Source organism: Pirellulaceae bacterium, from assembly GCA_029243025.1.
In the GTDB taxonomy this organism is placed as follows: domain Bacteria; phylum Planctomycetota; class Planctomycetia; order Pirellulales; family Pirellulaceae.
This window is the reverse complement of record JAQWSU010000027.1, coordinates 57,672-115,342: the sequence shown is the minus strand read 5'-3', so window position 1 is coordinate 115,342 and position 57,671 is coordinate 57,672. Positions and strand designations below refer to the sequence as shown.

Below are 57,671 nucleotides of genomic sequence, written 5' to 3'. Positions count from 1 at the left end.
GCAGAACGAGCTGCCGAAGAGTTTAATGCAGAGGCAGTTGACGGATATCGTGTGCTCACGGCTCGTGAAGATATCGATGCCATCCTGATGCTGTCACCGCAATGGTTCGGCCCGTTACCCATCCTGGCTGCGTGCGATTCAGGGAAAGCTGTCTACTGCGCAGCAGCTCTGGATTTAGAGTTGAAACAGGCTATCGAAGTTCGGGATCGTGTTGAATCTGCCGGAATCGCTTTCATGGCAGAACTCCCACGTCGACACGCAGCCGCCACGTTACGACTCAAAGAACTGATCGCCACTCGCTTGGGTAAACCCAAACTGCTCTTCTGCCACCGCCGCAAGTCGAACCCGGACACGAACGGCCAAGGGCAGGGGCGTTGCTTCTCAGCGTTGGTGACCCGTGACCTGATCGAATTGGTGGACTGGTGCCGCTACGTCATTGGTGCCGAACCCACATCTGTCTTAGGAGTTCAACACGATCCGGGAATCGCGGCAGATGATGATCACGGAATTTACCGGATGATGAATTTGGATTTTTCACAAAACAGAAACTCGGGCGAAGGACCAATGGCACAGATTAGCTGCGGTCATTACATGCCCGCAGCGTGGACCGAAGCGATTTCCTTTCGCCCACCGGCAGGTCTGCAAGTGGTTTGTGAAAACGGCGTTGCCTTCATCGATTTACCTTCAACGCTCATCTGGTTCGACGAAGCCGGTCGACATATGGAATCGCTTGAAACCGAACGGCCCGTTGGAGAGCAACTCTTGGCGTTATTCCACCGAGCCGTCACCAGCCTTGTCCGAAAAACCAATGATCTGGACGATGCTTATCACGCGTTATCGATCGTAATCAGTGCCGAGGAAAGCGTGGAACAGGGCAGGCGAATCAACCTGACGCAGTAAGACCGCCCCACCGATTGCTCGGATTCACCGGAACGCCCTATTGATCGGGAAGCCGAGACGTTCCAGTCGTACGCGAGATCACATCGCGACACTCGTTTTTGATTGCCCACTGGCCTTGATCGCCTCGATAATTCTCATGTTCGCCACGGCGTCGGCAATCGGCGTCGGCACCGGCTGATCGTTGAGGATCGCGAGCGACATCAGATCGCCCTGAACCGTGTACTGATCGGTTGTTTCCAGCGAAATCTCAGCAACCTGACCTCCTTGCTGCAACCACATCCGGCAGGGCCGATCGGCCGGCGCGTTGAAGGGAATTTCAATCTCTACTCGACCATCACTGCCATAACAGTTGACCCGTTGGTAAGGACTTAATTGCGTCGAACAGGTAAAGGTCGAGGTACCTTGCTCAAATTCGAGAATCCCTGACGCCAACCGATCCGTCTCAAATTGCGGATCATAGTCAATAACACCGTAGACCCGATTAGGCTCGGATTGAAATAAGAATCGCGACAGCGAGATGTTATAGCAGCCAATATCCATGAGGCCACCGCCGCCAATGTCACCTTGATTGCGGATATTTTGAGGATCGTCATTGAAGTACGAAAAAAAAGATTGAATCGTTTTTAAGACACCGATTTCTCCTGCGGTGATTAAGTCGTAGGCACGTTGCCACTGAGGATGGTGACGATACATGAAAGCTTCCATCACCTTCACCGTCGGATTCCTTTCCGCCACCTCGACCAGCTTTTGGCCTTCGTCAGCGGTCAGTCCAATGGGCTTTTCGCACAAGACATGCTTGCCAGCTTCAATCGCCTTGATTGACCATTCCACATGCAAATGGTTCGGCAGTGGATTGTAGATCGCGTCAATATCAGGATCGGTCAACAACGCTTCGTAGCTGCCGTACGACTTCGGAATGGCCAACTGATCCGCGACGGCTTGGGCCCGCTCTTGATTTCGCGAAGCAATCGCAGTAATTTCAGCGTGCTCGCCGGCCTGCATTGCTGGAATCACTTTTTCCGTGCCGATTTTTGCACTGCTCAACACCCCCCAACGCACTCTATTCATAACTATTTTCCTCGTCGGTATTTAGGCTGAGATTCACCAAGGATGGTTATAGACGCGAACGAGGGTTCACTGCAACGCGGCACCCAAAGAGTTCTCCGTTGGGCGAGTATCATTGGGAGCGAACAGGTATACTGAGGGGATCTTCTGACCTCCCGAATTCAAACCTATTTCTGCACCACCGCATGCCCAAACAGAAATCATTTATCACCCTTGCAATCCTCGTCTTGCAGGTCTGCCGCCTTGCTGAAGGAAGTGACTGGCCTCAATGGCGTTTCAACGCGCAACGAGGAGCCGTCACGAATCAGACGCTTTCCGCCGATTTGTCACTGCACTGGCAGCGTGAATTACCGGCGGAATCACCCGCTTGGCCGGCAACGCAAGCCAAGTTGCAATTTGATACGACCGCCCATCCCGTCGTCAATGGTCAAAAACTGCTCGTCAATTCGACCGTCAACGACTCCATCACTGCCTTGGACACGCGGACTGGCGAGGAACTATGGCGATTCTACGCAGGTGGTCCCGTGCGTTTCGCGCCCATTGCCGCCGACAAATATGCCTATTTCGTTTCCGACGATGGTCATTTGTATTGCCTCGAATTGGCAACAGGCAAGCAACGTTGGCGATATAACGGCGGTCCATCCAACAGCCGGATTTTGGGAAACGAACGGCTCATTTCATCCTGGCCCGCACGCGGCGGACCTGTCCTACAAGACGGGAAAGTGTTCTTTGCTGCCAGTATCTGGCCATTTATGGGTATCTTTATCCACGCGGTTGATGCTGAAACGGGCGAACCCGTCTGGGTGAACAGCGGCGATGGAACCAATCTTACGATTCAGCCACACGGAGCACCGTCCTTCGCAACCGTCGTTCCTCAAGGGCATCTCGTCGCATCCGAAAACAATCTGATCGTCCCCGGGGGACGTTCGGTTCCAGCCGTCTACGACCTGAATTCAGGTCGGCTTCAGCACTTCAACTACCACGGCAAACATGGCGGACACCATGTCTTCACAGACGGCCAGTATTACTTTGTTGGAGGAAAAACATTCGGCATTTCCCAGGGCAAACTCCTGGAAGACGAAGCGCCCGCAATCGCTGGCCCCGACGCGGTTATCTTTGCATCCAAGAAATCATTTACCGGCAAGTCCGTGGGAACATCGCCACGTAAAACAAAAAACCGACGCGGCAAATCAGAAAAAAAACCATCCCGCCAAACCCAGTACACCCGGAAGACGCAAAGTTCGCTTGGAACGATACACCTCCAAACCGATTCGCTGCTGTGGACTGCAAAGGGAAAAGTAATTTCCGCTTATGAACTGAAGGGAAAATCGATCGCAAAACCATTTTGGACGGCGACGGTTACCGATGACGTCGCAGAGATGATCGCTGCTGACGATCGATTATTTGCGATTACGCGTCAGAATCAGTTAATTTGCTTTGGTCCAGGCAAATCAAAAGTCAAGCGACATTCACACGATCAAAAGAGCTTGAAATCCGGTGGTCCACCTGAGAACACCTCCAAAACAATCCTTTCCCTTGACGGCACGGAGGCAGGATACGCAGTGATCGTCGGCGCAAATAACAACCGTCTCATCGATCAGTTATTGAACGAGTCCAACTTACACCTGATCGTGTTGGATCGAGATGGCGAACGCATTCGGAAATTCAGGGACCGCATGCAAGCGGCGGGTCTCTACGGAAATCGCATTTCGGCCCATGCAAACCTATCCCCCGAGAGCTTGCCTGCCTATCTCGCCCAACTAATTGTCTTCAACTCGCCTGCGATTTCCGCTGAAATCCTCAACGACCAAGGTCTCTCAGATTGGTACCGTGTGTTGCGTCCTTATGGGGGTAAACTTTGCCTGATGCTGACGCCGTCTGAGCACGCTCGGCTGGAACAACAAGGGCGAGCACAATCGCTACCTGGACTCAAGCTGGCTCGCCTTGCTGGCTTGACTGTCGCAGCCAGCATGGGGCCCTTGCCGGACACGGACGATTGGAGCCATCAATATGGTAACGCCGGACAAACGGGCGTTTCTCTCGATCAGCGGGTAAAAGCACCCCTGGGGGTTCTTTGGTTCGGTGGTCCGTCCCACGAAGGAATTCTGCCTCGGCATGGCCATGGACCAACACCCCAAGTCGCCGGTGGTCGAATCATTATCGAGGGAGCGGATTTTTTACGCTGCCTTGACGCCTACACTGGCAGGCAACTTTGGCAACGCGAATTAAAGTCCTTGGGAGCTTATTACAACAACACGAAACATTTCCCAGGCGCCGGCGAAATCGGCAGCAATTACGTCTCAACACCCGATCACATCTACGTCGTCTACGGTCAGTCAATCCTCAAGCTCAATGCATCGACCGGAGAAACACGACAAAAGATTCAATTGCCTGAGAACCGCAACGGATCCCACTGGGGACACATTTCAGTCTGGGAAGATTTTCTGGTGGCAACCTCCACACCCGTCAGCATCAGCACATCCGATTTATCAAAAATACGCAGCCCAGAGCCTGCTCTCAAAAACAATGAACGAGCTGTGATTCACGCCCACGCGAAATGGCGCTATTTGGCAGGAAAAGATCCGGCTGGATCTTGGGGCAAGCCGTCCTTTGACGATTCGGATTGGAAGCTGGGACAAGCCGGATTTGGCTATGGCGATGGCGATGACAACACCAAGCTCAAAGACATGGAAAAACAGTACACGCGAGTCTTTCTGCGCCACACGTTCGACCGCGAACAACTGAAAGACCTGTATTCGCTCAGTTTATTGATCCGATACGATGACGCCTTTATCGCCTATCTCAACGATCGGGAAATTGCCCGCAGTTCACTCAAGTCGGGCCGTGGAGCCAACGCTGACGTTGAGTCGCATGAGGCCGATGAGTTTGAAGTTTTTCGAATCAAGAATTGGCGACAATTCCTCCAACCCGGCGAAAATACAATCGCGATTGAAGGCCACAATGTGGGGCTTAAGAGCAGTGACTTCACTCTCGATCCGTACCTCGTAGGACAAACGCGACTGCCCCAAAATCGAAAAACAGAAGTCGCGCGAATTGACAAATTTATCGCTCCGACTCGTTACGCCTCAGGCAGCCGACGACTTGTTGTGCTCAATCGGCACACGGGCCGCGAACTGTGGCACCGAGATGCCGACTTTGGCTTCCGCCACAACAACATTACCGTGGGAGCAAACAAGGTTTTTTGTATCGATCGTTTTTCAGATGCCAAACAACGCTCCTTCCAAAGACGAGGCATCCAATGGAAGCAACCGGCCCGCCTTTACGCGTTGAATTTAATGGACGGCAGCGTTGCCTGGGAAACGAACGATCAAGTCTTTGGGACCTTCCTAAACTATTCTCAGGAACATGACGCACTCGTTCAGGGCGGAAGCCTCTATCGGGATCGCGCCTCAGACGAGTCCGACAAAGGAATCGTTGTCTATCGAGGTCGCGACGGTAAAGTTCTGTGGGAAGATTCGAAGCTTGCCTACGGCGGGCCCCTGTTGCTCTGGAAAGATCAGATTTTGACCAACGGAAATGGTGGATACGCGATCGGGATGAAAACAGGCAAGAAGTCGGGCTGGAGCTACGATCGTGAGTATGGCTGTAATACGGCCCACGGCTGTCAAAATCTTTTGACTTTCCGTTCGGGAGCCGCCGGATTTTACGACATGCTCCATGACGCAGGGACGGGCAATTTGGGGGGATTTCGATCCAGCTGTACAAACAACCTCATTCCCGCCAACGGCATTTTGGCAGCGCCCGATTACACCCGAACCTGCAATTGTGCCTATCAAAATCAGACCTCGTTGGCCTTGATTCATCAGCCGTCTGCCGAATATTGGACCTTTGGAGCGAAAAAAACGGCCGGGCCGATTGGGTTAAATTTCGGTGCACCTGGCGATCGGCGCGACAAGGATCGCACGCTTTGGGTCGACTATCCCAGCGTCGGCGGCAAATCGATAAAAATAACCGCGAAAATCGAGCCCCAAGAGGCAACCACGTTTCGCCGCCACGCGTCGACGGTCCTCGGCGAGCGGCCCTGGATCACCGGTTCCGGGCTAGAAGGGATTCGAGAGATTCGGCTGGGATTCGAGACCAACTCGATTCATACGTTGAACCTATTTTTCCTAGAACCGACAGAGTCGACGGAACGCAACTTCGACGTCATAATTCAGGGAAAAATCGTGTTACCGAGCTTCTCACCGGCAAAGGCAGCAGGCGGAGTCGGCCGAGGTGTGATACGATCATTTGAAGTGAAACCGACCAAAAAGTCTGCGGTGATCGAGCTTCGCTCGCAATCGCCGCTCCCACCAGTGATCTCGGGATTGGAAATACTCCAACAAGAATCATGAAACGAACTTTCTTCTGGCTCTTGGTTTGCTGCTACTTCGTGGGAATGGGTGGCTCCGCTTGGGGATGCAACATTCCTGTCTTCCGCTACGCCTTGGAGAATTGGCAGCCGGACCCTTACAGCGTGTTCATTCTGCACCAAGGTGATTTAACGAGCGAACAAGCGGCGCTGGCATCCGCCTTGCGGTCGAAATCGGTCGAGAACCAGGCGATTTGCAACGCGAACGTTTTCGTCGTCGACACGCGAGAATTGGCACCCGACGCGAAATCGGCGATGGAGCTACCGATTGGCACCGTCGACTACCTACGTCGCTGGCTCGAACACAGTTCGAATGCCTCACCTACGATCGTCACTCTGTTTCCCAATCACCCCCCCCAATCGCTCCCAGCCTGGCACGGTGATTTCAATGAAGCCAACCTTCGCGCCCTGTTGGACTCCCCTTTACGTCGGGAAATTGCCCAACGAATCCTCGACGGCCAGTCGGCCGTTTGGGTGCTGGTCGAAAGTGGCAACACAGCAGCAGATGAAGCAGCTTTCCGTCAACTCGAGAAGCTCCTAATCGACGCACCAAAACTTGTCAGTTTGCCCGATCAAGAACTGATTGAGACGGATGAGGAATACAATCCCGACAATGAAATCGAATTAAAGGTTGAGTTCTCTGCATTGCGAGTCAGTCGCGATGCGAGCGACGAAGCGGCAATCGTCTCCATGCTACTTGGTAGCGAAGAAGACCTTCGCGAGTTCAACGAGCCCATCGCGATTCCCGTTTACGGCCGAGGTCGAACCTATTACGCGTTGGTCGGAAAGGGAATCAACGCGGACACCGTGAACGACAATTGCCAATTCATGTGTGGGGCCTGTTCCTGCCAAATCAAACAAGACAATCCTGGCATTGACCTTTTGATGGCAATGGACTGGAAAAATTTAATCACGGAATCAGCGATGGAAGACATTGCTTTGCCGGAGCTCACTGGCATCGGAGGATTCGAAGTCGAAGCGTCCGACGAACCGGGCCCAAATCCCGAGGAGGATCCAGCCCTACAAGTGGCCTCCGTGATGCCAAACAGTCCTCTCGAGGCGACCGATGGCACGCTCGATTCACCGCCTCAAACAGCCGAAACGATCGCCACATCCGATACCCTGGATGAGGCGGCGGGCCAATTTGAACAACGCCTTCTGACTTGGTTAGTCGGATTTTTTGCCGTGGGATTAGTTTTTGTGATCGGTTCCACCTTGATATTAAAACGCCGGACAACGACGCGATAACAATGAATGTGTTTCGATTGGTGTGGAAAGAGATTTGGCACCGCAAGCTGAATTTCTTCGTCAGTTTTCTGGCAATTCTAATACTGGTTGCCTACTCGGTCAGTTCCTTGACCCTCATCCATGCACAGCGGGAGCGACTTCAACAACGGGTCACTGCCCTGGATAATGAAATTCGAAAGATCACGAAATCGCTCGGTTTCAATATCAACATTTTGCCCGCCGACCAAAATCTTGCCGACTTCCATGCCAATGACTTCGGTGAAAAGACGATGCCGTTCGAGTATGTTCAGCGGTTAGCGGATAGTAAACAGATCGTCACCATCAACCATCTTCGTCCGGCGCTGATCCGCAAAATCGAATGGGAGGAGCAGGGACGCCAAATCGTATTAATGGGCGTCGCCGGTGTCGTTCCTTGGACGCATCGAACAAATCCCAAAAAACCAATGACCGAAGCGGTTCCGGCCGGAACCATCAATTTGGGACACGTGCTGGCGAATCAAATTGGCGTCACACCGGGAGACACCACCGAGCTGAATGGCACCCGGGTATCGGTCAACAAAGTCTACCCGCCACGGGGAACCAAAGATGACATTACCGTTTGGATTGACTTGAACGCCGCTCAAAAGATGCTGGCTTTACCTGATCGCATCAACTTGATCCAAGCCTTGGAATGCAATTGCGCCTCGATTGACCGCTTGGCAGAAATTGAAGCAGAGATCAGCAAAGTCCTGGGGAGTGACGTCCAGGTCATCGAATTGGCCACCAAAGCGATCGCTCGTGCTCGAGCTCGTGAAGACGTGAAGGCCGAAGGGCAAGAACTGGTCCAACGAATGCAGAGCCGAGCTACTTTACAATTAGTCCTGCTTTTGGTCGTCAGTTCACTGCTGATTGGCTTAGTCGCATTGGCCAATGTTCGCGAACGGAGGCAGGAAATTGGCATCCTTCGAGCACTCGGAAGCTCAACGAGCTCCATCATGACGATGTTTTTGGGAAAAGCCTTGTTGATCGGCTTCTTCGGCGCCGTTGGTGGCTATCTGATCGGACTCGCCATCGCCTTCCAATTAGAAGCCGGCACCGCCGATGAATTACGTTTTTCCTTCTCGGCTCTCTTTGATAGCGAACTGTTTTTGGCTGCCATCGTCATTGCACCAACCGTGGCAACGCTGGCCAGCTGGGTACCGGCAGTACTTGCGGCCAATAGCGACCCGGCGACCATTCTATCCCAGGAGTAAGCAACGGGATGATTGCACAACTCGATCGAGTCTCCAAAACCTATACAGATCATTCCGTCGCCGCGTTACAGGACGTGTCGTTGCAGCTCGATGCCGGCCAATTCGTTGCAATCTGTGGGCCGAGTGGGTGTGGTAAGTCAACTTTACTGTTGACTCTTGGTGGCTTATTGAGGCCCGACCAGGGCGAAGTTCGTATCAACGACACCGAAATCTACGAGATGAGCAGTAATGAGCGTGCCGCTTTCCGAGCAAATCAAATTGGATTTGTGTTCCAACAATTCCACCTCGTACCCTACCTGTCCGTACTTGAAAACGTGCTGGCCGCACAAATCGGTCTGCCAACCAAGAATCCAACGGCACGAAAGCAGGCCGAAGATTTGTTGACTCAGTTTGGCTTGACCGATCGTCTCCTGCATCGCCCAGGGCAACTGTCGACAGGTGAGCGTCAACGCACCGCAATGGCTCGTGCTTTATTGAATCAACCCAACCTGATTCTCGCCGACGAACCGACCGGTAATCTGGACGAAGTCAATGCCGAACTCGTCCTTGATGAATTAGCTCAATTCGCTGCTCAAGGCGGTGCGGTTCTCCTGGTGACCCATGATGCGAATGCAGCAGCGCGGGCAACCTCACAAATTCACCTCAGTGCCGGTCAAGTTTGCGAAACGACCCCCCAGTCCTGAACAAGTGGGAAATTTTCCCAGCGTCGATGACGGTATCCGCAACGAGCAATAAAGGGAAGTTTACGAATGAGATTTCGATTCGGTTGGATCGTCGCTGCCTCCGCGCTCCTAATCGTAGGCTTAATTGCTGCGATCAAATTAGGCAGTGACTCGCGCACCGAGATCGGAGCCGAACCCCTGCGTTTCTATTGCGCTGCTGGAATCCGAAAACCGGTTCAGGAAATCATCGCCGAATATGAAGCCGAATACGGCATTCCGGTGGAATCATCCTACGATGGGTCAGGAAGACTTTTGAGCGAAATCCGTGCCGCTGACGGTGGAGATCTCTACTTGGCAGCTGACGTCGCTTACACCGAAGAAGCTCGCTCGTTTGGAATCATCGATGAAGTAGCCAACATTGCGGAACAACGGCCGTGTCTCGCTATTCGTAAAGACAGCGGGCTCCAGGGAATTACGCTTCAGGATTTGGCAGCCGGAACCCATCGACTGAGTGTCGCCGATCCCAAATCTGCGGCGATCGGCCGAGCCGCTCGAAAGATGCTGGCAGAAACCCAGGTGAACGGAGTCTCGATTTGGGATCCGATTTTCGAAAAAGCGACCGTTGTCCGCCATACGGTCAACGAGATCGCAAACGACATCAAATCAGGGGCCGCTGATGTCGGCATCATTTGGGATGCGACTGCCGCCCAATACGAGGAACTCACCGTTGTACCCGTGTCGCAATTTGAAGGAAGCCCTCAACAGATCGTTATCTCGGTGCTGACTGCCAGCAAGCAGCCGACACGCGCCTTACATTTCCTCCGCTATTTAACGTCGCAAGATCGGGGTCTAACAAACTTCAAGAAGTACGGCTACGATACGGTCGCAGGAGACGTCTGGTCAGAATCACCAGAAGTACGGCTTTTCACGGGCGGACTCATGCATCCGGCAATTCAAGAGACGATCACCACGTTTGAACAACGAGAAGGCGTTCGCGTCCTGCAAACACCAAACGGTTGCGGAATACTCGTAAGCCAAATCCGAGCTGGCGAACACCCTGATCTCTATTTTGCCTGCGACACTAGTTTCATGATGAAAGTCGAAGATGTTTTCCCTCAATGGGAAGATTTGTCCAGGACTGAAATGGTCATGGTAGTAAATCCAGAAACAGCAAAAGAGCTCAACATCTCGTCACTGAACGACTTGGCGACCAAGCCATTGAAGATTGGCCTTTGCGACCCCGAACACAGTGCCTTAGGCGATCTCACCAGACAGCTGCTTCGACAACGCAATCTGTGGGCCACCGTGCAACCCAAGGTACTCGACTGGCCAAGTACTGCAGATCGACTCGTCGAAAGCGTGGTCATTGACGGCCTGGATGCGGCAATCGTTTATCGCGCTAATACGATCCGACAAAAAGACGCTTTGGTGGTCATCGATATCGACAGCCCTCGCGCTACCGCGATTCAACCGATCGCGGTCGCGAAAGATAGTTCCTTTCCCAATCTGATGGGTCGCTTGATTCGCAAACTCAAGTCCGCAGATTCAAGACAACAATTCGAATCACGAGGCTTTCGCTGGATCGGGGGCAGTACCCTGTGAACGCTGAAACAGACAACAACTCAGACCATGAGCAGGATCATTCCCTTTCTCCTTGGAAAGCAGAAAACAGTCTTTGGACGGACGGACCATTCTTAGCGGGACTGGTCATCCTCTCTTCGTTTTACATTCTGCTGATTGGTGCCATGCTGTCGGCGGATATTTTGTTCGCCAGTTCACGCCCGCATGCAGTCATTGATACTCTCAAAACTCCCGAAATTCGATATGCGGTCTGGCTGAGTCTATTGTCTTGCTCCATCACCGCTATTCTGTCATTGTGGGTCGCCATTCCCATTGGCTACCTGATGTCACGATTTCAGTTTCCGGGAAAATCGCTGCTCGACTCGATACTCGACATTCCTATTTTCCTACCTCCCTTGGTGATTGGTTTAAGTTTGCTGATTCTTTTCCGGCAGACACCTTTGCGAATACTTGATGACTATTTTGGCATCGCTTTCCACGTTCCGGCTGTCATTCTTGCCCAGTTTTCGGTCGCAAGTGCATTTGCCGTCCGGACGCTTCGATCAACGTTCGACACCGTTTCTCCTCGCGTCGAACAGGTTGCACTCACACTCGGCTGCAGTCGCTCTCAAGCATTTTTCGCAGTCGTCATTCCGCAATGCTGGCGTGGCATCATGACGGCCGGCATTTTGGCCTGGGCTCGAGCGCTCGGTGAATTCGGTCCGATCTTGGTTTTCGCTGGCTCCACACGCCGCCGTACCGAAGTCTTGCCGGTAAGCGTCCACATGGAACTAAGCATTGGAAATATTGAGGGAGCGGTCGGCGTTTCCCTGTTGATGGTCGTTATTGCCCTTTCCGTCCTCATCGTCGTAAGACTACTGAGCGGACAGGAAAAAATTTGGTAAGGGAAGTTCGGAACGCATATGAGCGATACCTTCGTCGCATTCGTTACAGGGGCAAGCAAAGGCGTAGGCCGAGGGATAGCCATTGGTCTCGCAAAAGCCGGCTGGGACGTGGCCATCAACTATTGCAATGATCAAGCCGGTGCTGAACAAACAGCTGCTGTCGTGTCCAAGGCGGGTCGTAACGCTTGGCTCGTCAAAGGCGATGTCGGGTATTCCGAGCAGGTAACGGCTATGTTTGCACAGTTGGCACCGCAGGCCGGTCGCCTGCGGCTAGTTGTCAACAACGCCGGTGTGCAGACGTGGGCATCTCTCCTTGAACTTCAGGAAGAAGATTGGGACCGGGTTATCCGCACCAACTTAAAGGGTACATTTCTCTGCACTCAGGCAGCTGCTCGGATCATGATCCAACATGATGGTGGTTCGATCATCAACATTGGTTCAGGCGCCAACAAGCGACCGTTTCCGAATTTGGTCGATTACGGCGCATCGAAAGGCGGTATCGAACGTCTAACCCAGGTAGCGGCTGTGGAATTGGGTCCCAAAGGGATTCGAGTTAACTGTGTGGCACCTGGCGCAATCGAGATTGAGCGTACCCAAGACGAATCCGAGGATTATGCTGGCACTTGGGCGCCGATCACACCCGCACGACGCATTGGCGTTCCTGCTGACGTTGCCGAGGCAGTTGTCTTTCTGGCAAGCGAACACGCAAGTTTCATTACAGGCCAAACCGTCTATGTGGACGGTGGATTGTTCACACAAGCTCCATGGCCCTATCCGCCGAAAGACTCCTAATTTTTCTGCGGCGGTCGCCTTCTCGCATACCGATCGATAACGGTACATCCAACGACCGTTCGACTTTTATTCGTAATCGGTCGCCGAGCAAGAGGCGTCGTCGACGGAACGACATTCGCAATCATCGCGTCGTCGCAACTCCACCTGGCGGAACTGCATTGTACGCAAATCTGCCATCAGCATTCGACCTTCCATCGTTCGCCCGAAGCCGGCGATCAACTTGATGGCTTCCACGGCTCCCAAGCAAGCCACCGCCCCAGACACGGCGCCGAATACAGGAAATTCACGACGCCATGCGGCGGGTTGCTCCGGAAAGAGACATCGCACACAAGCCGTCTTACCCGGCAGATAGGTAAAGAGATGGAATTCCATGTCGTACATTGCACATTCCACCAGCGGCTTTCCATACTTGATCGCAGCACGATTCATCGCGAAGCGTTCCGCAAACAGGGGAGCACAGTCAACCACCACATCGGCTTGTTCAACCAACGCATCCACATTTTCGGCATTCACGTTTTCAGGCACTGCCAGAATTTCAAGCCGCGGATTGAGCTCGAGTAATCTTCGCTTCGCAGATTCGATGCGTGGGCGTCCTAACCAGTCATGCGTCATCAACAGCTGTCGGTTTAAATCGCTCGGCTTCACATTCCCTGCATGAGCCAGGATTAAGCGTCCAACGCCTGCTGCCGCCAATTCGTACGCCACCACGCCTCCTAGACCGCCCAGCCGCGACACCATCACGGTGGCATCTTTCAGCTTTTGCTGTCCCTCTTCACCAAAATCTGGCACCCACATTTGCCATTCATAAACCGCTTTTTCATGCTCTGAAAGAGTCCGCTCATGAGTCATGCAATCTTCTCCGACCTCATCCGCCACTGATGGCCGACAGCAAGGTTATTGTGGCCCCATCATGCAGGACGACGTCATTTGAAAACTCGACCTGACAATCGTCCACACAAACAATGATCGCGGGTCTTAACCTCCCCTGCGCATCGAGCACATGTTCCGTAAACGGTTGTCCGTGGGTCGATGCCAAACAAGAAAACAATTCTGGCAAGGTACAACCGTCCGCCGCCGACACTTCTTCCTCAGCGAGGCCGAGTGCCACCTTCAATTGCGTCGTGTACTGAAGCTTAATCTTCACTGCTTGGCTCCTGAGATGAGCTTTGCTCAATTCGTTCCGCAGCGGAAAGAAGACTTGTGGTCACTTTTCCTTGCTCGATGCGAAGCAACCGGTCGGCCAAGACTCGTGATTCTTCTCGGCTGTGCGTTACGTGCAGCGCCGTCACTTGCAATTCATCGCGAACCCGTTTCAAAACAGAGAACATATGCTCTTTCGTTTCTTCATCCAAAGCACTAAGAGGCTCGTCCATGAGTAGCACGGACGGTCGGAATGCGAGAGCTCGTCCTAGCGCCACGCGTTGACGCTCACCGCCACTGAGATGCTTCGGATAACGTTTCAACAATCCATCCAGTTCAAGCAATCCCGCGATCTCCGTCACGCGTTGACGAATGGACTCGGAGGCAACACGTCTGACCTCCAGAGCAAATGCCAAATGCTGCTGAACGGTCATCGTATCGAACAATGCTCCGTCCTGAGGTACGTAACCAATTCCCCGGGCAGCCGGCTTCATTTGCGTCACGTCTCGATCAGCAAGTCGAATTTGTCCACTCACAATCGGCCGCAAGCCGCAGATTGCCTCCAGGATTGACGTCTTCCCGCTACCCGTTTTGCCCATCAACACGGCATATTCACCAGTGGGCACGTCAAAGGAGATGCCAGTGAGCGAGAAATCTCCAAAGCGTAATTTCAGATTGGAAATGGATATCACTAGCGCAAGTTCGTTTCGATAAAGCGACGATCGGTCGACAGCTACAATTCAAAGGGTGCTGCTGCAGGAAACTGCAACCCAAATCTACTCGGCCCCAGTTTACTACAGCCGAGGGGCGCGAGGAACCGGCTATTCGAACAACTCGACCCAGCGGTAAAACCCAAGCGACAGGGTAGACAGCAAATTAACGCCTATCGCGGCATAAAACCGACGACTCGCCTTGGGTGAGATTTTCGCAACCCCGAAACCAACACGAACTAACAGAGCCATCGAATAAATGTTCACCAACGGCGGACAAAGGAACAATCCCATAATCGCAGCCCGCCAGGCTCGCATCACCATTTCATCTGCGGCTTGAGCCGAATTCTCGACCACAATTCGGGTTGGATCGTGAGCGGCAACCGAAGCGGCAACGGCCTGACCGGAGGCATTGCTTGCCACTTCCATCGACTCAGCGGGCGAACGAGTAATGGCAAGCGGTGGACAATCTTGCGACTCATCCTCAAGATCAACTCCCGCAATGCCGACCGTTGCGAGCGTAGGCTGAAATCCCTGATCCTCGACCTCGCCACGAGATTTCGAACACGACCAGCAAACGTCAAATCCGGGATCTACAATCTCCTCACAAGATTCACATCGCCAAAACTGAGAAAGGTCTGACCCAACTTCAGGAGTGAGATGGGCTAACAAAATCGCTCGCGCTTTGCTCGCATCAGCCGAGTGGACTTGAAGTTTCGCACCGCCTCCGGCAACGTTTAAACGCCACAACGCACTGGCCACACTCGATTCGTGCACCACTGCGGTAATGCCTCGCCTTTCCAACTGATTGCGAAACACGTAGGCATCCGCCACTTGGTCAAACGTTGCGATATTGATTAGCCGAATTGCCATAGGACCAAATTAGCATATTAAATGTCCCTGCGGGTCTCATTCGTCAGTCGTTTGCCCGCTCGTCTTGGTCGCCCGCCAGGGAAGATCGACCTTTCCGCATGCGTTTTTCGTTTTCCTCGATCACCGGCGGCTGTTGAAATGACTCAGCTGGATAGTAATTCTGCTGATAACGAGAATAAGCTTCCATTCTCAACTGAGACAGCATGTGATGCCCTCGACGCCGCTTGCGTTCATGCCGCAAGGCGGCAAGATCGATCGGCCCCACCACGATCTGTTCCCCCGGACCTGGATTTGCCTGCGAGAGAATCCGGCCATCGTAGTCGACAATCATACTGCCACCGGGCCAACTAAACGGAGGATAATTCGCCGCGCTCGATCCCTGATTGCAAGCGACGACGTAGGCCAGATTTTCAATGGCACGCACTCGATTGATCGATGTCCACCAATCCATCGGCTGCTGGGTACCCCACGGATCCATGTAAGCCGATACGCGCACGATGACTTCAGCGTTGGCAAGCCCGAGTTGCCGTATCGCTTCCGGAAACAGCCAGTCATAGCAAATCGCAGCACCGATCCGTCCGATCGGTGTCTCTGCCACGGGGAATAGGGGCTCATCGTATCCCTCTAAATCATGCGGACTCGTGTGCACCTCCCAGGGTACCCAGGTATGGACTTTTCGATACTTGGCCAAAATCCCATCCGGTCCGATCAAACAAGTCGTGTTAAACACATGTCCGGGCCAACGATCATCTAACTCGAGAAAGGATCCCGTCTGCACATAAATCCCCAAGTCACGACATTTCGCCTGGTAACGGTCGGTATGCTCGTTTGGAATCGGCACGGCCAAGCGAGCATGAAGCTTGTCCACCGTGGGAAAAATTGGGGCGGCGTGCGCGAATTCCGGAAACGTCACCAATCGAATATCAAAAAACGGCTCGTAACCAATGACGGCGTTATCAATCATTGCCAACATCCGGTCGACCCGACCACAAATTTCATTGCGACTCGTGGGATGCGGCATATCAAGCTGACATGCCGCTGCGTAGTAACGTTCGCGATTCATAACAGAGGTTCTCTGAAACAGGGCTCGAAAGCGTTGCTGACGATCTTAGTAACCGGGTCGCACCCTGGCCAGGGGTCCCGCTGACGGCGCTGATTATGCCACCTTTGCGGATCAAGGACAGCGACATAGTACCAAAGTGTCCTTTCACGACCGCAGGGGCATTCAGTGCGGCTCTGACAGGAGGTCGAAGCCGTATGATAGGTTTGACACCGCACCCGGCCTAGAATAGTCTGAAACTGAAGAGGCGGTTTGTCCACGACCCGACCCAACTTAGGCGTTCGCCCATCGTTCGGATCCCGGGAGTTACCGCCCTCGATCCCTTCTTTCGAGGAATCCACTGAAGCCACCGATGGCCACTTCTCGAAGCTCCACCGACAACCGACGACCGCCCTATCAACCGGCGGTGACTCCCGCCTTGCGCCGACTCCTCGGTGTGCTGTTGTTGCTGGTCGCCCTGATTGGTGCGAATTCCCTTTACTTGGTGACCGTCACCTGCATTGAAGAGTTAACTTCTCGAAGCTATCAAAACTTTTTTTATCAATACATGTTCTTGGCGCATTTGGTGTTGGGTTTGGTACTGATAGCTCCGTTTCTCATCTTTTCATTTTATCATATGCGGAACACATGGCGGCGCAAGAACCGTCGTGCAGTCCGAATGGGTTACGCACTATTTTTCGCCAGCCTGATCCTATTAGCGACCGGTCTCTTGTTAACGCGGGCTGGCCCGCTGGAAATTCGCTCTCCGACGACACGCCAGTTTTTTTATTGGCTTCACGTTCTGAGTCCCTTAGTAATCCTTTGGTTCTACTGGCTTCACCGTTTGGCAGGACCACCTATCAAGTGGAAACTCGGAATCGGCTATCTTGCGGCAGCAGGAGCCACTTGTATCGTGATGATCGCCATGCACAGTTCAGATCCCAGAGGCTGGTATCAAGTGGGTTCAAAAACAGGAGAAACCTATTTTGAGCCTTCCTTGGCACGAACGGACACGGGGAAATTCATCCCGCAAGAAGTTTTAATGAACGACCAGTACTGCAAGGAATGTCACGCCGACAGCCATGCCGACTGGGCCCAAAGTGCTCACCGATTCAGCTCATTCAACAATCCGGCCTATCTTGTCAGTGTGCGCGAAACGCGAGATGTCTCTTTGCAAAAGGACGGAGACACGAAACGAGTACGATGGTGCGCAGGCTGCCACGATCCTGTCCCATTTTTTTCCGGTCAATTGGATAATCCTCAATTCAATGACGTTGATAATCCAACCGCTCATGCAGGGATTACATGCACCGTCTGCCATGCGATTACCAACGTCAACAGCCCCCGAGGAAATGCTGATTACACCATCGAAGAACCCCTCCATTATCCGTTCGCTTTCAGCAAGAACCCAGCTTTAAAATGGGTCAACAAACAACTCGTCAAGGCAAAACCGTCCTTTCACAAAAAGACCTTTCTCAAACCCTTCCACCAAGAAGCTGATTTCTGTTCGGTCTGCCACAAAGTCCATCTTCCTGAAACGGTAAACGACTACAAATTCTTGCGTGGCCAAAACCATCATGATTCATTTCTACTCAGTGGAGTATCCGGACACGGGGCGCGAAGTTTTTACTACCCCAAACGGGCGGAACAAAATTGCAACGGCTGCCACATGCCGCTGAAACCGTCTGACGACTTTGGTGCCAAGCCGTTCGACACAACGACTGTCCCGAGTATCCATAACCATTTATTTCTCGGAGCGAACACGGCGTTACCGCATTGGCATGGCCACACTCAGGTTTTAGAAGCCCATCAAGACTTCCTCAAAGATTGCGTGCGTGTTGACATCTTCGGCCTCCGTGAAGGTGGCACAATTGAAGGAAAGTTAGTTGCACCATTGCGTCCCGATCGACCGCAACTGGAGCCGGGCAAACGTTATTTACTGGAAGTGGTAATTCGCACGCTCAGCCTGGGACACCACTTCACCCAGGGCACCGCCGACTCGAACGAAATTTGGCTAGAGATCATTGCTCGTCAAGAAGGAAAAATCGTCGGCCGCAGTGGACAACTCGACCAACAGAGTGAAGTCGATCCTTGGAGTCATTTTGTCAACGTATTCATGCTTGACCGTGAAGGTTATCGAATCAATCGCCGTAACGCTCAGGACATCTTCATTCCACTTTACAACCATCAAATTCCACCGGGGGCCGGTCAGACCGTACACTATGGTCTCGACGTACCGGTGGGCAGCACGGCACCACTGGAAATTGAGGTCAAGCTTCAATATCGAAAATTCAACCAAGAATATATGCGTATCGTTGCCAAGCACTTATCCTTGGAGGATCCATCGATTGGACAGGAGGCCACTCCCGATCGATATCACAACGACCTACCGATCACGACTTTAGCGGAAGATCGCATCTTGCTGCCCGTCGTCGGGGGGACCGCATCGGCTGACCAAATCCAAGCCTTCGAGAGTCCGAATAGGATTCCCGTTTGGCAGCGATGGAACGACTACGGGATTGGATCATTACTAAAAGGAAAAGCTGAGCTTCGCCAAGCGTCCGAAGCCTTTGAACAAGTCGCCAAATTGAATCGGTACGACGGCCCTCTTAACCTGGCTAGAGTTTTGTTTCGTGAAGGGCGATTGGACGAAGCAACGACTGCAATTCGACAAGCCGCCCAGCACACCAACCCGCCTCCACCTGCTTGGACGCTCGCCTGGCTAAGCGGTTTAGTCAATCGACAACAAGGAAGGCTTGACGAGGCCGAAGAAAACTTCCGAAGCATCCTCGAAGAACGCACGCAAGAACAGATTGACCGAGGCTTTGACTTCAGCCAGGATTACGAGATCATTAATCTGCTCGGTCAGACGCTGTTCGAGAAATCGCGGGCAATGCGAGGTGAAAGTCGGCGAGCCGAAAAAGATCAACTCATTGACGAATCCATTACATGGTTTCAAAGAACGCTCGTCATTGACCCTGAAAACGTGACAGCTCATTACAATTTGCAATTACTTTACGCTGCCAAGGGCGATGCGTCCCAGCAAACCCATCACCAACAGATGCACTTGAAATACAAGCCCGACGACAACGCCCGCGACCGGGCCGTCGCTGCCGCACGACAACGTTATCCAGCGGCCAATCATGCCGCCAACGCCGTAGTGGTTTACGACCTTTTACGAAGCATCTCCCCATCCCCACCTACGGCATCAACTGATGCTCTTCGCCTTCCAGAGCGGGAACCTGTCCTTGAAGCCTCCACCCCCTAGTGAACTGACGAACGATCCAACCGACGTCGGCCGTTCAGACGATGCCGTTATTGGACGCGCCTTCCGACGATCCTTCATAATCATTATTGGCTTGGTGGTTGTCGTGGGAGCAATCGTGATCTATTTGAACCGCGATCCAGAGGTCGTCGCGGATACAGATCCGACGATCACGCTGCCGGAGGTACGAGATGTTCAATCTGCGCCAGTTCCTCCAACACCGTTCACCGACATCACCCAAGCCGCCGGCCTGACGTTCCTGCACGAAAACGGTGCTACCGGTGAGAAACTCTTACCGGAGACGATGGGCGGCGGCTGCGCGTTTCTCGATTTTGATCATGATGGCGACCAAGATATCTTGCTGGTCAATTCACAACGTTGGCCCTGGGACTCACGAGGTGAGAACCCAGAAGCGACAACTCGACTCTACGCCAACGACGGTGATGGCAATTTCCAGGACGTCACCGAAACCGCGGGTCTGGCAACACGCATGTTCGGTATGGGTGTCGCCGTGGGCGACTACGACAACGATGGCTTCGTCGACGTTTATTTGACAGGAGTCCACCAAAACCGTTTGTTTCAAAACCAAGCTGGCACCTTTGTGGACGTGACTGAAAGCATGGGCGTTGCTGGCGATGACGACCGCTGGAGCACAAGCAGCGGCTGGATCGATTTCGATAATGATGGCGATCTGGACCTGTTCGTTTGCAACTATGTCCAATGGACACGGGAAATCGACGCAGCACAAGATTTTCAACTCACAGGAATCGGACGAGCGTATGGTCCGCCAACGTCGTTTGCCGGGGCACAACCGTACTTATTCCGGAATGATGGCGATCACTTCACCGATATATCCGCCAGCAGTGGCGTTGAACAGATTAACTCCACAACAGGCGTTCCGTTAGCGAAAAGCCTGGGCATCGCACCAATCGACCTCAACCGCGATGGCTGGATCGATTTAGTGGTCGCCAATGACACAGTCCGCAACCTTATTTTCATTAACCGACGAGACGGAACTTTTGATGAAATTGCGATTGACGCAGGCGTCGCATTTGATGCACAAGGAAAGGCTCGTGGCGCAATGGGAATTGACGCCGCTCAATTTCGAAACGATGACTGCATTGGGATTGCAATCGCGAACTTCGCCAATGAAATGACCGGCCTCTACATCTGCGACAATCAGTCTCTCCTATTCACCGACGATGCGATTCCCACAGGTCTCGGGCCGCCCACCCGATCGGACCTTTCCTTTGGACTTTGCTTCCTAGACGTTGATCTGGATGGCCGTCTGGACCTACTTGCAGCGAGCGGTCATCTTGAAACCGAAATTAACAGCGTGCAGTCCAGTCAACATTATCAACAACCGACACGGTTATTCTGGAATGCAGGCGAGAGCGGATCTTCCGAATTCGTCGCCATGACTTCTCAACAATTGGGGGACCAGTTCGGCACTCCGATCGTCGGCCGCGGCGCTTCCTTCGCAGATATTGATCAAGATGGTGATCTCGACGTCTTGCTGACTCAAATCGGTGGATCCCCTTTGCTTTTGCGAAACGACCAAGATCTAAACCACAACTTTTTGCGGTTAAAGCTGATTGGTCGTCATTGCAACCACGATGCCATTGGAGCCCGCGTGATAGTCAACTTAGACTCAAATCGAAAACTGATCCGATCGGTGATGCCGACTCGCAGCTATCTCTCTCAAGTTGAGCTGCCAATTACTTTTGGATTAGGAAAGTCAGATCAGGTGAAATCCGTCGAAATTGAATGGCCCGACGGTCAACATCAAACCGTCAAGGGGATACAAATTAATCAACTGCACGTGATTGAGCAGCCGAACTAACCGCCCCTGATCGAGCTCCGCTGAGACGACAGCACGCCAGCTCATCAACAACCGCAAGGTCTACTTTCTGTTGAACGGATGCAATTCCCATGAATCCATCCGTCTCAATTTTCTTCAACCATCAGCCAGGTGGCCCTTAAGGATTGGCAACGCACGCTGAAGCTCGTCGTCGTGCGGATAACTTGACCTGGTCAAGATTCAAGTGGTGGAGGAGCGACCCGAACCCCCGACACACGGATTATGATTAGCCCACGGCAAATTTGACAAACGAACTGCACGGCAAAACGTGTGTCGTGTGCTTGTCAATTTGCGGTGAACAAGGCTCAGTTCAGCACCCGAGGTGTCGCGACACCCGGCTATCCACAACCCCTATGAGCGCATGAAAAACCACGGCGTTTAACCGGGGTCGTTGGTTGGTTATACGTCTCAAACTACCGCCGTCGCCTGACAGTCATCCCCAGCCCGGCCAGCATCGTCCAGATCAGAACCGTTGTCGTCGGCTCAGGAACGGCATTGGTAAACAAGGCCACATCGTTCCCGTCGCCACCACCGTAAGTGATGAACAGATCCTGACCGCCGAAGTTGCCGACCAGATCGCCTTCGCTCAGTCCATCGTATTGGCCCGAGAGGATTCCGCCGACGCGAAGGAAGTTGAACACGTTGCCACGGTCAAGGTCAAACCCGTCAATCAATTTGACATCCAACGTACCGGACAGTTCGGCGTCGCCCGTCACCTCCAGCCAGTCGTGTTCGGTAAGGGCTTTGTCCCCATCTCCATCGAACAAGCCGCCCAGTTCAATCTCTTTGCTCCCTTCAACCTTGAAATAATCGCCGTCAATCGTCATCACGCCAGCCGAGTTCCCCGGTTTGGTTTGGCCGTGGTCGGTGTAGCGACCTATGATGGTGCCACTACCGTTTAATGTACCGTTGTTGGTAAACTCTCCAACCCAAAACATGTCGATCGTGCCGTTGTTGGTCAGCGTGCCTTCGAGAGAGTTGTCCAGCGTGCCGTGGTTGAACAGGATGCCCTCGTTGACCAGCGCGCCGTCGTTGGTCAGCGTGCCGTTGTTGGTCAGCGTGCCGCCGGTTCCATTTTCTAGCGTCATCCCGGCCGCGTTGTTGAGATTACCGGTGGCGGTCATGTTGGCGTAATTGGCAAACGTGGTGCCCGACTCGAGATTGACCGTTCCCCCCACAAAGTTAGCGTTACTGGAATCCGCCAGGGCGAAGTAATAATCGTCGATATACGATTCGATCCGACCACTGGCATTGGTCAGCTTGCCACCAGTGTTGTCGAACGTAGATCCAGTCCGAAAGGTTAACGTACCGTTATTGGTCATTATGCCGTCGTTGCTCAGCGTGCCGCCGGTTCCATTTTCTAGCGTCATCCCGGCCGCGTTGTTGAGCGTGCCGGTGATGGTCATGTTGGCGTAATTGGCAAACGTGGTGCCCGACTCCAGATTGACCGTCCCCCTCACAAAGTTAGCGTTCTTGGAATCCACCAGGGCGAAGTAATGATCGTCGATATACGATTCGATCCGACCACCGGAATTAGTCAGCCTGCCACCAGTGTTGTCGAACGTAGAGCCAGTCCGAAAGGTTAACGTACCGCTATTCGTCATTATGCCGCCGTTGGTCAGCGTGCCGCCGGTTGCAGTTTCTAACGTATTCCCGTCCGCGTTTTTGAGATTGCCGTCGTTGGTGAAGGTGGAATGGTTAACAATTGCACCGTAATTTTCAAAAACGCCGACGTTGTTAAAAGCACCAAAATTTTCAATCGTTTTGGAATTCAAAAACCAACCGTTAAAGTCTTCCGCTCCATCGCTCCAGTTGTCAAACGTGGCACCTTGGTGGTTGATGAGCCTGCCGTCCTGATCATTTTGCCACCCCCCCTTGTTAACAACCCCACCATAGTTGTTGAACGTTCCGTTGTTATCGAAAATAGAATGTTGGTTTCCACCCGGTCCATATTCACCGTAGTAGTTGTCCAGCGTACCGTAGTTGTCGAATGTGGCCCCACTATTCACACCAAAAAGCGATCTGTTTTGGATCCAGCCGCGATTTACCAATTTATGGCCACTGACAAATTGCCCCCATTCATTGTTTTCAAGAACTCCGGTATCGGAGATTTCAATTTGGCCGAAGTTAAACACCCTGCTTTTCACTCCCAAATAGCCGTTGTTCACAAATCTACCGGATTCTTGGTTATTAAACCAAGCATGGCGTTCGATCGAGATCACACCGTTGTTTAAAAACTCTTCATTATTAAAAGCGTTATTTGACTGAACATTTATTAAATTACCCTCTGGATTCGGGTTGGGTGAGATCTTTTGCGGCGAGTCACGTTGCGCCGAGGTAACGGACGGGACCATCAACAGACAGACGGCGGCAAGGATGGTCAGATATTTCATTTGGTGTGGTTCCATGGAACTCTTTAATGAACCGGCCAAGTAATCAAAACGAAAACCACACGCTATCAAGAAAATTTCTGAAACCTACAGATCTACAGCCCTGTCTGCACGTAGCCCTGTGGATCTTTGGCGTGATTCAACTTTCCAGAAAAGGTATCTTCACGCCCCAAGAGGAATCTATCGCCAGCTTGGGCTACGGGGCAAATGGTCGGTGAAGCTTAACTGGAGAGCCACCGTAATTCTGGTGATGAATCAGAGTCGATTGGTCTGTAGAGCTGCAGGGGTGGGGGCACCTTCCAAGTGGTATCTCTTCATGGATAGGTACACACCCCAGATTTTTTTGTAGAAGAAAATTCTCTGGGGCAACATGCGGACGATCTCGCACAAGCATTATCTAACGGTGACCGATGCCCATTTTCAGCAGCAGTCGAAACTGGGGATAAACTGGGGACGCAAACGCCCGCACTGAGTCGCAAAAATATCCGGCACGGATCATTACGTGCGGGAAAACGCGTCATTTGCGGAGGTCGTGGCCATCCTGGAAGATGGCCGAGTAGCGGATAGGGCACGTTTCAGCGACGATGTCCACGTCGGAGCTTTCAGAGACAGTGAGATAGAAAGCCGGCAAATGGCCTGACGCTCCGAAATTGTCCGGAAGCTTTGTGTCCGCTCCTGAAACATCCCATCGTTAGACTTTACTCGCTTCTCAGGTGGGAACGTCAAGAACATCGATCTCCGCCTGTTGACTCCTAAAGGCGGGAAATCGCCAACCGGCCTCTCGCTTTTCTCGCTCGCAAAACTGACCGTGCTCAACACTTGGCTGCGTCCGCGGGTACAAACCGTTCCTAATTGCTATTTACGTTCTCGAAAAAGAACATCTCAAAAGACACCTCCGATTGATTGAGAGAAATCCACTGGAAACAGATCAACGTTCCGCGACAAGGAATAAGTCGTCACATTCCCTTAAATGCCATGAACGTCATGAGTTTCGTTAAGTTAACATTCAGCTTTCGAGAAGACCGTCGGCTTGGAGTAGGCGTCAGTGGTGCTCCTGTTTCATTTGTTAACATTTCGTCACATTGAACGATTGGTTCATTGACAAAAGAGGCGACTCATTTTATCGTCCAAACTGGTAGACGCTTTATCTACATGGTTAAAGATTCCTTCTCTAACCGGTGAAAATTCGTCACCGACGGAACCCCAGGGCACGGCCAGCAGATCATACATTCGTCGTGATTGCCGCAAAGCCCTGACAGCCGCACCACTCGATTTGCGGCACGCATCACCCCATCATCATTGACGTACTTCAGAAAAGAGGAACTGCTATGAGAGTGCCGACGTTACTTTTCGCCTGTGTGATCACGGCCGGGGTTTTGACACCCCTTACCGTCACCGCTCAGGCACCTAACTATTCGCAGGATTTTTCCGCGAATTTCCCGATCATCGACCCAGAAACGAATGGGTACGTCACCGTTGTTCTCACCAATGAAGATGGCGATTCAATTGTTCCCTTCGCCGACTTCGCCGTACCACTCATGCCGGCCTACACCGGACGCCATCAATTCGGCGCACGAACGGGCGGTGCAAATGCCAACCAAGAGGTTTCTGGTGTCACCAGTACCTACAGCCTGGGTGGCGTGGATACGGTTATTTCCTACGACGTTGACCCGTTCCCGGAAATCGGTGGGAACAACAACTACGAACCTCAGGAAGGCTTCGATGAGGGCTTGATCCTGCTGTCGGAAGACGGCGTAAACAGCGTTCAATCCGCCGTCGCTTGGGACCAGCAGTACGATGGCGATTACGACACGGTACAACACGACTTTGCTTTTCGTATCAGCGGGTTTGCCGATCCGGCCAACGACCAAGCTGACGGCATTGGCTGGTCGTATCTCGATAGCGAACAGCATGACACCGTTGGCGCAGTCGGCCCGGGTGTCTCTGAAGAACCCAACTACAGCGGTTCTTTGGGAGTCGGTTTCGACATTTGGGACAACGGCAATGAAGGCGGAAATTCGATTTCCGTACACTACAACGGTCGCGTCCTTGACAGCATTGCGATTGACGAAGGAACCACCGACCCGAACACGGGAGATGACTGGACCTTCAATTCTTTTGAAACGGACGAGATGATCACGGCTTCGATTATCGTCACGCCAGGGCAGGGTGGTGGTATCACTCAACCTGAACTGATTGGCGGATCTCCCTATTCCGCCTGGAACAAATCCGGTGCCGCACCGAGTTTGGTTCAGGTTGGCGGCGAAGCCAGCACCGAAGGTTATCTTCGGATCGCCGAAGAATCTGGTAGCGTCGCGAACGTCGTTGCCTTCGACTACGATGGCAGCGAAGCAACGGCAGACACCGTAGCAACTTTCAATTTCCGTGGCTTGACCTCGCCAGGAAGTAATCGAGCGGACGGAATGGCATTCCTACTCGTACCGACCGAACTTTACGATGATACGGGTGCCGATCTAATTGACTTTGGCCCCCACGAAGAACCCAATTTGGCGGGAGCCCTGGGCGTTGGCTTCGACACCTTCAATAACGATGGTGCCGATCAAGATGAACCTGAAGGGAATCCAAACGTCGGGAACCACATTTCTATCCATTACGATGGCGAGAAACTGGTGCAATTCGATCTGGACATCGACGATTTTGATCTTGTCACCGAAGATGCGGATGTTTGGCACACGGCAGAAGTGTTCGTCTCAGGCGATCAATTGACCGTCGTCCTGACCAACGGTGACGATGATTCAACGGTCGTCGTTTTTGATGAAGCCATCGACGGTCTCGACCAAATGGGTGTCGTGCGGCCTGCTTTCGCTGCTCGTACGGGCGGTGCCTTCGATAATTACGAAGTTGACAACTTCACTTACAACGATGGCTCGGTGACAAAACCAGGTGACTACAACGGAAATGGCTTGTTGGATGCCGACGATCTGGACATGCACGCCTCCATAGGCATCGCTAACCAGGATCTCGAATACGACGTCAACGAAGATGGTCAGGTCAACACGGCTGACCGCGTCATTTGGGTTAACGATTTAAAAAACACCTGGATGGGTGACGCCGACCTGAATGGCCAATTCGATAGTGGAGACCTCGTCACCGTATTTGCAGCCGCCAAGTACGAGACTGGCCAACAGGCAACTTGGGGACAAGGCGATTGGAATGGTGACCTCGAGTTCAGTTCCGGTGACTTAGTTACAGCTTTCAGCAATGCTGGCTATGAAGGTGGAGAACGACCCGGTGGTCCAAATCCAGCAACAGCGGTTGTCCCCGAACCTTCCAGCATCGTTTTGTTGCTGATCGGTTCGCTGCTAATGCTCCGAATTCGTCGATCGTAGTTGCAGCTGATTAAAAATTAATAACGGGAGGCCCCAATGGGCCTTCCGTTTTTTTTTGATTTTTTCATCTGTCTACCCAACGAACCGTCGTGCCAGACGAACGGCTCGAACGACTCCACCCTCACGGAAATTACAAATAGCCCCCGATCATTCGTCGCCCGAAAGGGTCCAAAATGGGAAATGATCAATGACTCATCGGCTCCATTTAAGCGGTCTCTACAAATCCCTCTAAGAGGAAACCGGCTAAGTGTCGATTGACCATCGCGTCTAGCAGGACGGAGTCGCGCCCAGCCAAATTCCCTCGACGGCTGATCCAGACTGTCGCTGAAACCGCGAGAACTGGCATTTCGCGGTCGATTTGGAGCTAAAAAGCCGCGGTTCAGCTCCTCTTTTCCCGCGGCGTCCACCCCGCCAAATGACACGAATGAGCTATGATAAGGATGAGGCGGATTTTGCTCCCTTTCTGAACTCAAAATTGCCTCACGCTGCACATTCCACGAATCATTCAAATTCGGCGCCCCGTCGAGCAGAATGAGAACGAGACGCAACCGAAACGTCTGTTCGCGTGTCCCACAATCACCCAACAGGCGAACCCATTTTTCAGATCAGGAGTCGACAGGTTTTGACCAACGCAATGTTTCCGCACCGAGCTCCTTCCTTTCTGGTGGCAGGCTTATCGCTTCTGACAATCGCCTGCTGGGGTTGCAGTCACAAGGCATCGATCGATTCGACATCCAGTGAGCCGACCAAGCCAACCGCTCCCCTTTTTGAAGAAGCAACCGACACGCTCGGGGTCACTTTCGTCCACGACCCAGCAGATCACGAACAAACCTATTTCATGCCCAAATGCGTAGGTTCCGGAGCGGCCTTCCTCGACTATGACGGGGACGGCTTGTTGGATCTCTATCTCCTGCAAAACAATGGCTCTGAGACAGGCAAGACCAACCGACTATATCGTCAAACCCCAACAGGCTTCCTCGATGTGACGGAAGGATCAGGACTTGGGATCGCTGCTTACGGCATGGGCGTCGCCTGCGGTGACGTGAACAACGACGGCAAAACAGATGTACTGTTGAACAATTATGGCCAAGCTCATTTGCTACTTAACCGGACCGAAGGCACCGAACCCCACTTTGTAGATATCACCGACTCCTGTGGTTTGGAGAATCGCATGTGGGGAACTTCGACATGCTTTTTCGACTACAACCGTGATGGCCTTCTCGACATGCTGCTGGTGAATTACGTCAACTATGATCCATCTCGAAAGTGTCGCGACGGGGGAGGCCGACCCGACTACTGCGGGCCAGACGCGTTTAAGGGCCGCGTCACCCGACTGTTTGAACACCAGGGAATCGACAACGACGGAAATGTGAAATTTGTTGATGTCACCATTCCGTCCGGACTGGGCGAACATGCCGGACCAGGGCTCGGCGTATTCTGTGCGGACTTCAACGCCGACCGTTGGCCTGACATCTTCATCGCAAACGATGGCCAAGCCAACCATCTATGGATCAATCAAAAAGACGGCACATTTCGGGAGGAAGCGGTCACGCGCGGAGTTGGTTACAACAGCATGGGAAAAACCGAGGCAGATATGGGCGTCGCAATTGGCGATGTGGACAACGACGGTCTCTTTGACATCTTCGTGACCCACCTCACCTCGGAAACACACACGCTATGGAGCCAAGGACCTCCTGGAGTCTTTGTTGACAAGACGGCCACATCCGGATTGGCCGCTGCCGCCTGGCGAGGAACTGGCTTTGGGACGGCGATGGCAGACTTAGAGAACGACGGCGATTTAGATTTAATAATTGCCAATGGACGGGTCGATCGAATCAGCGGCTCCGAAATGCCAACCACCGAGGAGCTACCTGATTTTTGGCGCGATTACGCGGAGCGTGATCAGGTGATGATCAACGAGGGCAACGGAGAATTCGTCGATCGCTCAGCTGACACCCCCGCCCTGAGCGGTTTAGGCAGCGTCTCTCGCGGCCTTGCCTGTGCAGACTTCGATAACGATGGTGATATGGATTTACTTGTAACACGCATCGCTGATCGCCCAAGCCTGTTACGCAACGTCGCGAAGCAAGCCGGACATTGGCTCGGTATCCGGGCGATTGACCCTCAACTTAACCGTGACGCATACGGCGCTGAAGTTTACGTAAACGCCGGCGATCAGCGTTGGATGCGATGGATTAATCCAGGTTACAGCTACTTATCCAGCAACGATCCCCGAGCTCATTTCGGACTCGGAGAAAAGGTCACCATTGATTCGATCGAAGTGATCTGGCCGGATGGATCCAAGGAGACGTTTCCCGGCCCCGCAGTTGACCAATATGTGACGGTTCGCCGTGGCGACGGACAAAGCGTTGAGTAGCCACCTAATCCGCTTATTGGCTCCCGATGACCGTCGGCCCTTCACTGAAAGAACATGACAAAGCGAAAAAAAACAAAGCGACAGGACGGCCAAGACGAACGGGTACGGCACGCTCGCACTGCCAAGCGCCCCTGGGGCCGATGGATAATGGTTCTCCTGGTATTTACGGCCACCTTGCTACTGATTGGCGGCTTTAGCCAAAGCTGGAAATTCATCCGTCGACATCGTGTCAACCTGGCAGCAGTACCGACCATTGAAAGTGAAGGGGTAGATTCCGCAGTTCTCCAAGCCATCGATCAGGCCCGTCAACAGGTCAAGGTCAGTCCACGCCTCCCAGCCACCTGGGGCGAACTCGGCATGATCCTGCACGCGCATAAATTCCATCAGCCCGCCAGCATTTGCTACGAACAAGCAGCCAAACTCGCCCCGACGGATTTTCGCTGGCCCTATTACCGGGCCAAGACGGTTGCACAACTTGACCCCCAGCAGGCTGACACTCATTTAAAAACGGCGGTGGCTTTGTGTGACGACACGCCCCCGGAACCGCGACTCATGCGGATTGAGATACTGCTGGAACTTTCACAACTAGATGAGGCAGAAAGGGAGCTCAAAACTTTCCTTGATCGTAATGACAACAATCCACGGGCGAGGATGGCGGAAGCCCGACTGCTATTTATGCGAGGCAAATACAAAACGAGTTTAGCGCGTTTGCAAGCACTAGATCAGCATCTCACAAACCGTGGGGAGTTTCGCGGCAAAAGACAGTCACTACACTTGCTGATGGCGGAAGCACTACGACGTCTGGGGCAGATCGAAACAGCGGAACGGATGCGAGAAAAAGCAATGACTCAATCGGATCTTCGCTGGTCGGATCCTTTACTGGAGGACGTGAACAACCGCCAGACAGGGCTCAAAGCCGACCTTGTGGATGCGGATTTGCTATTTGGCAAAGGGGAGCTCCAAGCCTCGATTAATTTATTGCAATCAACGGTCAAGAAATATCCAGATTCGCCCTGGGGGAAAATTCTGCTCGCCAGAGCCTTGATCCGAACCGGCGCTCCAGATAGCCCCCTTGCTCGCAGTGCGAAACAACAAAGACTTCTCGAAGCGGAAGAACAACTGACTCTCGCCCTTGCTCAAGACCCCAACGCCGTCGAGGCAAAATTTCGGCTCGCCATCATCAAAACCTATCAAGGAGACGCTCAGGCGGCAACCGATTTATATCGCCAGGCGATTCAACTCAAACCCGATTTCACCATGGCCCATTACAACCTGGCCAGTTGCTTGAATCGCCAGAATGACCCACGGGGCGCGATCGTCGCCCTTCGCGCTTCGGTTGAATCTCGGCCAGATTTTGCAGATGGCCATTACATGTTGGGGCGTTTGTTGATCAACGACAAAAAACTGCCGGAAGCGGTGAGACATCTTGAGATCGCAGCGCAACTCAACCCAAAAGATCCGAATCTTACCAAGCTCTACCTAGAAACACGTCAATTAAGCGAAATGCTTAACGACTAAACGGCGTCTATTCTTTGGAACCAAGCCAGAATACTTGCGTCGAATTGTGGCTTAAATTAGGATCGCATTAGGGGCTCTCCCCCCGAAATCACGCCGCAGGCGAATTCGCTGCTTATTTCTTTACATGAAAACTTTAGGGCGATTTCTTCGGCGTGGCAGACAATCGGGGCCTCTCGTACCGTAGCCCAACCGGGGCTACAAGCTGTCGCAAATAACAAGGCACATCTAATGAAGCAACCTCATTCGAATCTAACCAAGCGTGATCTTTTGTTCCCAAGCGGCTCAAGGCGCGAGCGAATCCGGGCCCGTCGGAAATCATCGCCCTCACTTGAGTCATTGGAACCTCGAGTCGTATTGGCCGCCAACTTATTAATTTCCGAGATCATGGCTTCCAATGAGACAGTGCTTCAAGACCAAGACAAAGATCCATCAGACTGGCTTGAAATCAGCAACCCCACCGGACAGACCCTTGAACTCGATGGGTGGCATCTGACCGATGAGAAAGACAACCCGAAGAAATGGCAATTCCCCGACATTGAACTCGAAGCGGGTGACACCATTGTCGTTTTTGCTTCGGGCAAAGATCGCGACAGCGCAGACTCGGAATTACACACCAACTTCAAGCTAAGTCGGGGAGGCGAATACTTGGCTTTGGTCGCGGACGACGGATTCACAATTGTCGATGAATTTGATCCATTCCCAGAACAATACGATGACATCTCTTACGGCCCAGAACAAACATCCATGTCGGAGATCTTGCTCGATCCGACTCAGGCATCTCGTTTGCTACTCCCGAACTCCGCAGCTACAGATGTCTCCGCTGCCGAATGGACGGCTACTAGCTTCGACGATTCAGGCTGGCAATCGACATCGGCCGCGATTGGCTATGACCAGTCCCCCGATGACGGTGACTTCACGACGCTGATTTCAGCGGATGGCGATATTGAATCCATGCGTGGGCAAACAGCATCGGCTTACCTTCGTTCGGCATTCACCATCCCAGCAAATGCCCCCAGCTACAACACGCTCCAACTCAACATGAACTATGACGATGGTTTTGTTGCCTATCTAAACGGAACGGAAGTCGCCAGTCGTGCGGCGCCTGATAGTTTGACATGGGATGCAACAGCAACCGCCGAGCACGGCGGTACAACCGCATCCGTCGAGTACGACAACTTTCAGGACGGAGATGATCGCGATGACTTCACGTTGGTGGGTGATGCCAGCTGGGTTGACGGTCGGCTCCAACTCACCGATAGCGAATTAAACCAGACAGGTGCAGCTTGGCTGACGGAACCGTTGGAGCTTGGTTCAAACTATTCTTTTACCGCTTCCATGAAGATCAACGCCCACAGTCCAGCCGGTGGCTTTGATCCAGATGGTCTTGGGGGCGACGGCATGACCTTCGTGCTCCAATCAGGTGGCAACAATCGCCTGGGCGGCAGCGGCGGCCAATTGGGCTTGGATGGATCAGGAATGACGTTCGTGGCAATTGAGTTCGACACCTACAATACCGGATCCTTTGATCCTGATGACAGCCTCCCATCGCACATCGGAATCAACACCAGTCGCGACGGTAACCTAGCGCGTATCCCTGTTACACGTTTCAATGGCGAACCATTCATCGCAGGCAGTCCGGGCCCGGGTGTGGATACTCGGTATGTTTGGGTCGACTATGACGGTCCCAACCAGGTGATGCATGTCTATTTCTCTGATCTCGACCAACGGCCGGACTCGCCAACGCTATCAGCCAACGTCGACCTGTCTGAACTATTTGGTGGTGTGACGAAGCTGTGGACCGGATTCACGGCTGCGACGGGAGCAGCCGGCAACACACACGATGTGCTGGACTTGAAGCTATTCGCCGGCGCTGGGGAGTTGGGTCTAGAAACAACTTCAATCAACATTTCTTCGAGTGCGAATCTATTGACCACCGGCGAAAATGTACTTGCGATCCACGGCCTCAATCTAGCGGCAGATGACGAAGACTTTCTCATCCGCCCTCAATTAACGGCAACCTCCAACACATTTGGTGATCGCAAGTATTTCGGTCGACCTACGCCCGGAGAAATCAATGGCGCTGGTGAGGAAATACCGCCAACCGGAGAGGTCTTTTTCTCAAATGAAACCAAGACCTTTGTTTCGTCTTTCTCACTTTCGTTGACATCCAGCGGGAAGGAGATTCGTTACACCACAAACGGTGCCATCCCCAATGACCGATCAACGCTTTACACCGGCCCAATTCGAATCTCATCTTCGACTCGAATTCGTGCGAGAGCATTCACACCCGACAAGAGCCCCGGTCCGGTTCGGAGTGAAAGTTTTGTAAAAATAGATTCGAGTTTAAACTCCTTCGAAGATGGTCAACCTTTCACGTCGAATTTGCCCATCATGGTGTTTGAATCTTTTGGGGGCAATATCGAGAGCCAAGATCGACTACTGCAACCGGTGGCAGGCATCTTTATCGACCCGGGCGAAGACGGCGCTGCCAGCATCCTGGATGAACCCGACTTCGGTGGTCGCGGTGGCATGAGAATTCGCGGCCAATCGTCACAGGGCTTCTCCAAAAAACAATACGCCCTCGAGTTATGGGACGAACTTAATTCCGACACTCGACCGATCAGCGCGTCTCGAGCCGATGACAAAGCTGCTTCGTTCTTCGGGCTGCCAGCCGAATCTGACTGGGTGCTGAATGGCCCTTATTCGGACAAGACACAACTCAACAACTACATGACATTCTTGTGGAGCAACAACGCAGGGCTCTATGCGCCGCGAGCTCGCTTGGTCGAAGTCTTTGTCAATCAAGGCGGCGGCAGCGTGAGTTACCGAGGTGACTATCGTGGCACCTACGTTTTGCTTGAAAAAATCAAGATCGACGATAACCGGGTAGATATCGCTGAGATCACTCCTCAGGATCGCAGTGCTCCGGAGATCACCGGCGGATATATCTGGAAGAAAGACAAACCGGGGGCGGGTGACCAACCTTTCACCACCAGTCGTAACCAGGAACTGCGTATGGTCGATCCGGATGACAGCCAGATCACCACAACGCAAAAAAACTGGCTCCGAAGCCACATCAACGAATTTGAAGCAGCCTTGTATGGCCCCAACTTTACTAACCCCGACGTCGGCTACGCAAAATATATCGACGTCGACTCATGGGCGGAGACATGGCTACTGGTTGAGATGACGAAGAACATTGACGGCTTCCGCCTCAGTACTTACTACCACAAGGATCGAGGTGGCAAGATCGAGCAGGGGCCGGCGTGGGATTTCAATCTTTCGCTTGGGAATGGTAATTACTTGCAGGGCGCTTATCCCGAAGGCTGGTACCACACCGGCATCAGCAGTTCCCAGTACCCCTACTGGGACCGCCTATTTGAAGATCCCAATTTCGAACAACGCGTGATCGATCGTTGGCAGGAATTGCGCGCCTCGGTCTGGAGCACCGAATCTTTGCTGAACGACATCGACACGGCAGTGAATGCCCTGTCCAATGGCAATCCACGTTTGGATCGTCCGCTTTCCAGCCAACCTTCTAATCCAATCTCCCGCAATTTCGACAAGTGGAACAACGTTGCTTCCTACCAATGGCCAAATTGCTTTTTCGGACAAGGTAGTTGCCCGAGCTCACCACTACCGGGAGGTGGACGCCCTAATGAATATGGCGACTACATCTACATCATGAAGGATTTTGTAGAGCGTCGCACTGAATGGATCGATGAACAGTTCCCAGCTGGCCCCACCATGACGCCCGCGGGTGGCGCCGTAACAGCCCCCGCATCCGTCTCACTCGGAGTCCCCAACGGACAAACGGCTTATTACACCACCGACGGTTCTGATCCTCGGCAACCGGTGGTCGTCGGAGACGAATTGAAACTATTCTCAGGTGGCAGTTCGGCAGACATCCTGGTGCCCAGTAACAACAATCTCATCAACGAATGTGACTCATTGTCACTGGACACCCCAACCGATTGTTTCATGCACCCCAATTACGTACTCGGTACGAACGGCGAGAGCTGGACTCGTGGTCGATTGGGGGTAGGTTACGACGAAAACACGACCTACGACCCGTATATTCGCACCGATGTTGAAAGCGAGATGAACAACGCCAATACGTCCGTGTACGTTCGAATTCCCTTCGATGCCACCGCGGAGCAGGCGGACGCCAATAGCCTGCGGCTGCGCATGCGTTACGATGACGGATTTGTCGCATACCTTTGGCACACCGCACTTGACACGCCGGTTGAAATTGCTCGTGCCAACGCACCTGGTAACGCAAGCCAACTCCCGATCGATGACCTGCCTTACAACGCAAGAGCCACAGGCACACACGGTGACAACACCGCGGTAACCTTCCTTGACTTTGATGTCAGCCGATCCGCAAAATATGTTCAAGAAGGCAAGAACTACCTGATCATTCAAGGTCTCAATGCAAATCCAAGTAGCAGTGACTTTTTGATTGACGCTGAGCTTGTCGCAACCTCCACGGACCTGGAACTGCCCGAGAACGTTTACCAATATGACCGCCCGATCACGATCTCGGAAAACACAGAAATCAATGCTCGATTGTTCGTCGATGGTCAGAACACATGGACCAGTTTGGCCACTGAGATTTTCGTCACCGAAACACCTCAGATCGTCATGACCGAAGTTAATTATCACCCCCACGATCCAACGGCAGCTGAATTAGCCCAACTGCCTGCAGCGACCGACGACGACTTCGAATTCATCGAATTACGAAATCTTAGCGACGCGACAGTCAATTTAGTCGGCAGTTACTTCAATGCCGGAATTGATTTTGTCTTTCCAAACATCGACTTAACAGCTGGCGAACACGCTGTGCTCGTACGCAACGAAACTGCATTCCGCCTGCGGTACGGTGACAGTCCGCGCGTGTTGGGCGAATTTACGGATGGAAATCTGAACAACGGAGGTGAACAGATTGAGTTAAAGGACGCGGCAGACCGCCTGATCGTGGCACTCGATTATCAGGACGGAGCACTCTGGCCTCAGAGTGCCGATGGGCTCGGCGCCAGCTTACAACTGGCCGACGAAAGCTCAACCCCCACCGATCAACTCAACAAGCACTATCGTTGGCGCGGCAGCGTTGAACGGGGCGGATCCCCTGGACAGGCTGGCGCCGCTGAAATCGGGATCGTCGTCAATGAAATCCTTGCTCATACGGATCCTCCGCTGACGGCATCCGATTCCATCGAACTTTACAACGCCAGCGCCGAATCAATTGACATGGGTGGCTGGTACCTGAGTGACTCAGGAAGTGAATTATCCAAATATCAGATCCCCGCAGGAACAATCCTGCCTCCGAACAACTATCTCGTTTTCGATGAGGCGGATTTCAATCCCACTCCACTCACTCCGGCGCCAAATCATTTTTCCTTGAGCGGTGCAAACGGAGACGATGTCTGGCTGACAACGTTAGTCAATGGACAGGTAAGCCAATTCGTCGACGAGGTACATTTCTGGGCGACACCCAACGGCGAGTCCTTGGGACGCACACCTAACGGGTCCGGACGGTTGGGCAGAATGCAGCAAGTCACGATGGGCCAAACCAACTCCACACCCCGCGTGGGCCCTGTACTGATTAGCGAAGTGCAGTATCAACCAGATACCCCGAATCTGGCCGCCATCGTTATCGATCCAACTCTGACTGCTGACGATCTCGAGTTTATTGAAATCAGTAACACGACTGGCACCCCGCTTGAGCTAACCAATTGGCGAATTCGAGGCGGAATTGATTTCGACTTTACGCCCCAGACAACCGTTGCTGCAAATGGCTCGATCGTGTTAGTCGCTTGGGATTCAGCAGCCCCTGATAATGCAACCCGATTAGCCGCATTTCGTGCCCATTATTCACTCGACGAATCCGTGGCGGTCATCGGCGGTTACCGTGGAAAGCTGAGTAATCTGGGAGAACGCATCGCGATCCAACGGCCGGACAGCCCGCCCGCCGACGCCCCCAACACAATTCCGCGTATGCTGGAAGACGAAGTCATTTACGACAATCTGCAACCGTGGCCCAACACGGCCGGCAACGGCCTCACGCTCCAGAGATCCGTGAGCGGCGGGTATGGCAATGATGCTGCCGCTTGGGTTGGTGCCGCCCCTACTCCTGGCCAGTACCAAGGCGACGTTGAAATCCGAGGCGATTTCAATGCGGATGGGGTCGTCAACAATGATGACATCACCTTGTTGTGCAACGAGATCCAGCAAGCCAATCCGGATGTACGGTTCGACCTCACAGGAGACGAGAACGTTGATTTACAGGACCATCGCGAACTGATCCAAGGCGTTCTTCAAACGACTGAAGGGGATGCCAATCTGGACCGACTTTTCAATTCCTCCGATCTCGTGCTTGTCTTCCAAGCTGGCCTATACGAAGACGAAAAAGAAAACAACGCAACCTGGGCAACCGGCGATTGGAACTGTGACGGTGATTTCGATAGCGGAGACTTGGTCGCCGCATTTCAATCGGGAAGCTATAACGCCCCAGCTGCCACAGGCAGTTCATGGATTACTCCCGCCTCAACTGACCTCATTTTGCAAGCCAATAACGAGCCCGTGTCGAAAGTCGAATTGGACCCAAGATCTTTGTTGGAATTCAACGAAACACAACTGGATCTACCGCTGCTCGACCAAGAAAGCCTTTTCCAAGACCACGACAAACTGTTTGAACTTGCCGCCGACGAGTCATGGTCAGAACTCGAAATCTAGCCTTACAAAAAACAGTCCCCCGCGTCTCAGTGGGCCAAGAAACGGGCTAGATCAACGGGCTAGATCAACGGGCTGTCCAACCGCCATCAACCATGAGCATGCTGCCAGTGACATAACTGGACGCATCGCTGGCCAGGAAGATTGCGGCCCCTTGAATCTCTTCCATTTCCCCCCAACGTTCGAGTGCAACAGCACCAACAATAAATTCCTTCGTCTGTTTTTCCTCAGCGATCGGTAGATTCATCGGCGTCAAAAAAGGTCCGGGACAAATCGCGTTACAAAGGATGTTAAAGGGTGCGAGCTCTAACGCTAAAGCGCGCGTCATCTGAACTACCGCCCCCTTACTCGTTGCATAAGGGGTTCGATTCTGTAATCCCACAACCCCCAACGTGCTGCCCAGATTGATGATGCGTCCGGCTCCAGCAGCCTTCATCGCAGGCACCACCGCGCGACTACAGAGCCAAATACCATCCACGTTAATTCGCTGGACTTCGCGAAACTGCTCGTAAGTCAACTGATCGATCGCACCGCGAATATTGACCCCGGCATTGTTAACAAGAACGTCAATCCGCCCCCACTTTTTCGTGGCCGCTTCTACCATCTGTTCGACATCGTCGGCGACACTCACGTCGGCAGCTAGTCCGAGAGCTTGCACCCCGTGCTCCGAGGCGATACTTGCTGCAACCGCTTGGGCCTCTTCCGCATTGCGACTGACCAACAAGAGATTGGCACCCGCCGAGGCAAGCCCGTCGGCCATCGACTGCCCCAGCCCTTTGGATCCTCCCGTGACAATAGCAACCTTACCCGTCAGATCGAACTGCTTAATGCCAGGCAACGACATCTCGTTTCCTTTCTTTCTGCATGGAACTCAAGTCGGGGGTCGTTAGTTGCTTCGACTCACCTGTTCTCGCAACCGTTTCATCGCCGCCGCCATTTCCTTGCTGCGACTCGCAAATTCTGAGATCGTCTTCTCGCCATCGGACTGCACATAATCAATTACAATCTTCTCGGCTTCGATGAACTCTTCAGCAATATCGGCCACCTCGTTGGCGATATCCACGGGTAGATTTGTGATACCGTTGGCATCCCCATGCAACAAGTCACCCGTTCTGACCGTCAATCCTCCAACTCGCACTGGCAAACCCACGTGTAAAATGTGACAGTCGGCATGCGAACTGATCGTCGACCCGGTAAAAACGGGAAAGTCGATTGCTCGCACCTGTTCCAAATCACGCCCTCCGCCACTCGTAATCAAGCCGGTCGAACCAAATGCTCGATAGGTCGAACACATGACTTCACCAAAAGTGGCACCCACCGCCGGATCGTCAAGGTCTTGAAATACCACCACGGCGGGCCCGGGTAATTCACCGAACGTTTCCAATTGGTTTTGCAGGCTCCCGTAAGCATCGCCCGTTCCCGGCGGCTCATCCGACCGAAACGACGCGGTCGACGCAAAACCGATCATGGGCGGTAAATCAGGAAATGCACAGGTAATCCGATGATCCATAAATCCTTGGTTTCGCGGTCGAACATCAAATAGCTCAATTACATTACAAATGGTCGGAGTGTCAAACTTGCGAAGTTTATTGAATAACGCTGAAATATCATCCATTGCCGCAATCTCTCATATAGGATTGACCGTCGTTACACCCGTTGTTCCGACAACCTAACAGGCGCTCGATCGGCCGACAAGCGGGCTCAGAGATGCCGTGGATCGAGCCAATCTGTTAGGATAGCAGGGTGGGCTGATGAACAATATTCCTGCTATTTAGGACCAAGACATTGCGGCTCGTCACGCGAATTACGGGGATACTGATCTTGATTGGACCGTTCGCTCACTCGGCAGCGGCTTCACCTGATCAGCAGCCGAGCGACTCGACAACTGCTCAGGCAGCTCATCGGATCCTTGCCGCCAAATGCTTTCAATGCCATGGGCCAGATGCGGAACAGCGTGAGGCGGATCTGCGGCTCGACACGTTGCCAGGCAGTACAGAACTATTACCCTCGGGTGCAACTCCCATTGTGCCAGGTGACGCGAACTCGAGCGAATTGATTATTCGTATCGAACACGATTCGGCCGACGAACGAATGCCCCCACCGGATGCAATTCAGCAACTGTCCGCAGCGGAGCGAGAGCTGCTGCGACTCTGGATTGAACAGGGAGCACAGTATCCGGGACACTGGGCCTTTACGCCTCACCGTACCGCACGCCCTCCAATGGTGAACCGCGACAACTGGTCTACCAATCCAGTGGATCGATTTATCTTGGCGGAACTCAGATCGCATGGCCTTTCTCCCCCCCCACGTGCAGATCGTTACACGTTGATCAGGCGACTTTACTTTGACCTGATTGGATTGCCTCCCAGTCCAGAAGAAATCCGAAGATTCATCGATGACACTTCCGCCAATGCTTGGCCAAGGCTCATCGATCGATTGTTGGCATCGCCCCATTACGGAGAACGCTGGGGGCGTCATTGGCTTGATGTAGCGCGCTACGGTGATTCCAACGGTGGTGATGAAAATCACAAACTGCCCCATGCCTTCCATTATCGCGACTATGTGATCTCTGCCTTCAACGCTGACACCACGTACGATCGCTTTCTACTGGAACAGCTGGCGGGTGACCTTTTCACCAATCGCGGACTACCTGTCGACCAAATTGCGGCAACCGGATTCCTCGCAATCGGAATGAAGATACTCGCAGAACAGGATCCGGTCAAAAAAAGAGCGGACATGATCGATGAACAGATTGATACGCTTGGGCGATCGCTACTAGGATTATCACTTGGCTGTGCTCGTTGTCACGATCATAAATTTGACCCGATCTCGACCGCTGACTATTACGCATTATTTGGCATTTTCAAAAGTACTGAGCTTGCTGACCGCGAAGTCGAGACTGCGAAACTGCAAGCAGCTCGTAATGAGCACGCAAGCAAAGTAGCACAGCTCCGTGGAGCTCGCGATCACTTACGGAAACAACTTGAGCAACACTTCAAAAATGCTCCGCTCGTCCAACGTGAAGCGGAGCGATTCGAACGCGGCAACGTATCGATTGACCGTGAACAATACGGGACAACCATTGGGATCATCTCAGATCCAGGAAGCCAGCAAAATTATGTGGAATACGACTTTATCATTGAGAACGACGCGGACTACGAACTTCAATTGAGATACGCTGCCAAGACGGCAAGACCGGGCAAGATTCTCTTGGATGGAGTCGTCATTTCCGCCGAGGCAATTACTTCGGAAACCGGCGGCTGGATGCCCGAGCATCAAAAGTGGATTAACGAAACCAAGGTTCGCTTGTCGGTCGGCGAGCACGTGCTTCGAATTGAATCCGAACCCATGATGTCCCATATCGACAAATGGCGACTGATTCCTAGCTCGACACTCGATCAAGTCGCCGATTTGCTGGACAGCGCAAGTCAATTGGACGCCGAACTGGCCAAAATCCAGTCCAACAGCCCTTCCGGGACGCTTGTCATGGCCGTCCACGAAGGCCAAGTCGACAATGCGAGAATCCATCTCCGAGGTGATCATCTGTCACCGGGCGACGAAGTGGCTCGAAGATTCCCCGAAGTTCTCAGTGCAGTGGACCGCGCAGCCGTTCCAGCCGATCAAAGCGGACGTTGGCAATTGGCGGAATGGTTGACAAAACCTGGTGGATTGGCGGCAAGCCTGTCGAGTCGCGTGATGGCCAATCGCATCTGGCACTGGCATTTTGGGCGTGGACTGGTAACGACTCCGGATCAATTCGGTATCAAGGGCGCCCGTCCCACTCACCCCGAATTGCTCGAATATCTGGCTCAGGAATTAATCCGCCACCATTGGTCAATCAAATCGCTACATCGCCAAATTTTGACTTCCAATACCTATCAGAGTTCTAGCCAAGTCGAGGACCCCTTGGCACAAGCGCAGGACCCTGAAAATCAATGGTACTGGAAAGCCACCCGTAGGAGGCTCGAGGCAGAATTGATCCGCGACGCCATTTTACTCCATGCAAATCGACTCGATCGGGAAATGTACGGTGCCCCAGTGCAGGTCAAGTCTCAAGATCCGTCACCGCAAGATCTCGAAGCCAATCGGGCGAAATACTATGCCTCTCAACGTCGGTCAATCTATCTCCCTGTCGTGCGCACCAACCTGTTCAAATTTCTCACACTTTTTGATTTCCCAAATTCCTCCAGTCCGGTGGGTCGTCGTTCGCGCACGACCGTCCCCACGCAATCCCTCTGGATGATGAATAGTCCATTCATGATGGAGCAGGCAGCACAAGTCGCAACTCAGTCGAATCGGGGCCGGCCAAGCCCGAGCGAACGTCTTGACAACATCTACTTTGAATTATTTGGTCGTCCCATCGATCCCGCCACGAAAAATCGGCTTCAAACCTTCTTGGAGCAAATAGGTAACCCATCCGCTGACGACAAAACAGCAGAATCCACGGCGTGGCAGTTGCTCTGCCACACACTCATGATGTCCCATGAATTCATCTACGTCGACTAAAAACCGCAGACCACCGTATGAGTAACTTATTCAAACAACTTCCTGACAGGATCATATCCCGTCGCAAAGTGCTAGAAGGCGTAGCATCTGGCTTTGGTGGCTTGGCACTCAATGCATTACTGCATGAATCCTCATCGGCCGCTTCGATCCCGTCATCCGCATTGCAGCCGAAAGCGGGTCATCACATGGCTCGTGCAAAACGCGTTATTTTTTTATTCATGCACGGCGGACCCTCACATATTGACTTGTTTGATCCGAAGCCCAGGCTCAAACAAGATGATGGAAAGCCTTTACCATTCAAAGGAACACGGGTCACGTTTGCGGACCGCGGGAATCTGATGAAATCCCCATGGAAGTTTCGCCCATGTGGTGGCAGTGGACTTCCGATGAGTGAACTTTGGCGGCACTTGCCAACGGTTGCTGACGAGCTTTGCATGATCCATTCTGTCTGCGAAACCAATGTGGCTCACGGTGGAGCTTGCATGAAACTCCACACAGGCGCGGAAGCGAACGTGCGCCCAAGCATCGGATCCTGGATCAGTTACGGGCTTGGCACAGAGAACCAAAACCTGCCCAGCTTCATCACGATTTGCCCAACGTCGTTACACGGAGGCGTGAATAATTTTGGCGCCTCATTCCTTCCCGCAATCCACCAAGGTGTTTCGCTTGGAGCTCCTGGCTATCCCAATTCGCTGGCACGTGACGCTCGTTTCGACTCAATGACCAACCCTAACGTCTCGCCAGAAAAACAGAAAATGCAATTGCGATTGCTGCGACAATTGCATCAAGCGCAGCGGGATCCGTCGGGCGTCGACACCGAATTAGAAGCCCGATTACTTTCCTTCGAACTCGCTTTTCGCATGCAGATGGCAGCCCCCGAAGCTCTCGATCTTTCGCAAGAATCGAAGGCGACGCGAGAGCTTTACGGCCTCGACAGCGAACCGACTGCCAACTTTGCCCGTCAGTGCCTAATGGCGAGGCGGCTCGCGGAGCGGGGCGTCCGCTTTGTCCAGGTCAGCCATGCGCATTCACTGCCGTTCAACAATGAACAATGGGATCAACACAGCCATCTCGAGAAGGGGCATACTCTGAATGTGGCTCAAATCGATCAGCCGATCACCGCTCTCATCAAAGACTTGAAATCGCGAGGACTACTTGAAGATACGTTGGTGATCTGGGGTGGTGAATTTGGCCGGACGCCGACCGTCCAAAAAGGAAATGCCGAACCGGGTCGTGACCACCACCCAGAAGGATTCACGATGTGGATGGCAGGCGGTGGCGTAAAAGCGGGCTATCGATATGGTCGGACCGACGAATATGGATACTACGCGGTCGAAAACCGCTGCACCATCCATGACCTTCACGCCACCATCTTGCATCTGATGGGGATGGACCACGAACGTTTAACTTTTGAGTATGCCGGACGAGACTTCCGACTGACCGATGTCTCTGGAAACATCGCTCAGATCATTGCCTAGGCCCCTTGAGGGGCCAGCCGCCCGCTCTACTGGGGCGCAGACGACGAGCTAGAATCCGGCGAGCTGCTCCGCAGAAACCGCAGTGTGTAGGCTTGATCAACCCGCGTATCTTGACTGACAAAATCAAGTTCAACCAGTTGAGATTTCAACGTTTGCCAACGGCGATCATCCATCACACCGATTGAGTCTGAAGCAGCGTGAGCCGGCAAGCACAATTCGGCGATCGCCGTTGCACCGAACTTGAGACTTTCCAGATCCATATCGGGATTGGCTGCATGAATCAACTGATTGACCGGCTCAGGATCTTGCAGGTAGGCCTGCCAACCACGCCGAACAGCCCGCACCACTTTCCCAACAAGTTCAGGATTCTCATTGAGCAATTTTTCATTTGTGAACAAACAACTGCTATAGGGATTAAACCCCAAATCCGAGACCATCATGCAGACAGGGTGTGCACCATTTTCCTCGGCAACATACGGCTCACTGAACACATAGGCCTGCTGTGCAAAGCGATTATCAGCGAGAAACGGTGCAATACTTCCCGTATAGGAGACAACTTGCACGTGTTTCAAAACACCTTTTTCGTCAAGAAATTTAACGAAGGCCTTACCGGCCCCCAAGGCCAACTTCACATCAGCGAGCTCCGAGAAATTCTGAATCCCGGTTTCTTGATGAACCATGATACAGCGAGGACTGTTCCGCATTGCCGCCATCAGAGCAACGACGGGAATCTGTTGCTCGCGTGCCATCAGAATTTGATCGGCGTTCCCAACTCCAAATTCTACTCGATTCAAACCGACATTTTGCACAATTGGGGCGGCCGGGCCCCCCGGTTCAATTTTTACCGTAAGTCCCTCATCGGCAAAGAAACCGAAGTGTTGTGCCGCATAAAATCCCCCGTGCTGCGAATCCGGAAACCAGTTCAAACCTAGTTTGATCGTCGGCTCCGCCCCGGGCTCAACAACGTCACTTGGCTGGCACCCCACCAACAGGCACCCCACCAACAGCAACGTCGCACAACTGCATGCAACCCACCGACTCTTCATCTGCTCATCCTCTCGGTACAAAAACCGTGACAGAAGTCACTTTCACACGCGGCAGCCCATCGTCGCTCAGCTGGCTGAAAGAGACTAAGCATAGCGAAAACGAGCAAGGCTTTTCTCGGCCACCAAACTCACTGCCGCAAAAATAACGACACCTAACAAGGTCGACAATAGGACGGCTGCGAACAAGCGATCGGTTTGATATCGCTCTGCAGAACTTCGAATGAGATAACCTAATCCAAATCCTTCGCCACCATAACCGACAAAAAACTCGCCTACGATAGCGCCAATCACCGAGAGCCCACTGGAAGTCCGCACGCCGGTCACCAAAAACGGAAGGGAGTGGGGCACCTGAAGTTTGAGAAATTGCTGTAACCGAGAGGCCTGATTGAGATTAAACAACTCACGTAACGGCAACGGCACAGAAGTCATCCCTTCGGTGACGTTGGCAATAATCGGGAAGAGACTCAAAATAAAAGCGACCGCAATCACTCCGGTGGTCCCATAGCCAAACCACATCACCAGCAGCGGAGCAATGGCCACTACGGGGACCGTTTGCAAAAAAATCGCGTACGGGTAAAGGCTGTATCGAAGCAGAGATGATTGCGAAAACAGCGAGGCAGTCAGAAAACCGACTGCAACACTGAGCAACAAGCCGGAAATAGCTGCCTTTCCAGTCAGCCAAGTCGCATTTAACAGCGACGGGCTATCGTGTGCAAAAACGCTCCAGACCTGACTGGGTGAAGGCGCAAGAAAACTTTGAATCTGAAAGAGTCGAATTACCACGGCCCAAATAAAAACAAACAACACGGCAGCCACGACGGGTGGAAACACGCGGGCGATCAAAAAGCCGAGAAACTGATTCATACTGCAGCCTCCCGCAAAGCCGCTGAAACGCGCCCTGTCAACTCTGCAAATTCCAAGGATGACCGCAACTGGGAATCTCGAGGCTGATCAAAATCGATCGAAAAATCTGCGGCGATCTTGCCGGGCCGCTGGCTCATCACAAGTACGCGTTGACTAAGAAAAACCGCTTCATTGACATTATGGGTAACAAAAAGCGTGGTCCACCCCTGTTCCCCCCACAACCGTAGTAACTCTTCATTCAACTGCTGCCGTGAAATTTCATCCAACGCGGCAAACGGTTCATCTAGCAGCAACACGCGAGGCTTGGTGATCAGCGCCCGAGCCAATGACACACGCATCCGCATACCGCCCGACAGCATGTGTGGAAATTTAAGCGCGTCGTCATCGACAAGGCCAACTTGACGCAAAGCGGACATCGCTTGAGAACGGCGATCGGCCACCGGTTCTCGCCGAAGCTCAAGTGGCAACTCGATATTCTGCTGGACATTCCGCCAAGGCAACAACGTGGGGTCCTGAAAGACAAACGCAACTCGTGGCGTTTGACCATTCGCCTCCGCGATCTGGAGCCTGCCGATGGTGGGCTGCTGCAAATTCGCAACACAACGCAAGAATGTCGATTTACCGCAACCGCTCGGGCCCACGATTGTGACAAACGTGCCTGGAGCACAACACAAATCAACCGACTCAAGTGTGGGAGCATTACCGGCAAAGGTAACGCCCAACTGCTCAGCGGTAATGCTACAAGATGATCGCATGGGGCAGGGGACTCAACAAAAAGTAAAATCCGACGCGCGCGAACTGTCAGTCAGGAGGGCAAACAAGTTGCGGTTTCACTGGAGCGTGTAACGGTGAAGCCCATCTCTTCAATCATGCGATAATCACTCGTCGGCGCTTGACCTTCCGTTGTCAAATAATCACCCACGAACATGGAGTTGGCCGCATAAAGCCCCAGGGCTTGCATGCTGCCAAGATGAATTTCGCGACCGCCAGCGATTCGAATCTCGCGGCTTGGATTGACAAAACGAAACATGGCGAGCGTCTTGAGACAGTAGCGAGGATTCAAACGATTCGTTTCTTGCAAAGGCGTACCATCAATCGAATTGAGGAAGTTCACCGGAATCGATTCCACGCCCAGCTCTCGCAGCTCCAAAGCCATTCGCACCACATCTTCGTCGGACTCTCCCATGCCCACGATGCCACCACTGCACAGTTCCATACCCGCATCTCGAACTGCCTTCAACGTGTCCACTCGATCTTCATACGTATGCGTACTGCAAACTTGAGAATAGTATTCGGAACTCGTGTTCACATTGTGATTAACACGATCCACACCACACTCTTTCAGTCGGGCGGCTTGTTCCGGTGAGAGCAGCCCCAGGCAGGCGCAAATCTTCAGGTCGTATTTGGCCTTAATTTGGGGAACGATTGTTGTCACCGCATCGATTTCGCGCTCATTCGGGCCTCTGGCCGAAATCACAATGCAGTAGGTCTTGGACTCACGCTCGAACGCGATCCGAGCCCCCTCCATGAGCTTCTCCTCGCTCAACAAGTTGTAGCGAGGAATTTCCGCATCGGCCACCTTCGATTGCGAACAATAAGAACAGTCTTCCGGGCACAATCCACTCTTCGCGTTCATCAAGAAGTAGAGCTGCACCGTGTTTTGAAAGTAATGCTTACGGATTCGATAGGCAGCCGCCATTAACTCCAAAAGCTGCTCATCCGGTGATTGAATAATTTCTAAAGCTTGCTCGAAGGAGGTCAGTTGTTGATCGAGCACGTTCCGAGCCAGGTTATCCCAATGACCGTAAGTGGAAACGGATACTGATTGTTGATTTGCTTGCATCTTGCCTAAAATCCAACAGGTTACCGATGGTAAATCGCGATGGAGACCGGTCGAAATCCGCCGCAAAGGGCGGCGTCCGCCTCGAATATCTAGCACGAAGTTAACAGTAGTAAGGCCGCTTGAGCAACCCGGTTCAAACAAGGAAACACTCCGAGCTTGGCAAAGGCGGCGATCTGGCCGACAATAAGCAGAGGGAGGCGCCCGATCGTCCGGGCGCTGGAATGCCCGAATGGTATCGATTCCTGGGCGAATCACGGCCCTCTTGGACTGGCCCTTGTGCTTCGCTCTCAACCTGGAGTCAACAATTTGCTCGCAATTCACTTCGTACGTATCGGTCTACTCGGCCACATCGGCCGTTTCACGGCGGCCGATCGGCAACAATACGCTCACGGACGTCGGGTCGTCTGTCGAACCTCCCGAGGACTGGAAATCGGAGAAGTCCTCGGAATGGCCGACGAATTTTCCTCAGACAGCGTTGCTGACGGCACTTTACTGAGATCGGTCACTCCCGAGGACGAGCTGCTGCTCGCTCGGATCGAAAAACATCAAGAACAGGCCTACGCGGAATGTGTTTCTCTGCTGACTGAGCGGGAGATCAATGCAACCCTGATGGATGTCGAGCATCTATTCGATGGTCAGTCCCTCTATTTTTACTTTTTGGGCGAAGTCACGCCGGAAATCGAGAGCATCACGCGGGATTTGAGCGAAGCGTACGAGTCAAAGGTTCAATTCCGACAATTCGCCGACGCGGTCAGCCGTGGCTGCGGCCCCGACTGTGGAACGGAATCGGCAAGTGGCTGCGGCACAGGATGCGGCTCTTGCTCCATTGCCTCCGCATGCCATTCCTCTTGAACCTTTGGATCCCGAAACCACCCGTTTAGGGATCCGAGACCCCCAACGAAGCCAGAAATTCGCTCATTTCTCCGGCCGCATGCGTGTTGCCTTGCTGGCGTGCCTGCTCAATGCCGTCCCGTAATTTCTCACGGGCCTCGCTGACACGCGACAATCCGGCCAACTGCTGCGCGGCCATAAAAAATGCCGGCACATAGGGCGGACTTTCTTTCATTAGCTGCTCTAGGCCAAGCAGACTCGCTTCGTTTTCACCTTCCTTGGCCCATTCCATCGCCAAACTGTAACGCAAAAACACGTCCGTCGGATCATCTGCCAGCATCGCCTCGATCTTTTCTCGCCTTGTACTCATCGCTTACCTCTTCACGCAGCCAACCCAGAGAGCACTGCCGGCAATAGCAGTAGTAAATTTTCCCCAATCGGAAAATCTTATTCAATCCTCAGCTCTCCTCCAACCGATATCAATCACGCGCCAAAAATAAATCTCTGTTTCGACGGGAAAGAGCGATGCTAACAAAACACCCCCTCTTCGCGATTACCATTGCCAGCTTACTGGCAACAGCCGTTTGTGCGCAAGCCCAAACGGGAGACACTAGCCAGCCAGAAACCACGAGTCGACGCGTACAAAGTGCGGCTCCGGTGATTCACCGCCGAGCCACTTTGCCTGCTGGCTGGTTTGACCAGGATAAGAAACCAGCCGCTTTGACCGATCCTCAGCAGACCGGAGCAGTACCGGCCGCCCATTTTGACACAACAGGGAAGGACGAGCAGAAGCCGAAAGGCGTCTCGAACCGACTGCGTCAGATTCAACGCTCTGTCGTCTTCGATCAGCTGAAACCTGTCGAGACCCAACCCAAATCGTCTCGACGCCGGAACAGCGTTCGAACTCCAAAACCGAGCAAGGTAGGCAACCAGAGCCAATCGGCGCCCCAGGCCGCGGAAGCCGGGCCGCCCAAAAAGCCGATTGCCAACGCGACCTCCGACCCGGCCACGACGGCGGTCAAGACAGTTGATCCAACCGCTCCAGTTGCGACGAAAACGGCCACCGAGCCGCCATCGAACGATCCCCAAGAGACAGGTGCTGCAAAGTCACCGGAAACGGCAGCAACGACTCCCATCTTGGCAGAAAACGATGTCACGAATCTACCTTCGGTGATGAAGCAGCCGACGATTTCAGAGGATGTATCGCCGAATGCGACAACTCGGGTCGCTCAAAAGCCAAGCAGCCCGACCAAGCCGGTCGCCGCAAAAACTGCACTAGCCCAAACCGAAGCGGCCCAAACCGAAGCGGCCAAGAATCTGCCCGTCACTTCCATGACTGCAGAGGCCTCGAACCCAACGGTTCAAAACAAAAACTCCCATGAAACCGTTCTGATCACGAATGAGAGCCCTGTGTTATCGGTCACGACACGAGGTCCTCGCACAATCGTCGTGGGCAAAGAATCGATTTTCGAATTCGACCTAACAAACAGCGGAAAAATCGACGCTAAAGACGTAACGGTCAAGATGAACGTTCCTCATTGGGTCGAAGTTGTTCAACAGGACGCAAGCCTCGGTTCAACGCGTATTGAGCCCGATGAGCAAGGGGATTCAGCCTTGAGCTGGTCAGTTGCACGTCTCAATGGAGGTACGTCTGAAAAACTCAAATTACGAATTATTCCACGCGGCAGTCGCCCCCTTGACCTGGGAGTTAGTTGGACGTTCATGCCGGCACAGACGACAGCTCAAATTCAAGTCCAAGAGCCCAAGTTAGAAATGTCTGTGATCGGTCCTCAGGATGTGTTGTTTGGTGAAACAAAAATCTACACGATTACGGTTTCCAATCCGGGTACGGGTGACGCGGAGAATGTGATCCTGAACTTGATGCCACTCGTGCCGAGCGAAAAAACGGCCGGTGTTCGCAACATCGGCACGATCAAGTCTGGAACCCGCCGCACGATCGAGGTTGAATTAACGGCACGCCAAACGGGTCGTCTCCAAGTGCGAGCTGAAACCTCAGCCGACGGTGGCCTGCGGGCTCAAGGCGCCCAGGACGTCTTGGTACGTCGTGCGGTTCTAGAAGTCGCTGTGGCAGGTCCTCCGATGAAATATGCTGGCACACGAGCACGGTTTGCAATTCGTGTCACCAACTCTGGTGACGCAACTGCACGAGACGTGGTTGCCATCGCAACTTTACCAGCCGGAGCCCAAAACGTTTCCAGCAGTGCCGGTGGCAGCCTGGAGGCCAACCATGGGCAAGTTCAATGGCAAGTTGGATCGGTACGCCCCGGAGCAACACGAGTCTTGGAATTGGAATGCGTGCTTGTCTCTCCCGGCAACAATCGACTCGACATGCGTGCGGTCGCCCAGGGAGATATCAGTGCTCTCGGTTCGACTGTCACCTCAGTTGAATCACTCGCCGACTTGAAAATGACGGTCGACGACCCCCAAGGCGCTGTCGCAGTGGGCGACGACGTGGCATATGAAATCCGGATCCAAAACCGAGGCACTAAGGCCGCCACAGATATCCAGCTGTTCGGATTCTTTTCAGAAGGAATCGAACCCGCAGCAGTCCGCGGTTGGCGTGGAACGGTAACGGAGGGAGAAGTGATCATTGAACGGATCCCTCGTCTGGGAGCTGGGCAAGAGATGGTGATCAAGATCACTGCTCAAGCCCACCGAGCTGGCGATCATGTCTTCCGGGCCGAATTAGAATGTGTGGATCCCGAAACGAAACTGGCCGTCGAAGAGTGGACGAGGTTTTTCGGTGATAACGATCCAATTCGACAAGCCGAGCACACAACAGAATCGCCGGAAAATCGCTGATCCAAATCGCAACAGCACTGCTTCGTCTTCCCGTCGGAGCAGAGAGCAGGCAAAGGGCTGTCGGTAATCTGACAGCCCTTTTTTCTTGTCGCATTCAATGCAAACCCGGACTAATTACGCCCTGTTCGGCGCATCCACCGGCTCAAGTGCCAACGGCGAATCAGAAAGCGGGTTCCGAATGCGAATTGCCGTTCTTCCCTCCAGCACGTCGTCAAGCGTACGGCCAACGACTTCCGCGCGCCAACCGGTCGCCAAGGCAGGTGGGTCGGCAGCCGGATTATCGACAAGTCGATAATCCACCAGATCGCGCACATCCTGTACGGTTCCCACCAAACTTGGGGCCAAGTTTTGAGACCGACATACGGTGCTTAGTGCCGTGGCGATGAATTGTCCAACAAGGCTCGCCTGATTGGAGGATCGATTGCGACGAACGGAAGGCCATTCATTTTTGGGCAAATCCAAAGCTCGCTGAATACTTTCACTGATCTCTGGAAAGTGTCGCTTAGCAAGACTCCGTTCGATCCCGCGAATCGCTCGTAACTGCTTCACATCGCTTTTCCCACGCCGCGCCATCTCCACAATCAAATCATCACGGAGAATTCGACGCGGGGGACGATCTTGGGCTTCGGCTTGCTCCTCACGCCAACGCCAAATTTCGCGCACGATCACCATCGCCTTTTCAGATAGGCCCGACGTACCTGAGACGCGCCGCCAATTCTCTCGTTGCTCAAAATCTTCGATTTCCTTTTGCCACTGATCCATTTCATCATCAAACCAAGCTCGACGGTGTAGCTCTTCCAAACGGCCATTGATACGTTCGTAGAGTGGCTCGAGGTACAAAACGTCCTGCAAGGCATATTCGATCTGCCGATCGGACAAAGGTCGTCGCCGCCAATCGGTGCGAGTTTCACCCTTCGCCAGGGTCCGATCGAGCAATTTCGCCAGCAGCTTGCCATAGGCGGCTGGATATTCCAAACCAATCATCCCCGCCGCGATTTGAGTATCGAACAAGCGCGTTGGCCGCTTTCCCATCTCGTGCAGGCAAAATCGCAATTCTTCCCGACCCGCGTGCGCAATCGTTTCATGCTCTCCACTCGAAAGAACATCCCAGAAGGGTCGCACCGATTCGACCTCTTTGGGATCAATCACCGCCAACAAATCATCTGCAGCAATCTGGATCAGACAAAGGTCCGGACGGTAGGTGTCCTCCGAGACAAATTCCGTATCGAATCCGATTCGCTCCACGCTGCGTAGTTTTCCGCAAAAAATCTCGAGCTGCGACTGCGTTCTGATGTATTCGTGATGCACGGGCGTTGAAATCTTGCTTTAAAAGAGGAGACAAGCGAGATGGCGTTCGAGAGCCAGCGGGCATTTCCAATCCACCTGAATCGCAGTGGCGGATCGTCAGCCATACCGGAAGCATCTTAATCGAGTGACAGCAACGTAACCAGTCGACTTTTACCGACAGCCGCCCGTCGTCGGCAGGGAACAAAGTATCGACCTGACAGATTTTTCGTGGAGTAATCGATGAAATCAGTGCAGAGCAAAAGAAGTTAATCAAGCGATTGCCATCCATGCGGAGTTCGCCTAGCCTTCGGCTGTTTGATCGAGTACGATTCGTAAACGTTCCAGCTGGGCCTTTTTTGCCCAGCGATCGTGCTGGAGGGTAAGCGAATGGCTAGCGGCCTCATTGGAAATGAGGTGCTCCGTAAGGAGTTGCGGGTTCGAGTCCCGTGCCCTCCGCTGCCGGGCCTCAAAAAACAAGAATTCTGCCTGCCCCACCCGCTCAGCAACCCTAATTGCCGCCGTGATTCGCTCTTTTGGAGTTTGAAAGTGGGGGCCCGCCAAGGCAATACAGCCATTCTTGTCGGTGACCTTCCTCTTCACTCCCAACTCTCATAAAAATCTGGCCGTCACAAATGGCTGGCGACGCGTAGGCATCGCTGCCTAACACATTCATTGCGGTCATCTGATAAAGGTTCTTATTGGCTCGAAAAACGAATGTCTCACCGCGTAAATTGGCCGCATAGATTTCGCCGTCACAGTAAACGGGGGAAGCGCTAAAATTCCCGCCAAGTCTTTTTTTCCAGTTTACAACACCCGACTTGGCGTCCCAGCAATAGGCGATGCCATTGTCCGTGACCGCATACAATTCGTCACCAACAAGCAACATCGAAGTTTCATAACATCTAACTGAATTGCTCCACTCAATCTGTCCGGAACCATCCGCACGTACCGCCAACGTTTGAGAATCGGGATATCCTCCACTGGCAAACACCGTTGACTCGTTCCAGACCACGGTGCCACAAGTCGCTTCCGTCGTACCTTCACACGACCAAATCAGCTCACCGCTTCCAGGATCGTAGCTGCTCACCTGATGACTCCCACTGATCAAGAGTTGCTCTTTGCCATCGACAGTCGCCACGACGGGCGACGAGTAACTGCTGTGGTTCGATCGGGCTTTTCGCCAGACGATCTCTCCGGTTCGACGATCAAGCGCTGCCAAATAGCCGCCACCCTGATTGTCGGCAGCAAAAATGACGAACGACTTATAGACAACGGGGGAGGGGGCGTATCCGAACTTCGAATTGAAGGCACCGAGTTTCTTTTGCCAAATCAGTTGGCCGTCAAAATCCAATGCCGAAACCACGATCGAATTCTCGGTCAGGAATGCTACAAACATGTGCTGGTCGTCACAGGCAACCGTTCCGTTTGCATGCGTCCCCTTCGGATGCATCTTACCTGATTTCGTCAACGGGCCTTGATGGACTATCGTCCGCCAAACTTCTGCTCCCGTCTTCCGATTAAATGCCATCACCAACTGCTGCTGTTGCGCATCAATGGCACTGGCAACATAGACATGCGATCCGACAATCACCGGTGAACCATGTCCACGCCCGGGAACCTGGCTTTTCCAGGAAACATTGGTCGAATCACTCCAGGAGGTGGGTGCCGGCGGTGAGACAGATATCCCATTTTGCAGAGGGCCGCGCCAGCTGGGCCAATCCGTATCACGGGCGACAAATACCGGCAGATCGTTCGGTTTCTTCCGCTTGTCGACCGAGATTTCCTCCACGGCCACATGGCGGCTACAACCGCAGCAGAGCGAAAAGACCAATAAAAGACAAACTCGCATGACGGTAACAACTCCCCGAATAAGCTTCCGAACCTTACCGGACACTTTATCTAGCAAACCGGTGTTCTCGCAAGACTCTCGAATTGAGACAATTTGCGAATTGACCAGCCAGAAGCGAGAATGCGAATCTCCGCAGAACCCCGATCTCCGCAGAACCCCGATTCAGGAATATTGGTCAAGTGATTCGAAGCCGCTCCACAAAAAAGCGAAAACAGCTTTGGCTTTCTCCATTTTGCGTTGCCATCTTGCTTGGCTCCGCATCGCTGGCCGACGAGTCAAAGCCCCCCAATGTTTTGTTCATCGCCGTTGACGATCTAGCATGCAGCTTGGGCTGCTATGGCGACAGCACGGCAAAGACACCCCACATCGACCGCCTGGCTGCAACGGGCGTGAAATTCGAGCGAGCCTACAATCAAATCCCTCTCTGTAACCCGAGTCGAGCATCTGTGATGACGGGGCTCCGTCCCGACCAGATCAAAGTGTACGATCTCGACCGACACTTCCGTGACGAACTCCCCCAGGTCGTCACTTTGCCTCAAGCCTTCCGATCGAGCGGCTATACCACCGCGCGCGTCGGCAAGATCTACCACTACAATGTTCCAGCAGCCATTGGAACCAATGGATTTGATGATCCTCCTTCCTGGGATCAGACCCTCAACCCACGAGGGCGAGACAAGTCCGACGAAAGACTCGTTTTCAACGCAGAGCCCCATCGAAAGATCAGTGGCGCCTTGAGTTGGTTAGCCGCCGAGGGAACGGATGAAGAACAGACGGACGGTATGATTGCCAGTGAAGCAATTCGCTGGATGGCAAATTCAGGCAAGCGTCCCTTTTTCTTGGGCGTTGGTTTTTTTCGTCCTCACACACCCTTTGTTGCTCCAAAAAAATATTTCCAGCTCTATCCACTCATCACGATGCGACTGCCTTACGCACCAGCCAACGATCGTGGGGACATCCCCGTAGCAGCGTTCGCCCACAATTGCCCAATCCCGAATTACAATCTCAAACGCAATGTGTTGCGTTCCGCCCGACAAGCTTATTACGCAAGCGTCTCATTTATTGATGCCCAAGTGGGGCGTCTACTCGACGCTCTCGACCGGTTTGAACTGGCCGAGAATACGATCGTCGTTCTCTGGAGCGACCATGGTTACCATTTGGGTGAACACAACGGCATCTGGCAAAAACGAACCCTATTTGAACAGTCAGCTCGTGCGCCCTTGATCATTCGCCACCCGAGTGCGCAGGGGAACGGCCGATCAGCGCAAGGAATTGTGGAATTCGTAGATATCTATCCAACACTGACGAAGCTCGCGAAAGTCCCAACGCCGACAGCACTCGCTGGACAAGATCTTTCCCCGCTGCTCACGAACCCCGCGGCCAACTGGAGCGGTTTGGCTGTGACCCAGATCCTGCGGCCTGCCGATGATCGTCTCCACCAACCCGTAATGGGTTGCACGATCCGCACAACACGTTGGAGATTTACCGAATGGGCAGAAGGGAAATCAGGGGTCGAGCTTTACGATCACCAAAACGATCCATTCGAATTTGACAATTTGGCGATACATTCAAACCGTCAAACACAAGAGGTTATCGACCGCCTTCGACCACTACTGCGAGCCCGCGCATCGGGAACGATCCCCCGCACACCATTCAATCCGGCAAGACTTTAGTTGGACGCACCCAGCCCACCGACCGTTCACTGACGGAGTCATTTTGGATAGAACATCCATCGAGTGGTCCCAATCTCCACCCGAAATATCGGAAGCCGAAACAAATTGGGGAATTAAAAATCGCTTGCCAGCAATACGAAAGGCAGAAATCCCCCAAAAACCACTCGCCTCACAGCATCAACTCGCTAACCCACTTTCTCCACCATCGAGCCACGAGCTTTTCGGTAAGCCTCCAAGACGGCCGATTCAATCATTTGGCGACAAACTGGATTGATGGGATGGGCGATATCAAAATGAATTTTCGCCTCTGCTTGGCGATCAGCTTCTTCCCGATCACACGCATCGCCGCACGTCATGCAGAACTTGGCGTCCACTGGATTTTTCATCCGACACGATGGGCACTTGAGCGTCAGCTTACGACTCGGCATCGCAATCAGCAATCCATTTGATTTTTCGATAATTCGAATATTGTGCACCACAAATTCGTTATCGATCACGATAGCGCAGTAGGCCCGAAGGCGATCTTCGCTACCCTCGCACAGATTGACTTGTACATCCGTAATTTGCACGGCAAGCTCCCAACGGTCTCACGAAGTCTCCCTAACCGGCATGGCTTTAAGTGATTGGAGGTTAGTGTAAGCGAAAGGGCGCGATTTTTGAAGTTTTTTCATATAAAGCAGTTTTTTTTTATCAACAAACCAAATTCCGCCTGAAAAACAGCGGGTCGCAACCGGTCACGCCATGGGCCTGAACCCAGAAGTGGGTTAATCTAGTTACGATTCTGAATACGATTTCGCAGCAGTGTTAACGAGAGGAAAAGACCGTGAAAATCGTCGTACTTGACGGCTCAACTCTGAATCCGGGCGACAATCCATGGACAGGGCTCGAGACTCTCGGGGAGGTCACGGTCCACGATCGAAGCTCCGAGGCCGAGTTACTTGATCGCTGTCGGGGGGCCCAAGTGCTGGTGACCAACAAAGTTCGCCTGGACGAGCGCCTGTTGAAAGCATTGCCGGAGCTAAAATTCATCACGGTTACCGCCACCGGTCACGACTGCGTCGACACCAACATGGCGCGTGAACTGGGGATCTCAGCGTCGAATGTGCCGGTATACGGTACGGATTCGGTGGCACAACACATATTCGCTTTAATACTTCACATTATGCATCGAGTCGACATCCATGACACAGCCGTGCGAGCGGGCGAATGGTCAGCGCGGCAAGATTTCAGTTTTTGGAAGCAGCCTCTCACCGAACTAACGGGCAAGAGCATCGGTATCGTCGGATTCGGTCGCATCGGCCGTGCAGTTGGCCAATTGGCACACGCGTTTGGCATGCAAGTGTTGGCGAATTCGCGCAGTCAAAAAGATCGCCCGAGTTACTCACCATTCGAGTGGACCGACATCGAGACGCTAACTCGGCGCGCCGATATCATCAGTTTGAATTGTCCGCTCACCGATCAGACCAAGGGGCTTGTGAACCGT

General features: G+C 53.1%; 37 protein-coding genes and 1 tRNA gene (2 of these 38 cut by a window edge). 21 read left to right on the top strand and 17 right to left on the bottom strand.

Annotated features, from left to right (window positions below):
* A protein-coding gene (locus P8N76_12360) for a Gfo/Idh/MocA family oxidoreductase (GenBank protein MDG2382454.1) crosses the window boundary here: on the top strand, positions 1-900 show its 3' portion. Its footprint begins 123 nt before the window's first position; 900 of the gene's 1,023 nt are visible here — the last part of the coding sequence; the start codon falls outside the window, past its left edge; its stop codon occupies positions 898-900.
* Positions 901-978: 78 nt separating this feature from the next.
* Here the strand turns inward: P8N76_12360 and P8N76_12355 are convergent, their stop codons facing one another.
* On the bottom strand, positions 979-1,968 hold the full coding sequence (locus P8N76_12355) for a Gfo/Idh/MocA family oxidoreductase (protein ID MDG2382453.1): 990 nt from the start codon (positions 1,966-1,968) through the stop codon (positions 979-981).
* 182 nt (positions 1,969-2,150) lie between these two features.
* Here P8N76_12355 and P8N76_12350 point away from each other — a divergent pair, with 182 nt between their 5' ends.
* The 7 genes from P8N76_12350 (at position 2,151) to P8N76_12320 (ending at position 12,736) form a co-directional block, all read left to right on the top strand.
* Positions 2,151-6,320 (top strand): PQQ-binding-like beta-propeller repeat protein, encoded by a 4,170-nt coding sequence (locus tag P8N76_12350; GenBank protein ID MDG2382452.1) that lies wholly within the window; start codon positions 2,151-2,153, stop codon positions 6,318-6,320.
* Positions 6,317-7,585, top strand: coding sequence for a hypothetical protein (locus tag P8N76_12345; GenBank protein MDG2382451.1), 1,269 nt, complete (start codon positions 6,317-6,319; stop codon positions 7,583-7,585). The genes P8N76_12350 and P8N76_12345 overlap by 4 nt, the downstream gene beginning before the upstream one ends.
* A gap of 2 nt (positions 7,586-7,587) precedes the next feature.
* On the top strand, positions 7,588-8,817 hold the full coding sequence (locus tag P8N76_12340) for an FtsX-like permease family protein (GenBank protein ID MDG2382450.1): 1,230 nt from the start codon (positions 7,588-7,590) through the stop codon (positions 8,815-8,817).
* A gap of 8 nt (positions 8,818-8,825) precedes the next feature.
* Positions 8,826-9,500: an ABC transporter ATP-binding protein gene (locus P8N76_12335; protein ID MDG2382449.1), complete on the top strand. Its 675-nt coding sequence runs from the start codon at positions 8,826-8,828 to the stop codon at positions 9,498-9,500.
* A gap of 66 nt (positions 9,501-9,566) precedes the next feature.
* Positions 9,567-11,081 (top strand): molybdate ABC transporter substrate-binding protein, encoded by a 1,515-nt coding sequence (gene modA, locus P8N76_12330; protein MDG2382448.1) that lies wholly within the window; start codon positions 9,567-9,569, stop codon positions 11,079-11,081.
* Positions 11,078-11,944 carry an ABC transporter permease gene (locus P8N76_12325; GenBank protein MDG2382447.1) on the top strand — a complete coding sequence of 289 codons (867 nt, stop codon included), beginning with the start codon at positions 11,078-11,080 and terminating at the stop codon, positions 11,942-11,944. Before modA ends, P8N76_12325 begins: the two co-directional genes overlap by 4 nt.
* A gap of 18 nt (positions 11,945-11,962) precedes the next feature.
* Positions 11,963-12,736: an SDR family NAD(P)-dependent oxidoreductase gene (locus P8N76_12320; GenBank protein MDG2382446.1), complete on the top strand. Its 774-nt coding sequence runs from the start codon at positions 11,963-11,965 to the stop codon at positions 12,734-12,736.
* A gap of 66 nt (positions 12,737-12,802) precedes the next feature.
* Here P8N76_12320 and P8N76_12315 read toward each other — a convergent pair whose 3' ends face one another.
* The 5 genes from P8N76_12315 to P8N76_12295 form a co-directional block, all read right to left on the bottom strand.
* Complete coding sequence (locus tag P8N76_12315) at positions 12,803-13,585, bottom strand: HesA/MoeB/ThiF family protein (protein MDG2382445.1); 783 nt, start codon at positions 13,583-13,585, stop codon at positions 12,803-12,805.
* Positions 13,586-13,601: 16 nt separating this feature from the next.
* Positions 13,602-13,880 (bottom strand): MoaD/ThiS family protein, encoded by a 279-nt coding sequence (locus P8N76_12310; protein ID MDG2382444.1) that lies wholly within the window; start codon positions 13,878-13,880, stop codon positions 13,602-13,604.
* Positions 13,870-14,568: an ABC transporter ATP-binding protein gene (locus tag P8N76_12305; protein ID MDG2382443.1), complete on the bottom strand. Its 699-nt coding sequence runs from the start codon at positions 14,566-14,568 to the stop codon at positions 13,870-13,872. The genes P8N76_12310 and P8N76_12305 overlap by 11 nt, the downstream gene beginning before the upstream one ends.
* 129 nt (positions 14,569-14,697) lie before the next feature.
* Positions 14,698-15,459 carry a hypothetical protein gene (locus P8N76_12300; protein MDG2382442.1) on the bottom strand — a complete coding sequence of 254 codons (762 nt, stop codon included), beginning with the start codon at positions 15,457-15,459 and terminating at the stop codon, positions 14,698-14,700.
* 43 nt (positions 15,460-15,502) lie between these two features.
* Positions 15,503-16,522 (bottom strand): nitrilase-related carbon-nitrogen hydrolase, encoded by a 1,020-nt coding sequence (locus P8N76_12295; GenBank protein MDG2382441.1) that lies wholly within the window; start codon positions 16,520-16,522, stop codon positions 15,503-15,505.
* A 349-nt stretch (positions 16,523-16,871) separates the two neighbouring features.
* Here P8N76_12295 and P8N76_12290 point away from each other — a divergent pair, with 349 nt between their 5' ends.
* Positions 16,872-19,766 (top strand): multiheme c-type cytochrome, encoded by a 2,895-nt coding sequence (locus P8N76_12290; protein MDG2382440.1) that lies wholly within the window; start codon positions 16,872-16,874, stop codon positions 19,764-19,766.
* Positions 19,747-21,606, top strand: coding sequence for a CRTAC1 family protein (locus tag P8N76_12285; protein ID MDG2382439.1), 1,860 nt, complete (start codon positions 19,747-19,749; stop codon positions 21,604-21,606). The genes P8N76_12290 and P8N76_12285 overlap by 20 nt, the downstream gene beginning before the upstream one ends.
* A gap of 431 nt (positions 21,607-22,037) precedes the next feature.
* Here the strand turns inward: P8N76_12285 and P8N76_12280 are convergent, their stop codons facing one another.
* Positions 22,038-24,017 carry a PEP-CTERM sorting domain-containing protein gene (locus P8N76_12280; GenBank protein ID MDG2382438.1) on the bottom strand — a complete coding sequence of 660 codons (1,980 nt, stop codon included), beginning with the start codon at positions 24,015-24,017 and terminating at the stop codon, positions 22,038-22,040.
* Between the two features lie 1,325 nt (positions 24,018-25,342).
* Between P8N76_12280 and P8N76_12275 the strand changes: the two genes are divergently transcribed.
* The 4 genes from P8N76_12275 to P8N76_12260 all read left to right on the top strand — a co-directional run bounded on the left by P8N76_12275 (position 25,343) and on the right by P8N76_12260 (position 37,994).
* The gene (locus P8N76_12275; protein ID MDG2382437.1) at positions 25,343-27,364 is read left to right on the top strand and encodes a PEP-CTERM sorting domain-containing protein; all 2,022 of its coding nucleotides are present in this window, start codon (positions 25,343-25,345) and stop codon (positions 27,362-27,364) included.
* Between the two features lie 622 nt (positions 27,365-27,986).
* Positions 27,987-29,741, top strand: coding sequence for a CRTAC1 family protein (locus P8N76_12270; protein ID MDG2382436.1), 1,755 nt, complete (start codon positions 27,987-27,989; stop codon positions 29,739-29,741).
* A 54-nt stretch (positions 29,742-29,795) separates the two neighbouring features.
* The gene (locus tag P8N76_12265; protein ID MDG2382435.1) at positions 29,796-31,259 is read left to right on the top strand and encodes a tetratricopeptide repeat protein; all 1,464 of its coding nucleotides are present in this window, start codon (positions 29,796-29,798) and stop codon (positions 31,257-31,259) included.
* Between the two features lie 228 nt (positions 31,260-31,487).
* Positions 31,488-37,994 carry a lamin tail domain-containing protein gene (locus P8N76_12260; GenBank protein ID MDG2382434.1) on the top strand — a complete coding sequence of 2,169 codons (6,507 nt, stop codon included), beginning with the start codon at positions 31,488-31,490 and terminating at the stop codon, positions 37,992-37,994.
* A gap of 64 nt (positions 37,995-38,058) precedes the next feature.
* On the opposite strand, the gene P8N76_12255 is transcribed toward P8N76_12260, so the two are convergent.
* Together P8N76_12255 and P8N76_12250 are read right to left on the bottom strand one after the other, a co-directional pair.
* Positions 38,059-38,835 (bottom strand): SDR family NAD(P)-dependent oxidoreductase, encoded by a 777-nt coding sequence (locus P8N76_12255; protein MDG2382433.1) that lies wholly within the window; start codon positions 38,833-38,835, stop codon positions 38,059-38,061.
* Between the two features lie 42 nt (positions 38,836-38,877).
* Positions 38,878-39,606 (bottom strand): RraA family protein, encoded by a 729-nt coding sequence (locus tag P8N76_12250; GenBank protein ID MDG2382432.1) that lies wholly within the window; start codon positions 39,604-39,606, stop codon positions 38,878-38,880.
* 206 nt (positions 39,607-39,812) lie between these two features.
* Here P8N76_12250 and P8N76_12245 point away from each other — a divergent pair, with 206 nt between their 5' ends.
* Both P8N76_12245 and P8N76_12240 read left to right on the top strand, forming a co-directional pair.
* Positions 39,813-42,497: a DUF1549 domain-containing protein gene (locus P8N76_12245; GenBank protein MDG2382431.1), complete on the top strand. Its 2,685-nt coding sequence runs from the start codon at positions 39,813-39,815 to the stop codon at positions 42,495-42,497.
* A gap of 17 nt (positions 42,498-42,514) precedes the next feature.
* Positions 42,515-43,975 carry a DUF1501 domain-containing protein gene (locus P8N76_12240; protein MDG2382430.1) on the top strand — a complete coding sequence of 487 codons (1,461 nt, stop codon included), beginning with the start codon at positions 42,515-42,517 and terminating at the stop codon, positions 43,973-43,975.
* A 26-nt stretch (positions 43,976-44,001) separates the two neighbouring features.
* On the opposite strand, the gene P8N76_12235 is transcribed toward P8N76_12240, so the two are convergent.
* The 4 genes from P8N76_12235 to bioB all read right to left on the bottom strand — a co-directional run bounded on the left by P8N76_12235 (position 44,002) and on the right by bioB (position 47,728).
* Positions 44,002-45,021 carry an ABC transporter substrate-binding protein gene (locus P8N76_12235; protein MDG2382429.1) on the bottom strand — a complete coding sequence of 340 codons (1,020 nt, stop codon included), beginning with the start codon at positions 45,019-45,021 and terminating at the stop codon, positions 44,002-44,004.
* Positions 45,022-45,105: 84 nt separating this feature from the next.
* The gene (locus P8N76_12230) at positions 45,106-45,885 is read right to left on the bottom strand and encodes an ABC transporter permease (GenBank protein ID MDG2382428.1); all 780 of its coding nucleotides are present in this window, start codon (positions 45,883-45,885) and stop codon (positions 45,106-45,108) included.
* Positions 45,882-46,640 (bottom strand): ABC transporter ATP-binding protein, encoded by a 759-nt coding sequence (locus P8N76_12225; protein ID MDG2382427.1) that lies wholly within the window; start codon positions 46,638-46,640, stop codon positions 45,882-45,884. Before P8N76_12225 ends, P8N76_12230 begins: the two co-directional genes overlap by 4 nt.
* A 50-nt stretch (positions 46,641-46,690) precedes the next feature.
* The gene (gene bioB, locus P8N76_12220; GenBank protein MDG2382426.1) at positions 46,691-47,728 is read right to left on the bottom strand and encodes a biotin synthase BioB; all 1,038 of its coding nucleotides are present in this window, start codon (positions 47,726-47,728) and stop codon (positions 46,691-46,693) included.
* 276 nt (positions 47,729-48,004) lie between these two features.
* On the opposite strand from bioB, the gene P8N76_12215 reads away from it, so the two are divergent.
* Entirely contained in the window at positions 48,005-48,580 is a 576-nt protein-coding gene (locus P8N76_12215) for a PSP1 C-terminal domain-containing protein (GenBank protein MDG2382425.1), read from the top strand.
* A gap of 25 nt (positions 48,581-48,605) precedes the next feature.
* On the opposite strand, the gene P8N76_12210 is transcribed toward P8N76_12215, so the two are convergent.
* The gene (locus P8N76_12210; GenBank protein MDG2382424.1) at positions 48,606-48,929 is read right to left on the bottom strand and encodes a hypothetical protein; all 324 of its coding nucleotides are present in this window, start codon (positions 48,927-48,929) and stop codon (positions 48,606-48,608) included.
* Between the two features lie 155 nt (positions 48,930-49,084).
* Here P8N76_12210 and P8N76_12205 point away from each other — a divergent pair, with 155 nt between their 5' ends.
* Entirely contained in the window at positions 49,085-51,382 is a 2,298-nt protein-coding gene (locus P8N76_12205; GenBank protein MDG2382423.1) for a hypothetical protein, read from the top strand.
* A gap of 114 nt (positions 51,383-51,496) precedes the next feature.
* Here P8N76_12205 and P8N76_12200 read toward each other — a convergent pair whose 3' ends face one another.
* A complete protein-coding gene (locus tag P8N76_12200) occupies positions 51,497-52,690 on the bottom strand; it encodes an HRDC domain-containing protein (GenBank protein MDG2382422.1) in 1,194 nt (397 codons plus the stop codon).
* A 353-nt stretch (positions 52,691-53,043) separates the two neighbouring features.
* Between P8N76_12200 and P8N76_12195 the strand changes: the two genes are divergently transcribed.
* Positions 53,044-53,125 (top strand) — tRNA-Ser (locus P8N76_12195).
* Positions 53,126-53,177: 52 nt separating this feature from the next.
* Here the strand turns inward: P8N76_12195 and P8N76_12190 are convergent.
* The gene (locus P8N76_12190) at positions 53,178-54,518 is read right to left on the bottom strand and encodes a PQQ-binding-like beta-propeller repeat protein (GenBank protein MDG2382421.1); all 1,341 of its coding nucleotides are present in this window, start codon (positions 54,516-54,518) and stop codon (positions 53,178-53,180) included.
* Positions 54,519-54,763: 245 nt separating this feature from the next.
* Between P8N76_12190 and P8N76_12185 the strand changes: the two genes are divergently transcribed.
* Positions 54,764-56,188: a sulfatase gene (locus P8N76_12185; GenBank protein MDG2382420.1), complete on the top strand. Its 1,425-nt coding sequence runs from the start codon at positions 54,764-54,766 to the stop codon at positions 56,186-56,188.
* A gap of 185 nt (positions 56,189-56,373) precedes the next feature.
* Here the strand turns inward: P8N76_12185 and P8N76_12180 are convergent, their stop codons facing one another.
* A complete protein-coding gene (locus P8N76_12180; GenBank protein ID MDG2382419.1) occupies positions 56,374-56,757 on the bottom strand; it encodes a SpoVG family protein in 384 nt (127 codons plus the stop codon).
* 254 nt (positions 56,758-57,011) lie between these two features.
* Between P8N76_12180 and P8N76_12175 the strand changes: the two genes are divergently transcribed.
* Positions 57,012-57,671: the 5' portion of a D-2-hydroxyacid dehydrogenase gene (locus tag P8N76_12175; protein MDG2382418.1), read on the top strand. Its footprint extends 297 nt past the window's final position; only the first 660 of its 957 coding nucleotides appear in the window; the start codon lies at positions 57,012-57,014; the stop codon falls past the right edge of the window.

Coding starts and splice junctions, on each gene's coding strand:
- P8N76_12355 (MDG2382453.1), bottom strand. CDS start 1,968: ATGAATAGAGTGCGTTGGGGGGTGTTGAGCAGTGCAAAAATCGGCACG.
- P8N76_12350 (MDG2382452.1), top strand. CDS start 2,151: ATGCCCAAACAGAAATCATTTATCACCCTTGCAATCCTCGTCTTGCAG.
- P8N76_12345 (MDG2382451.1), top strand. CDS start 6,317: ATGAAACGAACTTTCTTCTGGCTCTTGGTTTGCTGCTACTTCGTGGGA.
- P8N76_12340 (MDG2382450.1), top strand. CDS start 7,588: ATGAATGTGTTTCGATTGGTGTGGAAAGAGATTTGGCACCGCAAGCTG.
- P8N76_12335 (MDG2382449.1), top strand. CDS start 8,826: ATGATTGCACAACTCGATCGAGTCTCCAAAACCTATACAGATCATTCC.
- modA (MDG2382448.1), top strand. CDS start 9,567: ATGAGATTTCGATTCGGTTGGATCGTCGCTGCCTCCGCGCTCCTAATC.
- P8N76_12320 (MDG2382446.1), top strand. CDS start 11,963: ATGAGCGATACCTTCGTCGCATTCGTTACAGGGGCAAGCAAAGGCGTA.
- P8N76_12315 (MDG2382445.1), bottom strand. CDS start 13,585: ATGACTCATGAGCGGACTCTTTCAGAGCATGAAAAAGCGGTTTATGAA.
- P8N76_12300 (MDG2382442.1), bottom strand. CDS start 15,459: ATGGCAATTCGGCTAATCAATATCGCAACGTTTGACCAAGTGGCGGAT.
- P8N76_12295 (MDG2382441.1), bottom strand. CDS start 16,522: ATGAATCGCGAACGTTACTACGCAGCGGCATGTCAGCTTGATATGCCG.
- P8N76_12290 (MDG2382440.1), top strand. CDS start 16,872: ATGGCCACTTCTCGAAGCTCCACCGACAACCGACGACCGCCCTATCAA.
- P8N76_12280 (MDG2382438.1), bottom strand. CDS start 24,017: ATGAAATATCTGACCATCCTTGCCGCCGTCTGTCTGTTGATGGTCCCG.
- P8N76_12275 (MDG2382437.1), top strand. CDS start 25,343: ATGAGAGTGCCGACGTTACTTTTCGCCTGTGTGATCACGGCCGGGGTT.
- P8N76_12265 (MDG2382435.1), top strand. CDS start 29,796: ATGACAAAGCGAAAAAAAACAAAGCGACAGGACGGCCAAGACGAACGG.
- P8N76_12260 (MDG2382434.1), top strand. CDS start 31,488: ATGAAGCAACCTCATTCGAATCTAACCAAGCGTGATCTTTTGTTCCCA.
- P8N76_12255 (MDG2382433.1), bottom strand. CDS start 38,835: ATGTCGTTGCCTGGCATTAAGCAGTTCGATCTGACGGGTAAGGTTGCT.
- P8N76_12250 (MDG2382432.1), bottom strand. CDS start 39,606: ATGGATGATATTTCAGCGTTATTCAATAAACTTCGCAAGTTTGACACT.
- P8N76_12240 (MDG2382430.1), top strand. CDS start 42,515: ATGAGTAACTTATTCAAACAACTTCCTGACAGGATCATATCCCGTCGC.
- P8N76_12235 (MDG2382429.1), bottom strand. CDS start 45,021: ATGAAGAGTCGGTGGGTTGCATGCAGTTGTGCGACGTTGCTGTTGGTG.
- P8N76_12230 (MDG2382428.1), bottom strand. CDS start 45,885: ATGAATCAGTTTCTCGGCTTTTTGATCGCCCGCGTGTTTCCACCCGTC.
- P8N76_12225 (MDG2382427.1), bottom strand. CDS start 46,640: ATGCGATCATCTTGTAGCATTACCGCTGAGCAGTTGGGCGTTACCTTT.
- bioB (MDG2382426.1), bottom strand. CDS start 47,728: ATGCAAGCAAATCAACAATCAGTATCCGTTTCCACTTACGGTCATTGG.
- P8N76_12210 (MDG2382424.1), bottom strand. CDS start 48,929: ATGAGTACAAGGCGAGAAAAGATCGAGGCGATGCTGGCAGATGATCCG.
- P8N76_12205 (MDG2382423.1), top strand. CDS start 49,085: ATGCTAACAAAACACCCCCTCTTCGCGATTACCATTGCCAGCTTACTG.
- P8N76_12190 (MDG2382421.1), bottom strand. CDS start 54,518: ATGCGAGTTTGTCTTTTATTGGTCTTTTCGCTCTGCTGCGGTTGTAGC.